The 57,671-nt window shown below is 29.7% G+C and carries 46 protein-coding genes and 1 tRNA gene (2 of these 47 running past the window's edge); 28 read left to right on the forward strand and 19 right to left on the reverse strand.

The features are described 5' to 3' along the window. From ACXLDF_RS16290 to ACXLDF_RS16305, 4 genes are all read left to right on the forward strand, one after another. Positions 1 to 1,354, forward strand: partial view of an FAD-binding oxidoreductase gene (locus ACXLDF_RS16290; protein WP_457559610.1) — the 3' portion only. 233 nt of this gene lie to the left of the window's left edge; the window shows 1,354 of its 1,587 coding nt (coding positions 234-1,587); its start codon lies off the left edge, out of view; its stop codon occupies positions 1,352 to 1,354. 172 nt (positions 1,355 to 1,526) lie between these two features. Continuing rightward, positions 1,527 to 3,098, forward strand: coding sequence for an acyl-CoA dehydrogenase family protein (locus ACXLDF_RS16295; RefSeq protein ID WP_457559611.1), 1,572 nt, complete (start codon positions 1,527 to 1,529; stop codon positions 3,096 to 3,098). A 168-nt stretch (positions 3,099 to 3,266) separates the two neighbouring features. After that, positions 3,267 to 7,127 (forward strand): hypothetical protein, encoded by a 3,861-nt coding sequence (locus ACXLDF_RS16300; protein WP_457559612.1) that lies wholly within the window; start codon positions 3,267 to 3,269, stop codon positions 7,125 to 7,127. A 362-nt stretch (positions 7,128 to 7,489) separates the two neighbouring features. Then, positions 7,490 to 10,264: a leucine-rich repeat domain-containing protein gene (locus ACXLDF_RS16305; protein ID WP_457559613.1), complete on the forward strand. Its 2,775-nt coding sequence runs from the start codon at positions 7,490 to 7,492 to the stop codon at positions 10,262 to 10,264. 82 nt (positions 10,265 to 10,346) lie between these two features. On the opposite strand, the gene ACXLDF_RS16310 is transcribed toward ACXLDF_RS16305, so the two are convergent. Further along, the gene (locus ACXLDF_RS16310) at positions 10,347 to 11,411 is read right to left on the reverse strand and encodes a HEAT repeat domain-containing protein (RefSeq protein ID WP_457559614.1); all 1,065 of its coding nucleotides are present in this window, start codon (positions 11,409 to 11,411) and stop codon (positions 10,347 to 10,349) included. Positions 11,412 to 11,527: 116 nt separating this feature from the next. Between ACXLDF_RS16310 and ACXLDF_RS16315 the strand changes: the two genes are divergently transcribed. From ACXLDF_RS16315 to ACXLDF_RS16325, 3 genes are all read left to right on the forward strand, one after another. Further along, entirely contained in the window at positions 11,528 to 12,466 is a 939-nt protein-coding gene (locus tag ACXLDF_RS16315) for a hypothetical protein (protein WP_457559615.1), read from the forward strand. A 93-nt stretch (positions 12,467 to 12,559) separates the two neighbouring features. Then, a complete protein-coding gene (locus ACXLDF_RS16320; protein WP_457559616.1) occupies positions 12,560 to 13,066 on the forward strand; it encodes a nitroreductase family protein in 507 nt (168 codons plus the stop codon). Positions 13,067 to 13,142: 76 nt separating this feature from the next. Further along, positions 13,143 to 13,544 carry a VOC family protein gene (locus ACXLDF_RS16325; RefSeq protein ID WP_457559617.1) on the forward strand — a complete coding sequence of 134 codons (402 nt, stop codon included), beginning with the start codon at positions 13,143 to 13,145 and terminating at the stop codon, positions 13,542 to 13,544. 17 nt (positions 13,545 to 13,561) lie between these two features. Here the strand turns inward: ACXLDF_RS16325 and ACXLDF_RS16330 are convergent, their stop codons facing one another. Then, on the reverse strand, positions 13,562 to 14,944 hold the full coding sequence (locus tag ACXLDF_RS16330) for a hypothetical protein (protein WP_457559618.1): 1,383 nt from the start codon (positions 14,942 to 14,944) through the stop codon (positions 13,562 to 13,564). Between the two features lie 226 nt (positions 14,945 to 15,170). Between ACXLDF_RS16330 and lpdA the strand changes: the two genes are divergently transcribed. The 8 genes from lpdA to ACXLDF_RS16370 all read left to right on the forward strand — a co-directional run bounded on the left by lpdA (position 15,171) and on the right by ACXLDF_RS16370 (position 24,074). After that, on the forward strand, positions 15,171 to 16,667 hold the full coding sequence (lpdA, locus tag ACXLDF_RS16335) for a dihydrolipoyl dehydrogenase (RefSeq protein WP_457559619.1): 1,497 nt from the start codon (positions 15,171 to 15,173) through the stop codon (positions 16,665 to 16,667). Positions 16,668 to 16,881: 214 nt separating this feature from the next. Further along, positions 16,882 to 17,574, forward strand: coding sequence for a hypothetical protein (locus ACXLDF_RS16340; RefSeq protein ID WP_457559620.1), 693 nt, complete (start codon positions 16,882 to 16,884; stop codon positions 17,572 to 17,574). A gap of 129 nt (positions 17,575 to 17,703) precedes the next feature. Further along, entirely contained in the window at positions 17,704 to 18,450 is a 747-nt protein-coding gene (locus ACXLDF_RS16345) for an energy-coupling factor ABC transporter ATP-binding protein (protein WP_457559621.1), read from the forward strand. Then, positions 18,440 to 19,072, forward strand: coding sequence for an energy-coupling factor transporter transmembrane component T family protein (locus ACXLDF_RS16350; RefSeq protein WP_457559622.1), 633 nt, complete (start codon positions 18,440 to 18,442; stop codon positions 19,070 to 19,072). The genes ACXLDF_RS16345 and ACXLDF_RS16350 overlap by 11 nt, the downstream gene beginning before the upstream one ends. Before the next feature lie 257 nt (positions 19,073 to 19,329). Further along, positions 19,330 to 19,782, forward strand: a complete 453-nt coding sequence (nuoE, locus tag ACXLDF_RS16355; protein WP_457559623.1) for an NADH-quinone oxidoreductase subunit NuoE — start codon at positions 19,330 to 19,332, stop codon at positions 19,780 to 19,782. A gap of 45 nt (positions 19,783 to 19,827) precedes the next feature. Next, positions 19,828 to 21,795 carry an NADH-ubiquinone oxidoreductase-F iron-sulfur binding region domain-containing protein gene (locus ACXLDF_RS16360; protein WP_457559624.1) on the forward strand — a complete coding sequence of 656 codons (1,968 nt, stop codon included), beginning with the start codon at positions 19,828 to 19,830 and terminating at the stop codon, positions 21,793 to 21,795. A gap of 18 nt (positions 21,796 to 21,813) precedes the next feature. Continuing rightward, positions 21,814 to 23,577, forward strand: coding sequence for an NADH-dependent [FeFe] hydrogenase, group A6 (locus ACXLDF_RS16365; RefSeq protein ID WP_457559625.1), 1,764 nt, complete (start codon positions 21,814 to 21,816; stop codon positions 23,575 to 23,577). A gap of 44 nt (positions 23,578 to 23,621) precedes the next feature. After that, a complete protein-coding gene (locus ACXLDF_RS16370; protein ID WP_457559626.1) occupies positions 23,622 to 24,074 on the forward strand; it encodes a response regulator transcription factor in 453 nt (150 codons plus the stop codon). Between the two features lie 87 nt (positions 24,075 to 24,161). Here the strand turns inward: ACXLDF_RS16370 and ACXLDF_RS16375 are convergent, their stop codons facing one another. Together ACXLDF_RS16375 and ACXLDF_RS16380 are read right to left on the reverse strand one after the other, a co-directional pair. Beyond that, positions 24,162 to 24,872, reverse strand: coding sequence for a hypothetical protein (locus ACXLDF_RS16375; protein ID WP_457559627.1), 711 nt, complete (start codon positions 24,870 to 24,872; stop codon positions 24,162 to 24,164). An 88-nt stretch (positions 24,873 to 24,960) separates the two neighbouring features. Continuing rightward, entirely contained in the window at positions 24,961 to 26,871 is a 1,911-nt protein-coding gene (locus ACXLDF_RS16380) for a hypothetical protein (RefSeq protein ID WP_457559628.1), read from the reverse strand. A 224-nt stretch (positions 26,872 to 27,095) separates the two neighbouring features. Here ACXLDF_RS16380 and ACXLDF_RS16385 point away from each other — a divergent pair, with 224 nt between their 5' ends. Continuing rightward, positions 27,096 to 27,305, forward strand: coding sequence for a MoaD/ThiS family protein (locus ACXLDF_RS16385; protein WP_457559629.1), 210 nt, complete (start codon positions 27,096 to 27,098; stop codon positions 27,303 to 27,305). Between the two features lie 55 nt (positions 27,306 to 27,360). On the opposite strand, the gene ACXLDF_RS16390 is transcribed toward ACXLDF_RS16385, so the two are convergent. Then, complete coding sequence (locus ACXLDF_RS16390; protein WP_457559630.1) at positions 27,361 to 28,443, reverse strand: ribonuclease Z; 1,083 nt, start codon at positions 28,441 to 28,443, stop codon at positions 27,361 to 27,363. 56 nt (positions 28,444 to 28,499) lie between these two features. Continuing rightward, positions 28,500 to 28,718, reverse strand: coding sequence for a hypothetical protein (locus ACXLDF_RS16395; protein WP_457559631.1), 219 nt, complete (start codon positions 28,716 to 28,718; stop codon positions 28,500 to 28,502). A 106-nt stretch (positions 28,719 to 28,824) separates the two neighbouring features. On the opposite strand from ACXLDF_RS16395, the gene ACXLDF_RS16400 reads away from it, so the two are divergent. The 3 genes from ACXLDF_RS16400 to ACXLDF_RS16410 all read left to right on the forward strand — a co-directional run bounded on the left by ACXLDF_RS16400 (position 28,825) and on the right by ACXLDF_RS16410 (position 32,735). After that, positions 28,825 to 30,795, forward strand: coding sequence for a serine/threonine protein kinase (locus tag ACXLDF_RS16400; protein ID WP_457559632.1), 1,971 nt, complete (start codon positions 28,825 to 28,827; stop codon positions 30,793 to 30,795). Next, positions 30,743 to 31,930, forward strand: coding sequence for a metallophosphoesterase family protein (locus tag ACXLDF_RS16405; protein ID WP_457559633.1), 1,188 nt, complete (start codon positions 30,743 to 30,745; stop codon positions 31,928 to 31,930). The genes ACXLDF_RS16400 and ACXLDF_RS16405 overlap by 53 nt, the downstream gene beginning before the upstream one ends. Positions 31,931 to 32,024: 94 nt before the next feature. Next, positions 32,025 to 32,735, forward strand: a complete 711-nt coding sequence (locus ACXLDF_RS16410) for a Bax inhibitor-1 family protein (protein WP_457559634.1) — start codon at positions 32,025 to 32,027, stop codon at positions 32,733 to 32,735. A gap of 258 nt (positions 32,736 to 32,993) precedes the next feature. Here ACXLDF_RS16410 and ACXLDF_RS16415 read toward each other — a convergent pair whose 3' ends face one another. Further along, entirely contained in the window at positions 32,994 to 36,797 is a 3,804-nt protein-coding gene (locus ACXLDF_RS16415; RefSeq protein WP_457559635.1) for a hypothetical protein, read from the reverse strand. Positions 36,798 to 36,929: 132 nt separating this feature from the next. Here ACXLDF_RS16415 and ACXLDF_RS16420 point away from each other — a divergent pair, with 132 nt between their 5' ends. After that, the gene (locus ACXLDF_RS16420) at positions 36,930 to 37,766 is read left to right on the forward strand and encodes a ZIP family metal transporter (protein ID WP_457559636.1); all 837 of its coding nucleotides are present in this window, start codon (positions 36,930 to 36,932) and stop codon (positions 37,764 to 37,766) included. Between the two features lie 91 nt (positions 37,767 to 37,857). On the opposite strand, the gene ACXLDF_RS16425 is transcribed toward ACXLDF_RS16420, so the two are convergent. From ACXLDF_RS16425 to ACXLDF_RS16445, 5 genes are all read right to left on the reverse strand, one after another. Then, positions 37,858 to 40,797 carry an alpha-mannosidase gene (locus tag ACXLDF_RS16425; protein WP_457559637.1) on the reverse strand — a complete coding sequence of 980 codons (2,940 nt, stop codon included), beginning with the start codon at positions 40,795 to 40,797 and terminating at the stop codon, positions 37,858 to 37,860. Between the two features lie 57 nt (positions 40,798 to 40,854). Beyond that, positions 40,855 to 42,390, reverse strand: coding sequence for a metallophosphoesterase family protein (locus ACXLDF_RS16430; RefSeq protein WP_457559638.1), 1,536 nt, complete (start codon positions 42,388 to 42,390; stop codon positions 40,855 to 40,857). A 95-nt stretch (positions 42,391 to 42,485) separates the two neighbouring features. Further along, complete coding sequence (locus ACXLDF_RS16435) at positions 42,486 to 43,316, reverse strand: cytochrome c biogenesis CcdA family protein (RefSeq protein ID WP_457559639.1); 831 nt, start codon at positions 43,314 to 43,316, stop codon at positions 42,486 to 42,488. A gap of 90 nt (positions 43,317 to 43,406) precedes the next feature. Next, complete coding sequence (locus ACXLDF_RS16440) at positions 43,407 to 44,093, reverse strand: peroxiredoxin family protein (protein WP_457559640.1); 687 nt, start codon at positions 44,091 to 44,093, stop codon at positions 43,407 to 43,409. A gap of 71 nt (positions 44,094 to 44,164) precedes the next feature. Further along, positions 44,165 to 44,533, reverse strand: coding sequence for a hypothetical protein (locus tag ACXLDF_RS16445; RefSeq protein ID WP_457559641.1), 369 nt, complete (start codon positions 44,531 to 44,533; stop codon positions 44,165 to 44,167). Between the two features lie 131 nt (positions 44,534 to 44,664). On the opposite strand from ACXLDF_RS16445, the gene ACXLDF_RS16450 reads away from it, so the two are divergent. From ACXLDF_RS16450 to ACXLDF_RS16460, 3 genes are all read left to right on the forward strand, one after another. Then, on the forward strand, positions 44,665 to 45,666 hold the full coding sequence (locus ACXLDF_RS16450) for a zinc-dependent alcohol dehydrogenase family protein (protein ID WP_457559642.1): 1,002 nt from the start codon (positions 44,665 to 44,667) through the stop codon (positions 45,664 to 45,666). 190 nt (positions 45,667 to 45,856) lie between these two features. Further along, positions 45,857 to 46,876, forward strand: coding sequence for an alpha/beta hydrolase family protein (locus ACXLDF_RS16455; RefSeq protein ID WP_457559643.1), 1,020 nt, complete (start codon positions 45,857 to 45,859; stop codon positions 46,874 to 46,876). A 104-nt stretch (positions 46,877 to 46,980) separates the two neighbouring features. Next, positions 46,981 to 47,955 carry a dipeptidase gene (locus ACXLDF_RS16460; protein WP_457559644.1) on the forward strand — a complete coding sequence of 325 codons (975 nt, stop codon included), beginning with the start codon at positions 46,981 to 46,983 and terminating at the stop codon, positions 47,953 to 47,955. Positions 47,956 to 48,200: 245 nt separating this feature from the next. On the opposite strand, the gene ACXLDF_RS16465 is transcribed toward ACXLDF_RS16460, so the two are convergent. Further along, positions 48,201 to 48,893, reverse strand: coding sequence for a GNAT family N-acetyltransferase (locus ACXLDF_RS16465; protein ID WP_457559645.1), 693 nt, complete (start codon positions 48,891 to 48,893; stop codon positions 48,201 to 48,203). A 56-nt stretch (positions 48,894 to 48,949) separates the two neighbouring features. Continuing rightward, the gene (locus tag ACXLDF_RS16470) at positions 48,950 to 50,374 is read right to left on the reverse strand and encodes a hypothetical protein (RefSeq protein ID WP_457559646.1); all 1,425 of its coding nucleotides are present in this window, start codon (positions 50,372 to 50,374) and stop codon (positions 48,950 to 48,952) included. 223 nt (positions 50,375 to 50,597) lie between these two features. Here ACXLDF_RS16470 and ACXLDF_RS16475 point away from each other — a divergent pair, with 223 nt between their 5' ends. From ACXLDF_RS16475 to ACXLDF_RS16485, 3 genes are all read left to right on the forward strand, one after another. Then, entirely contained in the window at positions 50,598 to 50,918 is a 321-nt protein-coding gene (locus tag ACXLDF_RS16475) for a hypothetical protein (RefSeq protein ID WP_457559647.1), read from the forward strand. 298 nt (positions 50,919 to 51,216) lie between these two features. Further along, positions 51,217 to 51,723: a PIN domain-containing protein gene (locus ACXLDF_RS16480; RefSeq protein ID WP_457559648.1), complete on the forward strand. Its 507-nt coding sequence runs from the start codon at positions 51,217 to 51,219 to the stop codon at positions 51,721 to 51,723. Next, positions 51,716 to 52,039 (forward strand): UPF0175 family protein, encoded by a 324-nt coding sequence (locus tag ACXLDF_RS16485; RefSeq protein ID WP_457559649.1) that lies wholly within the window; start codon positions 51,716 to 51,718, stop codon positions 52,037 to 52,039. The genes ACXLDF_RS16480 and ACXLDF_RS16485 overlap by 8 nt, the downstream gene beginning before the upstream one ends. Before the next feature lie 187 nt (positions 52,040 to 52,226). Here the strand turns inward: ACXLDF_RS16485 and ACXLDF_RS16490 are convergent, their stop codons facing one another. After that, positions 52,227 to 52,376 carry a hypothetical protein gene (locus ACXLDF_RS16490; protein ID WP_457559650.1) on the reverse strand — a complete coding sequence of 50 codons (150 nt, stop codon included), beginning with the start codon at positions 52,374 to 52,376 and terminating at the stop codon, positions 52,227 to 52,229. Between the two features lie 137 nt (positions 52,377 to 52,513). On the opposite strand from ACXLDF_RS16490, the gene ACXLDF_RS16495 reads away from it, so the two are divergent. Both ACXLDF_RS16495 and ACXLDF_RS16500 read left to right on the forward strand, forming a co-directional pair. Beyond that, a tRNA-Arg gene (locus ACXLDF_RS16495) sits at positions 52,514 to 52,616 on the forward strand. Positions 52,617 to 52,817: 201 nt separating this feature from the next. Further along, the gene (locus tag ACXLDF_RS16500) at positions 52,818 to 53,069 is read left to right on the forward strand and encodes a hypothetical protein (protein ID WP_457559651.1); all 252 of its coding nucleotides are present in this window, start codon (positions 52,818 to 52,820) and stop codon (positions 53,067 to 53,069) included. Between the two features lie 346 nt (positions 53,070 to 53,415). On the opposite strand, the gene ACXLDF_RS16505 is transcribed toward ACXLDF_RS16500, so the two are convergent. The 4 genes in view from ACXLDF_RS16505 to ACXLDF_RS16520 are tightly spaced (at most 48 nt apart) and all read right to left on the reverse strand, a layout consistent with a single transcriptional unit that may run on beyond the window. Further along, positions 53,416 to 54,426, reverse strand: coding sequence for a hypothetical protein (locus ACXLDF_RS16505; protein WP_457559652.1), 1,011 nt, complete (start codon positions 54,424 to 54,426; stop codon positions 53,416 to 53,418). Positions 54,427 to 54,453: 27 nt separating this feature from the next. Next, the gene (locus ACXLDF_RS16510; protein ID WP_457559653.1) at positions 54,454 to 56,583 is read right to left on the reverse strand and encodes a hypothetical protein; all 2,130 of its coding nucleotides are present in this window, start codon (positions 56,581 to 56,583) and stop codon (positions 54,454 to 54,456) included. A gap of 48 nt (positions 56,584 to 56,631) precedes the next feature. After that, a complete protein-coding gene (locus tag ACXLDF_RS16515) occupies positions 56,632 to 57,360 on the reverse strand; it encodes an ABC transporter ATP-binding protein (RefSeq protein ID WP_457559654.1) in 729 nt (242 codons plus the stop codon). After that, positions 57,323 to 57,671: the final stretch of an ABC transporter permease family protein gene (locus ACXLDF_RS16520; RefSeq protein ID WP_457559655.1), read on the reverse strand. Its footprint extends 2,675 nt past the window's final position; the window shows 349 of its 3,024 coding nt (coding positions 2,676-3,024); its start codon lies beyond the right edge, outside the window — the gene reads right to left on this strand; it ends in the stop codon at positions 57,323 to 57,325. Before ACXLDF_RS16520 ends, ACXLDF_RS16515 begins: the two co-directional genes overlap by 38 nt.

Below are 57,671 nucleotides of genomic sequence, written 5' to 3' on the forward strand. Positions count from 1 at the left end.
GCAAAAAATAGTTCAAACCGCAGATATTTTACGTATTCCTCTTACATTTGCTTCAGGAAAAACAGGATTAAGTGGTGGATTTGCCACATCTTTTGTTTTAGTTGATCTTGAGAAGCTTGTAACCCAAACACCTTCAATTATAATGGACATTGATTCTTACACTATACAAGTTGATCAATCCATTTTGGTTTCTAAACTAATCCGATATGTGCCTTTACAAACAAAAAATCGGTTTATTTTTCCATGTCAACCAAGTAGTGCATTTAAACTCCCTGTTCGAATTGGTGGTCTTATAGGAACAAACGCGAGTGGTATTACATCAGGAAAACTCGGACCTATTTATGATTGGATAGATTCGATGCAAGTAATGCTCCCGACGGGTGAAATCAGAACAATTTATAAAAAAGGAAATCCTTCTGAGCTCTTTTTATTTCGCAGAATTGTTGGAGGAATGGGATTATATGGAATTATTTTAAATGCAAAGATTCGATTAGCGCGTGCCTCAGATCCACAAAATCTAACACATTTCGTCTTCTTCGGTGATAATTTCGACTTTATTTTCGAAGCTCTTCAAGAAATTCAAAATCAGGAGATATTTCCACTTAACTGTGAGTTTATTCTATCAACTTCAGATATACCAGGTAAATTTAAAGAATTATCACAAAATAAACCAATCCGCTGGGCAATTTTAGTTAAGGATACGAAACACATTACAACTCGATTTTCACACATCATTAGCAATTTCGGAAACATTTCAAAGAAAAGACTTGACAAAAATCAGTATAAAAATTTCTTAGATGAACGAACAAGCTTAGCAATTCAGACAAAATCAAATGATCCATCACAAGATTATATCCGATTTCCTGGATTTGAAGATATTCTAATGCCACCAAATAAGTTAAAAAAAGTATTAGATGAAATTAATTCCAAATTAGTTGAATTTGAGTTTCCTCCGATAATTATTGGATATGGACACCTAAACTTCAGAAAAGGTCAAGGATTATTACTTCATGTTCGAATACCTGTGAATATATATGATTTTGCATCAAATTCTAGAAAAATGTATGGCAAAATCGCAAAATTAACGGCAAAAATGAATTATATATTAGAACAAAAGTATCACATTCGTCCAAAGGCGGAACATAGTACGGGAGTTTTTACCTTTTGGCATCGTCGATATGATTTACAAAAAATTATCCAAACAATTGACACACATCAAATGTTTATTTCACCACATCTCCTTTCGATTTTACAGATTTGTAGGTCAAAGGGCATCAACATAAATGAAAAATTCCCAGACAATCAATCTGAAGAGATATTGGAAACTTTACTTCAAAAATATTTGATAAATTAATCCAAAATTCTGTTTTAAAATCATATTTTTGCTAAAATTATCATCTAGTATATTATTATTTTCAGTGAAAAAACCGAAAATATCTTTTTTTAAGTAGAAGGAAAAGAATTCCTTACCAGATATTTTAGGGTATTTATGAAAGGAAAATTTTTGAGATAAAGTTGTGATAACTATGCCTATTAAACTTTCAGACGCTGTGTATACTAACTTATTGGAAAAAAACTTTGATAAGGCTCTAAGCCTTCGCAATCGATATTCGTTTATTAATGCGAATATATTTCCATTATTAAGCAAAGAAGAACAAGATTTATTGCTTGAATTTGAAGAATCTTGTATTAAACTTCAAAAGGATGTAAATCGTGATGATGTTTATACAATTGCCCCAAAATTGGGAGAAAAACGAATGCTCCAACGGATGAATCCATATGACGGAATTGATGGATCATCAAAACATCAAATGTTGTTAAATATCGCAGTAAATGGAATGGCTCCTGAAGTGGATTTTGCAATGACCGCATCATCTATTCTTGTTGGAAATTCTCTTTTTCACAATCCAAAAAGAACTGATGTCCAACAAAAAGCTTTAGAAGAAATTTGGGACGGAAAAGCAATCGGAGGAATTGGAATCACCGAGATGCAAAATGGTTCTGATGCTGTAAACATGAAAACTCAAGCCACAATTCACGATGATAAGAGTTTTACATATAATGGAATTAAAATATATACAACTAATGGTGCAGTTGCAGATTATTACAGTACATATGGAGTTACCGACATATCAAATCCACGACGTACGATGATGTTAGGTTTATTCAAAAGAGGAGATGAAGGACTGAAAGCGGAACGATTACATATTCCCGCTGCACCAGGTATTGGAATTGCAAAGGTGACTTATGATAACGTTACAGTTCCTGCAGATCGTATGATTGCAGGACCAGGAGAAGGATATCGTCGATTATTCCGTGGTTTAACCCCAGAAAGGATTGCTATTACTTCAGGTTCATTAGCAGGAGAATGGCATACATTAGCAACTGGTGCTATTTTCTCACAAATTCGATATCAATTTGGAAAACCATTGTTGAAATATCAAGGAATCAGCCATGTTCTTTCGGATCTTTATGCACATATTGCTGCCTATACTGCATTTGCATTTCAAGTGGCAGATTTTTACGATAAAAAGGTTGGTAAAAAAATTCATCAAGGAGAAAAACCCAATCCAATGGATGAAGGAACTGTGGCAATTTTAGCGGCACAGGCGAAATATTTAGCTGCTAAATATTCACTTCATGCTGCTTACGAAGTAGTGCAAACTATGGGTGGTAGAGGTGCAATAAATGAACCAGGATCACAAAATATGATTAATCGAGGAGAAAATGTAGCACGGCTAATGGAAGTCCTTGGAGGTCATCGTAACATTCAATTAATGATTATTGAAGCCGGTTTAAAGGCGACCACGATGATGAGTATTGATCGATTCGTGAAAAAGGCACGAAAAAATGAAGAAAAGACAAATGCGAAGGTAATAGAACTTTACATCCAAAGAGCGGAAAAAATGTTGACAGAAGATGCAGAATTTTTGAGCGAAAATACGAAAAATCAATTGAATGAAGCATTAACTCGATTAAAAACTGCTATTGAAACAAAACACAAAGTCGATTTAAAAGCATATTCATCTGCACTTCCAAAAATCCTAAATTCAGCAGGGAAAGAAGCATATCAAGCAAGAAAATCCCAAAAATCTTAATTTAATAACTTCTTTTTATCTTTTTTTAATTTTTTCTCTTGTATTTTATCCATTTTGATTATATAAAAACCTATTATGTAATTAAAGTAAATTAATAAAAGTAAAAAGCGTGTATAATCACCTTATACTTAATAATTGCGAATAATGCACAAAAATGGAGATGATTAGATGAATAAGAAATCACATAATGATGATATAAAAGAAAAAATACTTGATTCTAAAGAAGAACAAGAGAATTTAAGAAATGAAAATGAAGGTAATGAATATATTGAAAATCCAAAAGAAGAATCAAGACAAGAAAAAGATATTAATCAAAGCTTAGAAAACACTTCTGAAGAAGAAAATGAACAAAATCAAGAAGAATCTTCTAGTGAAAATTGGGAAGAAGATTTGCAACAAAAAATGAGCACTCCTGCTATGAAACGTCATTTAAAAATATCTAAACGTAAGGAGTTCCGTGCAAAGATTCAGCAAAAAAAACAAGAATTAAATGCAAAAACCTCAGAAATAGTTGAAGGACAGTTTATGAAAGTGTTTGATAAACGAGTTCTTCCCTATACAATATTATTTATTATTTTTGCTACTCTTATAGGGATTACAGCTGCAATTGATTTTACTAGTCCAATGAGTTTTTTAGGAAAAGACAATATTCAAAATTTCAAGCAATTTTTAATTATAACACTAGCAGTTGGAATGATCATAGCAAATGCACTTTTATTTTGGATGAGTCGTAATTCAAAAATTCATAAACTTCTTTTTGTTGAAGGTGGATGGATAATCAAATTAGTGTTAGCTCTGATTACTTTCATTTTAGGATTTGGATTTTGTATCTTTTGGTGGAATGTAATTGATGCATCAATGGAAAACCAATTAGATTTTCTAACATTTCAAGTATTATTTGGAATAATCTTAGCATTGATTTATTTCGGTTGGAATGCAGGTCAAATATTCTTTGTCAAAACAACTATAGAAAATCAAGCGATTCGTTCAGAAGCCAAATTTCAAGTTAAAAATGAAAATGTTGAGAAAAGTAAGAGATTGAGAAAAATTAAGGTGAGAAATTATCTAATTGTCTTTATTCCCTTATTAATTCATATTATATTCACTCTTCTATATATTTTCATGGATACAGCTGAATTTTATCAAATTTTTACTGATACACCTCCAAGTTATATAGAAAAATTTACTCCACAAGTATTTTATTATGGAGAATGGAAGGCCCAAGCGACAAATATTACAGGTATATCAGATTTCGTATTATTCCTTACAAGATATTTTCCTGAAGTATGGTTCGCAAATAAGTCACTGCTATTTGTGCTAGTTTGGTCGGTTTTGGTTTTAGTTTTATTAATATTTCTGGTTACAAAACAAATTTCTCTTTATAAATTAAGCAAGAAAAATGATACTCCAAATGTTTTTTCAGGGATGTTCTTTTTCATATTCAGTATTTTCCTCTATTTGAAACTCTTTTCGATTTTAAATACAGGAATAGGAATGAGTGCCATTTCAGGAGAAAATCCTCCTGACCAATTAGTAGGTCAAATTGTAGATTGGATAACGAGTATTTTATTGATGCTGATAACAATCTTTAATTTACTTCGCGGATTCGGTAAAAAAATTCGAAATACACTAAAAAGTTCCAAGATTACAGAATACAATCTTGCCTTTTTAATGTTTCTCCTAGTTGGCAGTTATTGGGGAGGTCAATGGTCGCTTATAACCGGACAAGGTCTAAGTAAAGAAGGATTAAACATAGCAACTTCTCTTGTAGTTGTTATTGTATATATCGGTTTTTATTATTGGTATAGCGGCTGGGTTTTAGAACGACGAGGCTTTGTGCGAAAACATTCTTTTACATTAGTTGAAGTTAAAGAAATGTTAACCGAATTAAGCAAACAGATTAAGGATCAAATGTTACAAACTATTGAAAACGAACAAATAATAACAAATACACTTAACAATTATTTACTTTCTAAAAAAATAATATTAGGTGGTGGATCTAAAGAAGAAGGTTTAGTTGAAGATCTAGAAGAAAAAGAAGAAGAGAAAAACAGTGAAGAAAAACTTGCTCATATGAAATTATTATTTGAAAAATCTCAATTAGAACAACAGGAATATGAAGCAGCAATACAACAATTGAAAAACTTGAAAAATAAGCTAAAATCTCTTGAAAATGAACAAAAAGAAATAGAACAAGCAATTAACAAAATTCCAAAAAACCTTAATGAAAAATTAACACAAAAACAAGAATTACTTGAGCAAGAAAATCAAAAGCTGAAACAGCAACAATTGAATTATAATACAATTTTAAAAGAATTTAAATCAACAAAACCTCCAAAAGAGCCAAAAATACCTAAAACTGCTGATGGAACAGAAGATGAAGATGTTAAAGAAATTTTAATGGAAGAATACAACACCAAATTAAGGGCTTATGAAGAATTACAGAAAAAAGTTGAAGAACAAGATAAAGTCTTAGCAGAAGTCCAGAAAAAATATGAAAAACTACAAGATGAGTTCACTGAAATCCAAAATAAAATAGATGAGACTAATAATATGAAAACGCGCTTAGTTTCTATTGAATCAGATATCAAAAGTGCTAATAAAGAAATAATAGCTGTAGAGAAAAATCTTGATTATTTAAAAATTAGAGCTGAATTAGCCCAACCTGTTATCAAAGCAGCTAAAATCGCCTTAAAATCTGCAGAAAAGGAATTTAAAGACTATAAATTGCTGACAGATACGTCCAAAATTGAAAAACAAGCAGAAGAAAAACTGACAAAAGCCCAACAATATCATGAAATGGCCCAAGAAAAACTAAGTGAATGTCAAAATACAGTTGATTCTTCTCGTAAAATACCTGTTATTGATGCAGACATTGAAAATGCTGAAGATATGATTAATAAACTAGCAGACGAAGTAAAAAAAGCACAAAAAAACCTTACTTCAAAAGAAAAATCGAAAGAACAAAAACTTAATGAATTTGAAATAGCTAAAAATGCGTTAGATGAAGCACAATCGAAATTAGACGAAATTAATGAACAAATAAAAAAAGCAAAAAAAGATTTAGCTAAATCTACAGAATTACTTGAAAAAGGGGAAGAATTACGAGCGGAATATAAAAATGCAAGTGAAGATTATAATGGTGCTAAGCAAGATTTAGAGCAGTTAAATTCACTTAATATCCTAGAAAATGAATTAAGTGATCTTCAAGCTCAAGAAAAAGAATTGAAATCAGATCTAAAATTAGAGAAGAAGAGAGATCCGATAGATCAAAATGTAATTGATGAATTAATCCTTAAGCTTGATGAATTAGGGGATAAAATCAAAGATAAAAAACGTGAAATAAAGGAAAACAAGAAATTTCAAGATGAAATGGAGCAGAAATTGAAACGAATGCAGAAACTCGAAGAACAACAAATTGATATAAAACAAGTAAAAGAAACAATAAAATCACAAGAAGAAGATCTTCAAAAATTAGAACAAAAAAGAATAGAACCTCAAAAAACACTTGATAATGCTCAAACCACTTTCAATGATGCAGAAGATGCACTAGAAAATGCAAAGAAACAACTAAAATTAGCAAATGCAGAATTAAAAGCAAAAGAAGACGAACTATCTGAATGGGAAGAAAAGAAAAAATCATTTGTCTCTGAACGTGAAGAACGTGTTCAAGCAGAAAAAGATCTTGAAGAAGCAAAGAAGAGTCTTGGAGAAGCAATAAAATTATTAAATGAGGCTAAGAACAATTATTCAAAAGTACAAGAAAAACGAGAAAAGCATGAAATGCAATATTACCTAAGCTTAAAAGAAGCATCAATTGATTATGATATCTATAAAAAAGAACATGATTTGAAAGAAGCATATTATACTTTAAAACAAGCAATGCGACAAGCAGAAGCAAATGTTGAATTAAGAAAAGAAATGGTTCATGAAGTAAAACAGCAAAAAGAAGATTTTCTCAAGCAAATGAAAGAAAATCCAGATAAAGTAGCGCGTAAATTGAAAAAAGAAAAAATTAATCAAAATTAATAAATCAATCAATACTTTTTTATCAATTTTTTTCCTATTCTTTCATTTTTTCCTTGAATTCTTGCTCCTTAATCATAATCTCATTTAAAAGCATCTCCATCCAAAGTGGCAATTGCAAATTTTTTATTAGTTTTGACAGTTCTCTTTCATGTGATTTATTTTGAGACGATTTTCATAATCGATGAACCAGATATTTGATAATCACATCCACCTTTAAAGATGAAATTAAAGGTTCAATTATTATAAGGTTTCGAAATACATCTAAGGTCTGAAAAAGTGCGAATAAGTTTTTTTTCTATAATTTTAAAAAGCTACAGAAGAAATTCATAGTACCTAAAAATGTTAAATAGAAGGTTAAAAATATGGTAAATTTGCAAAAAGAAAGAGCACATTTCTATAAAAAAGCAAGAAAAAATGTTCCAATTAACCAAATATTGCAAGAATTACTTCAAACAAGTAATTCTATTGAAACTATTTTATACAAAGGTATTGTGGGGATTAAAGCACAATCTGTAGATGAGGCAATGGCTCACTTTTCAAAGGACTTTAATGTATTTTATTCAGAATTCTGTCACTATTTTGATTATGAGGTGGAGCTTATTACAGATCCTCATACTCCATTCTATCATAAATTAAGAAATTTAGAGCATAAAAAATTTAAGCAAAATTATGAAAAAAAACGCAAATCATGGTTGAAGAATAAAGAATGGAAGAAAAAGTATGAGAAAATTTTAAGAAAAATATGGTCTTTTATCCTAATTCCCGAAAACTTTCAAGGTAAAAAAGGATATGTCTTCGCTTATAATGGAGATGAATCTTATTGGAGAGAACAAGAAGCAAAAACAGAAACATATTTTTTGTATAAAAACAGAGAGCAAGATATTTTTGCAAGTGCACCCTATAGCGATAGGTTATATGAAATCTACGAAGAATTATGCAATTACCCAGAATCATTTATCAACATAGTAGAAAATTTGTTTTCAGAGATATTAAATAACAACGATACTATTACATGGATCAGAATTTTAAATAACTTTTACAATAGCGAAAATTTCCCAAATGATCAAACTCTTTTTTACTCCCACAAACATAAAATTGAGAATTGGGGTCAAGATGGTTCGTTTAAAGCTTTACGCCAACGGGGAAATAATAAAAATTCTTGGAATGAAAAAGATTATAATTTTGGAATACACCCTAGTGAGATGAAATTACTTGCTGAAATCAGTAATCAAATTGGACATTTTATTAATGTATATAGACCAGGAGCAGGATTTTATGAAGAAGAATATAAAGGTTCATATAGGATAACGAATTGGTGCTGGGCAGTTGCCGAACATACTCATAATCTTTTCAATAATGATTCTTCAAACGAAGAAGATTACTTGATTGAAGAATATGAAAAAGATGACGAATATGATTATCCTCATGTCACATCTTTAACTTTAGTAGGAATTAAATTGAAGAAAATACCCAAAGAAATATTCTCATTAAAATATCTCAAAGAATTGGATCTTTCCAACAATAAAATCACTTCTATTCCTGGAGAATTCAAAAAATTACGCTTTTTAAAATCACTTAGTTTGTTCGATAACCCCATTAAGTTAAAATATTTAGATCTTTTGGAGGTTCTTGATTATTGTTATGAAGATATTGCAAAATTTATAAAAAGCTATGCAGAAAATGAATATTTCACCCTTGAAGAAATCGAATTATGTATTAAAAATAACAAATCCTTAGATTTTTCAATGCATATTCCACCGATTTTTATTCAAAATAAAGAAAAAATATTAGAAATTTGCCAGCAAAATCCCACAGATACTGCCAAATACTTAGAACTTTTTGCAAAAATGGAATATATACAAGGAGAACCAATTCACGCTGATGAAGCACCTTGGTTGCGTAATTTACTACAAGAACTACCTCAAGAAATTCCAATTTATCGTTATATTATTGATGAAATAGGGGAAGAATTATTTTATGATTTGCAATTGGGAATAATTCTTAGAGATTATCATGTAGATAAATTAATATTGGAAGGTTTGCATTTAAAACAACTTCCAAAATCTATTTTTCATTTTACAAAAATGCGAAAATTATTTTTAGCAAAAAATGAACTCACAGAACTCTCTTCAGAAATGGTAAAATTACAAAATTTAGAAATGATAGACATCTCAAGAAATAATTTTACAGATTACCCTGCAGTAATTGGTGGACTTAATAATTTATCAAATGAATTCTATGAAACCTTCGATGATATAGAAAGTGATCTTATTTTTTGGAGCGGAGAAGATTTGAAAGAATATTTGCAATTAAAATTTCAAATTATGAATTGGAAATTTGAAGAATTTCTTCAAAATATTAAGAAAAATAAAAAAGTGAGAAAAGTTGACGCTCTTTTTCCAGATTTACTTGAATATAAAGAACAAATATTAAATTTAATTAATGATTTAAAAAAAAATCCAGAAAATAGCGAATTAATACAACAAATTGAATTCATATTACATCAAAAAATAACCCTTCATGAAATTGAACACGATTTAGGCTTTTCACTTAATTTTTCTATAGATTGTGAGACAAAAAAAACTTATTGTCTTAAAGAGTTTCGAATTATCTCTTTAAATCTTGAGGATTGTAATCTGACAACTCTTCCAGATGGAATTTTTGATTTAAAGTACCTAGAATATTTAAAGATTAGCGATAATCCAATAAAGCAAATCTCATATAAAATCTTGAAATTAGAAAAATTGAAAGAGTTTGATCTTCACTCCACCAAAATTCAATCTTTACCACTTAATATTATTCGTTTTAACCTCAAATGCTACATATATCTAAATGATGACTTATCCCTAACTCCATTAGAAGAAGAAATCTTAAACAAACATTTACAAAAAGATTTTGATGAATACTTATTCCACAAATATGAAGAATGGTCCATTCAAGATTTTATCACACGAATGAAGAAAAATGAACCTGCAACAATAATTGATAAAACACACCCAAAATTAATGAAAATGCACTCAATGCTTGAAGATGAACTATTGAAGTTAAAAACGACTGCTGCAACAAATTTTTTGGATTATCTTCGAGAAATTAGTAAAATTAACCTCAATAATTCAAAATATTCCATTTTTCTTTAATTTTTTCCATTATTTCGTGTTAATTCGAAAATTTGGAAAAAAAAGAATTTAAGATGAAATTTAAAATAGAAAAAATAATTGATTATTTTTTTAATTCTGATTTTCTTTCAGATTCTTGATCTTTAATCATAATTTCATTCAGAAGCATTTCAACCCATATTGGAAGTTGCATTTCTTTAATTAGATTTGGTATTGTTTTTTTCTTATTCTGATTATTAGAAACTTTCTTTAATCTGTGTGTGAGATATTGAATAATTACATCTTCTCGAAGTGATGAGATTAGGGGTTCGATTAAAACAACATCCCTAAATACATCAAGAGTTTCTTGAGCTGCACGTGATATTTCAGGAGAATTATGGTTTAATAATGTAATAATTGGTGGAATGGAAGTTGGATCTTTTATTTTTGATAAAGCTTCTAAAGCCACTAAAACTAGATCATCTGAATCAGATTTTAAGAAATCAATTAAAATAGGAACAGCTTGCCTAGCTCGAAAATCACCTAGAGTATATACAGCGGCAGCTTGGACTTCTTCTTGATCATCATCCAGCAATTGAAATAATGCTTGAATGATTTCTTTTTGATTATAATGTCCTACACTTAAAGCTGCATTTTCACGTACCTTCCATTTCGGATCATGAAGTGCTTTTAATAAAACAGGGACAGATTGAGGGGAGGCAAGCATTCCAATTGCATCAACAGCTTGATAACGATCTTCCCAGTCATCGGAATCTACAAATTCTTCTATTGAAGGAACACATTTGCGATCCCCAATATTTGCTAAAGCGGCCATTGATGCATATCTGACAACTTTATCAGAATCATGTAATGAAGAAATCAATGGTGCAATTGCACGATTATCTTTCGTTGTTCCCAAAATTTCAGCTGCTTGTGAACGCACCTCTGTATCTTCATCCTTTAGTAAATCACATAACGGAAGAACGATTTTTTCACCAAAAAATTCTGGTTGAAGGAGAATGTCCAAAATAGTTAGTTTAACATCAGAATCAGGGACAACTAAACCTTTTAGAAGAGCATCTAAAGCTTTTTCATGATTTGGATGATTCCCCAAATCGTAAGCAGCTTGAATTTGTATTATGGGATTATCTCCCTTGATTAAATTTTCAAATAAAGTTTCAATTTCCATTGTTATTTTAATTTAGGTTAGAACTTTTATTAAGGTTAATAAGTTACAAAATTTTTTATTTTTTATATTTAAAAAAAGGCAAATCTTGAAAAGGAGATCCAACTAAGATTCTAGTTATGGAGATAAGTATTTGGATTCTTCTTCTTATAATCTTAATAGTGGGGATAATTTGTCCAATTTTAGGTAGAATATTTTATAAAATGGAAAATAAAATAATTTTTTTCGTTTATTTAATAGTTTCAATTATTCTTACCATAGTAATTTATTTTCTCACAAGTCATCCTAATTGGGATACTGTCTTAAATAATATTGAAATCTATTTCCAAAATTTGGTTCAATTTAAAACAGGTTATGTTTTTAGCTTTATTGTTTATATTCTTGCAGGATTTGGAATAATTGGTGGAACTTTAGAATATGTAGGAGAACAAACAGAATCTGCAGAAGCCTATAAAAAATATAAATGGTCCGCTCCAATTGTGCTTTATTTTAGCTATTTGGTTTATGGATATATTTTTATATTTGCAGTATATTCATTTTCTCAATTTCTAACATTTTTTTTCCTTTGGGAATATCCTGTTCATACAACTGGTTTTGAAGATTTCATTTTAAATATTCAATTTCACAGCACAATTTTAGTCAGCATTGGTATATTTCTTTTTACAATAAAGGCTTTTCGATTTGGAATTTTTTCATTTGAATTCTATCGTTCTGAATTTCATCCTTCAGTGGCAAATATAGGTCCAATACGTAAAGAAATTCGTCGAAACGTAGCGTTAATTATGGGAGCAATTGGGTTATTTGTAAGTATTTGGATTTATGTAATAGAAAATTATACCCCAAACGATCCAGGAGTAAATATTGCATTTGGAAAAAGTTTCTTCTTTTTTGCAGCGTCAATTGAAGCGATTTTATTCTATTTATTAAAAGATCGATTTGTGGATCAGCTAAAGCCAATGGATAAACAATATGAAATTAAAGTATCACGAGGTCCTTTAAAAAGTGATATTAAAGATAATGAAGAAAATCTTGATAATGAACTAAAATTTAAGGATTAATCTTATTTTTTAAAATTCTATTTGCTTCATCCAAAATTATCCATTTTTTAATTTTTTAGAATTTAAAAAATATAATATTTGAGGTGTATTATTATGGATGCAATTAGTTGCATAAAAAATCGTAGAAGTATTCGAAAATTTAAAGATCAACCAATCGAACAATCAAAAATAGAATCAATTCTTGAAAATGCTCGTTGGGCACCATCAGGAATGAATTTACAACCATGGCGCGTAATAGTAATTACGAATCAAGAAATTAAAAATAAAATCGCACAATGTTCAAAATATTCAAATATTATTAATTCTGCTCCAGTAATTCTTGCAATCTTTCTAAATAAAGAAAAAGAATATAATTATGTGAAAAATGTTCAGAGTATTGGGGCATTTTTCCAATCATTACTTCTCACAATTCACGCTCATGGACTAGGTAGCGTTTGGATTGGTGAGATTTACAATCAGAAAGAAGATGTTCAAAATCTATTAAAAATTAATGAAGATAAGAATGAATTCATGGGTCTTATAGCATTTGGCTATCCAGCAGAGAAGGGAATAAGTACAAGAAAAAACACTGAAGAGATTGTGCTAAAATGGTATTTATAAAGAAATAAATTTTCAAATAATAAGAGTATATTTCTTTATAACATAGATTTTTTAACATTTGATTTCTTCCTATCTTATGAATCAAAATCATTCATTTTCTTTAAATACTGAAGCAGATGCATCATTATATATTTCTATTGAAGTTAAAAATATAGAAAAAGCAAAAAAATTCTACACCAATGTTTTTGGCTTTTCTATTGCTTGGGATGGGGGAGATGAAATAGGATGGTGCGAACTAAAACTTCCCGTTAAGGGAGTTCGAATTGGGTTAGATCTTAAAAAAGAAGGAGAAATTATTCATGGATCTACTACATTAACATTTAATGTGAATAATCTAGAGGCAACTAGAGAATATTTAATTCAAAAAAAAGTTCGCACTACTGAAATTAGGGATATTCCCAAAATGGTTTCAATGTTTGACTGCTGGGATATAGATGGAAATAAAATCCTAATTATTGGAGATCCCCGAAAAAATTAAAGTGGTTTCTGTTTTTTCTAATATTTAAATGCAAAATCTGGTTGATAAATAATATCATGAGATAATAGAGGATCTTTCCATGATATTGAACTATTTTTAATCTTTCTTCTAATTAAGGCAAAAAGCCAATCAAAAGATCCAATAAAATAAATCTTTCTCCAGAAGATAATTAATCCAATCCAAAATATTAAAGCAGCAAATCCACAAAGGATAGCGTACCCCAAGGAAAGTTTTCCAAATCCTAAGAAGTCTTCATGAAATATCTTGCTTAGGATCCATCGAGGTATATAATCTAGTGCTTGTAGAGAAAATATTGTTAATGAAATCACACCTGCACTCCTAATTATCTTAGTACGATCACGATGTTTTTCTTTAATTTTATGATCTGTATTTAAATCAAAAACCCATAAAAAGATTAAAATAACGGCTAATTGAATGCCTGTATTTACCAGCAATAACCAATCTGGTGGAATCATAAACATACCTCCAAAAAACAATTTATCATGAAAAATCCACCAACTAAATCCAGCAATTAATAAAATAAAACTTAGTGTAAAACCTTGTAATAAAAACCTTTTTCGGTTAAAAATCGGAACAGTAAGCATGATTCCAATAACATTTCCAATACAAGTTGCGGTAAAATAAGGAAAAATAGGTTCTTGATAACCAACTAGCAATGCTAATCCTAAATATCTCATACTATCGCTAAATGAATTAGCTGGAGCACTTTGAATTTGATTAATACCCAAACCATAAGTTTTAAGAGCCCAATTTCCGAGATATTTTGTTGAGAATAATGTAATAAAGAAAAATGTGATATAAACAGCAATTTGGATTCCTGAAGTAGAACGATTCTTATTTTTCAAAGGTTTTAGAACAAGATCCAATAGAAATTGAATATTTGCAGTTAAAAAAATTCCAATTGCTATTGTTTCCACTGCATCTGACCATTGTATTCCCCTCATCCATCTAGAGACATTTGCTTCACCTGTATTTATCCATTGATAAAGCCCAGTATAAGGATTCCAAAAGATTTGAATCATTATGCCTTGTCCAAAAAGTAAAAAAGACCAAATAATTGCATGAAAATATAATTTATAAGAAGGAACCCCATTTTGGCGAGATTTCTGCCAAGTATACATCAATACAATAGCAGATATTATAAGAAAAACACTTCTCCATGTTGCAAAATAAAAAAATAATCCTAACAAAACAAATTGAATTGTGGGTAATTGAAAGAATTGATCATAAAAATCGGTTGAAATTGTTTTTTCGAAAGAATGGAAAAAAATCAAGCAAAGCATTGATAAACCGCGTAAAAAATCAATCGAAATTAGCCTTGATGCTTTTTTTTTTTTTGAATTAACGAGTAATTTCTCATCTGAGATTACAGACATCATTTTTATTTTAATATTACTTTTAATTTTTAAATAAATTATCTATATTAAAAACAACTATATACTTGTGACGAAAATTTATGATCAATTATTCAATTTTCGACATGAAAACTTGATTTATTGTAGAAAAATTACAAATCACCATAAAATTCACTGCAGAATGAGCTAAGAAACGATCCTTTTGAACTTTTTTCGTAAGATTTTTGTTTAATTCCGTTTTGACGTATTTATGAGTGTTGAAGATATTTATGATCTTGCGATAATTGGCTCTGGACCAGGAGGATACCATGCAGCACTTCGAGCAGCTTCTTATGGTGCCAAAGTTGCACTTATTGAGAAGGAGACCCGACTGGGAGGGACATGTAGCAATTGGGGCTGCATTCCAACAAAAGCCCTCTATTCATCTGCAAAAATGATTGCTGATTTAAAAGAAAAGGCTAATCTTCTTGGTATACATGTTAAAGGTCCAATTGAGTATGATTTTGCAACTGCAGTTGAGCGAAAAAATCAAGTAGTAAAGGAATTGACTGATGGTATTGCTCAACTATGTAAAGTTAAAAAAGTTCAAGTCTTTAAAGGGTTCGGTTCTTTAGTAGAGGGTAACATTTACACAAACATTACAGTTAATATTCGGCAGGATGATGGTTCAGATGTACAAATTAAAGCCAAGCGAATCATTATTGCAACAGGTTCTAAACCAGCAGCCATACCCGCTTTTAATATTGATCATAAAAAAATTCTTGATTCTGATGACATTCTCCGTTCAGATTTTAAAACATTACCAAAAACACTTATTATTATCGGAGGGGGAGTTATTGGTTGTGAATTCGCCAATATCTTTGCCGAATTTGGTACAAAAGTGACTATTTTAGAATATCTTCCTACAATACTAGCCAATGAAGAAAAGTTAGTTGTAAAAACTCTAAAAAAGAAATTAAAATATCTTGGAATTAATATTCACGAATCAAAAAATGTCCTTTCTGTTAAACCTACAGAAAATGGTGTTCAAGCAGTAGTTTGTGATGCAAAAATCCCACGAGATCAAATAGAACAAGCAGAAAAACAAGTTATAGAAGCCGAGATGTGTTTGGTTAGCATTGGGAGACAAAAATACACCGATGGATTAGGATTGGAGAAATTCCAAATAAAACTTCAACGAGGTTCAATCCCAATTAATCATGAAACAATGGAAACCAGTTTTCCTGGAATATATGCGATTGGAGATTGTACAGGAATATTAATGTTAGCACATTTTGCATCCTATCAAGGAGATATCGCAGTTTTAAATGCATTGAGTAGTATCGGAGGTTTTAAGGGCGTTTACCCTCAAAAAGCAGATTTCAACACTGTACCAGCCACAACATTTACACACCCGAATATTGGTTCTGTTGGATTACGACAAAAAGAAGCAAAAGAGAAATATGGTGATATTTTAGTTGGTCGCTTTTCATATGCCAGTTCTGGAAAAGCAAAATGTATGGCAGAAGAAAATGGATTCATGATGGTCATTGTTGACGCACATACAGATTTAATTGTTGGAGCATCATGTATAGGAGAAGCCGCCCCTGAATTAATTTCAGAGATTTCTGTTGCAATGCGTTTAGGATTGACCACTCATCAACTTGCTAGTGTTATTCATTCTCATCCTACATTAAGCGAGATAGTTTTAGAAGCGGTTGAAGATACTCACGGAATGGCAATCCATAAAGCAGGGAAACGACGATAATTTCCATACAATTTCTTTATCTATTCTACATCCTTTTTTTTACTATTTTCTGATTATCCTCATCTTTTAATTTTAATTCATATTATCCAATAAAAAAGATCGAAAAATGACAATCAAACGATCAACTTTGATCTTCAAGTGGTGAAAATCAAATATGTAATTATCATTTTACAAGCATTTAGATAATATTGAAGTTATTCTAACAATGATTATAATGACTGAAAAAAACCGATCTTCTCTGCTTTTAAAACAAGAATCACATCAAGATGTTAAAAAATCATTAAGTTTGGTTAATGTTATTTTCATTGCATTGATGAGTGCAACAAACGTTGGAATTGATTTATTATTAAGTCCTTCATTCATACTGCTTTTTTCACATATAATTGCTGGAGTTCTTATTATGCTTCCAATTAATTTTTTATTTATTTCACTCACCAAATATCTAATAGATGATCGTTTTGGATCATTAACTCTTTATATGATAATTTTTGGCACCATTGCGGCACCTACAACTTTTTTTGGTTCAGTTCCAGGAATTTATAAAATCGTTGTGGGAATAATTATTGGTATTATTTTAGATGCAGTATATCTTATTAAAATTCAGATTATTCGCCCAATTATAGTTGGCATTTTAGGTAGTACTATTTGGTGGCTATCTACTTTTACTATTTGGACCCTTTTCCAATTTCCTTATGTAATGGGTTTTAGTAATTTATTTAATGCGTTTTGGAATATCAGTAGTTTTGTTTCAATTCCAGTCATGGAGATTTCTTGGAATTTGGTTAAATTTTCCCTTGTTTGTGGAATCACATCAAGTTTACCTACAATAATTATGTGTTATATTTCATGGGGATTATTTTTAAGTGTTAAAAAAACAGCAATTTATGCGCGCTTTTCTCAAATGTAATAACTTTCATAGTAAAATATTTTGACTGATTATTATTAATTAAGAGGAGATAATAATTGAAGATTGTTCCTTTTTTATCAATAGACTATCCTTTTTTTTATAGATAAAGAATAATAGGTGACATACAACATGAAACATGAGATAAATGATTCTCCTTCTCCAATTATAGAATTTCATAATGTTTCCTTTTCTTATGAAAAATCGAGAATTCTCTATGAAAATCTTAATTTTACAATTAACAAAGGAGAGATACTGGGTATTGCAGGTAATTCAGGCTCTGGAAAGACTACTTTAGCTTACTTAATAAAAGGAATTATCCCTCATGCCATTAAAGGAAGTAGATATTCAGGAGAAATTATTGTTGATGGACACCTTGTACATAAAACAAAATTAGCCTCTTTAGCCCAAACAACTGGTATGGTTTTTCAAGATTTAAATGCTCAATTATTCAGTAATACTGTTTTAGATGAAGTAAAATTCGGACTTCTTAATCTAAAAATGAATCCTAAATTAGCCTTAGATGCCTTACAAAATTTGAATATTATCGATCTAAAAGACAGAATTCCCATGAATTTGTCAGCAGGTCAAAAACAACGAGTTATATTGGCGTCAATAATCGCTTTACAACCGAAAATTTTGATATTAGATGAACCATCTATTCATCTAGATTATCAAAATAAGATTGCACTTATGCGTTGGCTAACTCGGTTGAATTTAGAAATGAATATGACGATTTTAATTGCGAGTAATGATCCTTGGTTAATTGGACAAATGTGTGAAGAAATCTTGTATATTAAAGATCATCAAATTTCCCGTAGATTAAAAAGTGAATTAATGAGAAAACGATCACTTTGGATGTGGAATTATGCAACCTGACCAGATAATGAAAACATCCAATTTAAAATTAAGTAATGAAGACATTCAGAGTCACCCATTTAAATATCACATTCATCCACTAATTAAATTAAGTATTTTTATTGGTTTTAATTTGTTGGCATTTTCTTCTAGTTTTATAAATTTAAAATGGATAATCCTTTTAATCGAATGTATATGTGCTGTTTTAGTTAAATTACCTTGGAGAATAATGAAAGGATTTTTTAAACTCTTGATGTTAAATTTCCTGAGTATTTTTCTTATTTTTTATTTTGCAACCAAAGATTGGAAATCAGCTCTTATACTATTTGGAAATTTCGCAGTAACTATCTTAATAATGATCATAGCATCATTTCTTTTCACACATGCAACCCCACCTATTGAATTAATCACCGAATTGCGCAAGGTGAGAATTCCAGCAAAATTTATTTTTGCTATTTTAATCGCAATTAGCTGGTTGCCCCTTTTGACTCAAGAAATTCAGAAAATAATTATTATTCAAAAATCCAGAGGATACAAAATTAATCTATTCAAACCTGGACCAATTGCAATTCCAGCTCTGTTAAAGATTATGGATTTTGCAATAAATCTCTCAATTTCACTTGAAAGCCGAGGATTTAATTAAATTTTGAAGATTTTTTAATTTATATAAAAAATGAAATTTAGATTTTTGATACTTTATTTTTCATTTTGCGAAAAAATGATCTATCTGCGACATAGTAATGTCGATTTACCATCATTGATAAGGATAAAAAAATTAGATTTCTTAGAAAATGAATTCATTTCATATATGAAATTTCCGATTTCCTTCAGATTATATTCTTTTTCTGACAATTATTTTTTATTTTAACAATTTAGAAAATTTAGGAGGATAAATACAAAATGCCTACAAAAATATCTGACATTTTATCCCATTTTACCCAAGGAAATTCTTCAGAACTTATTCCTATACTTCAAGCTGTGCAAGCAGAATATGGATATATTTCTGAAGAATCTGTCTATGAAATTTCGGAATATCTAAACATTCCCAGTTCAAAAATCTACGGAGTAGCCACATTTTATGCACAATTTCGCTTACATCCCCCTGGGCGACATGTTATTAATCTATGTACTGGAACAGCTTGTCATGTAAAAGGATCAGAAAAGTTAATTCCAGTGTTTGAGCAGGAATTAAAGTGTAAAGCAGGAGAAACCACTAAAGATGGTCGCTTTACATTAAATTTAGTTGCATGTCTAGGTGCTTGTGCATTAAGCCCGGTTGTGAACATCGATTCTGATTTTTACGGCAATTTAACTGCTGGAGAAATTAAAAAGATCTTGCGTAAATACAAATAAGGAGAATAAGAAACAAAGAAAAAAGTAAATTCGGAGGAGAATTTTATGAGTAAAACAAATTCAATAAAAAAATCAAAGATATCCCCCAAAATTAAATCTACAAAAATACATATTGACAGATCGCCCATAACTTTAACTAAAGAACAATATCGCGCTGCAAAACATATTCAAAATTCCAAACCCTTAATTTTCATTGGAATGGGAACATGCGGTCTTGCCTCAGGAGCACAATCAACCTATACTACATTTCGAGCAGAATTACAGAAGTATAAAATTGATGCAGAAATTATTCCAGTTGGTTGTATAGGTTCATGCTATCTTGAGCCAATTGTTGATATAAAATTACCAAAAAAGGTTCGTATCGCATATAAAAAAATCACAAAGGATAAAGTAGTGGAAATAATACAAAAAACACTACAAAAAGGAGAAATTATCAAAGATTGGGTTTTGGGAAAATATCCTGTTGAAGAAAATTCTAGTGATGAAGATTTTTCTGATATTCTTCCTATATCTGCTTATGAATTTTTCAAAAACCAGCAAAAATTCGTTCTTTCGCATTGCGGAGTACTTAATCCTCGTTCAATTGAAGAATATATTGCATATGAACAAGGTTTTAGTGCTTTTGCAAATGTATTAGAACAAGGAAACCCCCAAAAAGTTATTGATGATATTAAATCCAGCGGTCTTCGCGGTCGTGGAGGTGGAGGATTTCCGACTGGAGAAAAATGGCAATATTGTCGAAATGCAATTAGTTCAGATGGTCAAAAATATGTTATTTGTAATGCAGATGAAGGAGATCCAGGAGCGTTCATGGATCGCGCAGTATTAGAATCAGATCCATTTTCAATTATTGAAGGTATGCTTATCATGGGATATGCTATTGGTGCAACCAAAGGAATAATATACTGTCGTGCAGAGTACCCAATAGCCATCCAACAACTAACTAATGCAATTGAACAAAGTCGAAAACATGGTCTTTTAGGTAAAAATATTCTAAAATCAAATTTTAATTTTGATATTGAAATCAAAAAAGGGGCTGGCGCTTTTGTTTGTGGTGAAGAAACAGCATTAATGGAGTCAATTGAAGGAAAAAGAGGAATGCCCCGTATTAAACCTCCTTATCCTGCTACAGTTGGATTATGGGGACGACCAACCAACATTAATAATGTTGAAACTATTGCCCAAATTGCGAAGATTTTAAATTATGGTCCGAAAAAATTTGCAAAATGGGGTATTAATCGTTCTCGTGGAACTAAAGTATTTTCACTTACTGGAAAAATATGTCGTGCTGGATTAGTCGAAGTTCCAATGGGAATTACAATTCGAGATATTGTAAATATTGGAGGTGGTATTCCCAACGGACATAAATTTAAGGCAGCACAAATTGGTGGACCTTCAGGTGGTTGCATTCCAAGTCATTTAATTGATACACCAATAGATTATGAACAATTGAAGAAAGTAGGTGCCATGATGGGGTCTGGAGGATTAGTAATCATGGATGATTCAACGTGTATGGTTGATACTGCTCGTTTTTTCATGAAGTTCATCCAAGACGAATCATGTGGTAAATGTATACCATGTCGTGAAGGAACCCGAAGACTTCTTGAAACATTGACAAAATTAACACAAAAACCAAAAAATGATCTAGAAGTAGTAGATCGAATGAATAATATGATTTCACTCGAAGAATTAGCCCATGTAATTAAAGACACAGCTCTTTGTGGTCTTGGAATTAGTGCTCCAAATCCAGTTTTAACTACTTTACAATACTTCAGAAATGAATATGAAGCTCATCTTTATGAAAATCGCTGTCCTGCAAAAGCTTGCATTGGATTATTGTCATTTAAAATTGATGCAGAAAAATGCATTGGATGCGGTCTTTGCAAACTCAACTGCCCTAATGAAGCAATTTTGGGTGAAAAAAAACAAGCACATTATATAATTGAAGAAAAATGTGTAAAATGTGGTTTATGCCAATCAAATTGCAAATTCGGCGCAGTATTTTTAGAATAATTATGGAGGATTCAAAAAATGGCAACATCAGCAAAATTACTTATATCAAAACCAGTTAATATTTGGATGAACGATGAACCCATGAAAGTGGAAGATACTCAAACAATTCTTCAAGTAGCACGTAATCATGGTATCCATATTCCTACGTTATGCTATTTAGATGAAATAACTCCCACAGGATCATGCAGAATTTGTGTGGTTGAAGTTGAAGGGTTCCCTCGACCTGTTCCTTCATGTAGTACATTTGTAAAAGAAGGAATGAAAATTCACACCAACACTCCAAGAATTCAAGCGATAAGGAAAGTCATTGTTGAACTTTTAGTAGCAAATCATGAAATGGATTGTTTATATTGTGAAAGAAATGGAGAATGTGAATTACAAGATCTAGCAAAAATTTATAATATAAGAGATCACAGATTTTTAGGATCAAAACGACAAAATCCTTTGGATCAAACTAGTATGGCTCTTGTTCGTGAACCAAACAAATGTATTTTATGCCAACGCTGTGTAAAAGTATGTGATGAAGTTCAATCAGTACACGCAATTGATGTTACAAAACGTGGATTTGAATCTATAGTTACAAGCGCATTCGGAAAGACGATTCATGAATCTTCATGTGTATTATGCGGACAATGCGTTAGAGTGTGTCCAACAGGTGCTTTAAAGGAAAGAGATGTAAGCACAGAAGTCAGAGAAGCAATTGATGATCCAAACACCATTGTAACTGTTCAAGTTGCACCGAGTATTTCGGTTACAATTGGAGAAGAATTTGGATTTCCCATCGGTACAGATGTTTCAGGAAAATTAGTAACCGCTTTAAAACGAATGGGTTTTGATGCTGTTTTTGATACAGTTTTTGGAGCAGATTTAACAATTTTAGAAGAAGCAAATGAATTAATAAAACGAATCACTGAAAATAAAACTCTCCCGTTAATTTCTACCTGCAGCCCTGGCTGGATCAAGTTTATGGAACATGAATATGCAGATTTAATCCCATATATGTCTACGTGTAAATCACCTATGAGCATGCAGGGAGCAATTATTAAGAGTTATTGGGCAAAAAATCAACAGATCATGCCTAAACGAATTTTTCAAGTAGCAATTATGCCATGTATGGCAAAAAAATTCGAAGCTGATCGTTCAGAGCTAGTTAATGATGGACTTCCCAATACTGATGCAGTTTTAACAACACGTGAACTGATTAGGGCAATTAAAAAGTTTGGCTTAGATTTACAATCGCTCCCAGATTCAAAATATGATGATCCATTAGGAGAAAGTACAGGAGCAGGAAAAATTTTTGGAGCTTCTGGAGGTGTAATGGAAGCTGCCTTAAGAACTGCGTATTGGTTGGTGAACAAAAAAAATTTGGAACATCTTGAAATATCTGAAGTACGGGGTATCGATGGAATAAAAAAAGCAAAAATTCAATTAACTCCAGAATTAACAGTCAACTGTGTTGCAGCTAGTGGTTTAAAAAATGCAAGAATTATATGTGATGAAATTCGAGCAGGTAATCCCAATAATTATCACTTTATTGAAATTATGGCTTGTCCGGGCGGATGTATCAACGGAGGAGGTCAACCAAGAGGAATGGATTTAGAAGTAATAAAAAAGCGTGCAAAAGCACTATATAAGCTAGATGAACAATATACAATCAGATTATCCCATGAAAATACAGCAGTACAACGGTTATATGCAAACTTTTTAAAGACTTTAGGTAGCAATGAAGCCCATCATTTATTACATACCCACTATTATCCACGTAGCGAAAGGAGACATTAAAAGAGATCCAATAAAAAAATGGATGAATTTAGGAGGAAAAAAAAATGGAATATGGTTACAATACAATTTTACTAATTAATATGGAGGATTCACCCTCCATCAATAGATTTACAGATGTTTTTGAAGAAAAGGGATTTTCGCTTTACCATGTAAAAACATTTGAAGAGGCTTATCATGTTTTAGGGTCACAAAGCGTTCAGATAATTGTGATTAATATGGATACTGATTATGCTGAAGCTTTCCAATTTTGCTATCGAGTAAAGCATAATAAGAATTTAAATCATATTTTTCTTATTGCATTATCTGGAGCCCATAGTCGGTTTGGAATATATATTAATGCTCAAACTTATGAATCAAGAAAATGGCTTAATTGCGATTTATTTGTTCATAAACCCCTAAATGCTATGTATTTATATAAATTACTTAAAAAAGAAATTGCAATATTAAAGGGAATGGATGGAATTGCTTTAGATTCACCTAAAGAGCCATGGCTCTGATCAAAATCTAAAGAAATAATTTTTTCACATTTCATACTTTTTTTCTTTTATACTCTCATGTACGGTGTAAATTGATGTGACAATTTTTTATTGATGTAGATTATTTATTTGATATTTTATTTTCAATTTTAGAAATAGGTCGCGCCCATGTTCTGTAACAGTTGTTCCTGGAAATGCTCCAAATTGATTGTACTCTAATATACCTTGCTTCACTAAAAAAGCTAGAAAATCTGAAGTTTGTTTATAACTCAAATTTTCTTTGTCTTTTAAAAAATCTTCTGATACAAGATCCCGTAAATAGGGTACTTGTGCATTTGTAATCACTCCTAAATGGAATTTTAAAAAGCGATAGATTAAATCTTCTGGATAATTCTCTAGATCACCTTTCTTTAAATCAATCTTAAAGTTATTTTGTAATTCTGAATCTTGAGTTTTTCCTAAAATAAACACTTTTTCTGTTTTTGATTTTGTAATATCTTGATTTGGCTGAAAATTATCAAAGAAATTTCTTAATTCTTCAAGTATTTTTTTCCCTTTTACAGTTAAAAAACATCCTGGAAACGCACCATGCTGATCAGATTCAATAATTTTCAATTTCTGTAGTAAATCTAAAAATTCCTCTGCAGTTTTATAATCCATCTGTAAAGTAGTTGTAAGATAATCTATAGTAACTAAATCTCGCACATAAGGCGCTTTCGTTGCATTTAAAATCCTATTTATATAATCCAAGAATCTGAAAAGGCGCTTATTAATTGGATCTTGGAGATTTACTAAATTTATTAGCGATTTTCCTTCCATAACATAAAAAATAAAAACATCTTCCTATTATAACCTTTTTTACTTCGATAATTTCTTTTTTTTTATATAATATTAATAGTAACTCCATTCAAATTTCATTTGAAGAGATATAATTATTTGTGTTCAGTAATTTTGGAAATTTAAGAATTAAATCATGGATTTTTAGGATTTCAGCAATCCCATGATCAGGAAAAACAATTCTGTTCTTAATAAAAAAAGATTTTCTGAGAGGTATAGCTGAATGTAAAAAATCACGAAGAGTTGAAATTAAGTTAATATATTTTTTAGGAGCATTAGAAAGTAGGTATTCATATATTTCTTGTGAAGATTGAAGTTTGAAGAATAATTTTTCATTTTTCTCTTGATCATTATTCATATTTCGATAATCATCAGTGTTCAAAGAATTATTATTTTGTTTTTTTTCTTTTAATGAAATATCTTCTTTTTTATAATTTTTTTTTTTCTTATCAAGTTTCTCATTAAGTATTACAGTTTTTTTTTTTATATCTTCTAAATACTTAATCTCTTCTTCTGTCATCGAAGAAAAAACTGGATTTAGAAAATTCACTAAAACCCCTATATAATATATTGTTGAAGAAGGATAGGATCTAATATCAGTTTTTTGAAAAAGAGAAAGATATTCACAATAACAAGCATAAAGAATTTCTTTTATTTTATTAATCGAAATCTCAGGAAGTTTTGAGAGACTTTCAGCGGCTTCTAAAAAAAGAGTTCCAGAAATAAAATAATTTTCTTTATAATGTTGAATTACTGCATACTTTAAGAGGTATTTATACATTTTATGATATAAACATTGAAGATCTTGATTAATTTTTGTTCCAACTGCTTCTGCGTTAATTAAATTTAAAATAGCTAATTCATAATCATTTATGCGAATTGCACAAGAACTTGCTTGTTGATAGAGATCCCAAGCTTTTTGATATTTAAGTAAATTCTCAAGTAGTTTAGCGGCATCTTCAAAACTTATTGCAGCATCATAGAATTTTTTTGCTTTTTTAGAATAGTGCGCAGCTAAAAAGAAACAGCTGGCAGCATCAATTGAATTCCCTTTCAAAGTTTGGTAACATAAAGCAGCACCTCTGTAATAGGAAGCAATTTGCTCATTTTTAATCCGATTTCGTATCCCCTGCTTAGCTAATGAAAGATAAACACCAGCTTCTTTTCTCGCAAAATACTCATATTTTTCAATATCATTCATCTGATCATATAAATTCTTTATGATTTGATAAAGTTGAGCCAAAGGTATGAATTTATTTTTGATTTCGCAATTTTCTGCTTCTTTCGCAAAATAATCGATAGCTTCAAGTAGGATATTTATTCCTTTGGTTCTATTTTGTAAAAAGTTTATACCACGAGAAATATTTTGGAATGAATTAGCAGCAACCATATAATCAGGTATCTTTTTTGCAATTTTAAGGGCGATTCTTGCTTCAAATAGCATTAATTTCCAGTTCTTTATTTTTTCATATAATAAAGCTAAGTTTTGATGATTATGACATATTTCTCTTAATTTTGATTTTGATAACTTTTCAAGAGAATCTTCAGAATTATTGAATGACTTTTTCAGCAATTCTATTCCAATTTTTAATTGATCGAAGTATTCATTTTCATTTTTAATTTTTTTTTTATATATTGATGCTATTTTTAAAACTACATTCGCAGCTTCTGAGAAGTTTTTTTTATGAATTAGATGTTCTGTATACGCTTGATAATAATTGATTACTTGAAAATAGATTTCTTGGGCTTTTAAGGGATGAAGTTGCTCTAAATAGTAAGCGGCACTATATAATCTGCCAGCGGCTTCATAAAAATCATGCCTCTGAGCAATATCATTAGAAGAAGATATAAGATATGCCAATAAATCATATAATCTTCGTTCTTTTTCTTTTTCTGTTGAACAATGATTAATTTTGAAGATAGCTTGCTTAACATAATTAATAATAGCTTCTTGTTCAGCAAAAATGTGGGAATCATCCATATTTAAAGATCACGGGAACTCTCGAAATTATTCAAATGCTATCTAAAAAAACACCTAATTTTTGAAAAAGGTTATCTTTTGTAAACAATTCTATAATTAATTCTTCCATTCTTCCATAATCTTGATCTTTCCAACTAAATCGAATTTATAATATGAATAACATTTAAATGGGTTGTTTTTCACAATTAAAATGAAGAAGTTTTATTTTCAAGAAGGGAAAAACAATGCAGAGTCTTCAAGAAATAAACACAATTGGAACACTTAAGACTTACCGCGTTCAAACTACACGCACGGTAAGAGAATTGCTGAAAGATTTAAAATTGGAAAGTAAAGTTTTTGTTGTTTTAGCTAATGGAAAAAAAGTTAGCTTAGATAATGTAATTGAACAAGGAAGCGAAATCACTATTTTACCTAAAATTGCTGGTGGATTTTAACCATCATAGTAAACCTTTTTTTATTTCCTTTTACTTTTATTTCTTTTTATTATTATTAATTCATTTTTTGATTTCTAACCTTTATACTTATAGATAAAAGATCTTTAGCTGTTTGTGTTGATGGGAATATTTGCTGGGCTTCAGATAATAAATCATTTACATCTTTATAACGACTAGAAAAATGAGTTAAAATTAGTTTTTGGACACGTGCATCTTTAGCAATTTCAGCAGCCATTTCTGCAGTAAGATGTTTTTTTTCTATAGCTAAATTTTGGAGTTCTTTACCAAAAGTGGATTCACATATGAAAATATCTGCGTTTTCAGCTAATTTAACGAGTGAATCACATTTTGCTGTGTCAGCACCATAACATATAACCCTTCCAAGTCGAGGGGGAGTAACAATACCTGATTCTACAGGATTTATTATCCGACCATCCTTTAATGTGATTGATTGACCATTTTGAAGGCGTTTCCACAACCTTCCTTCAGGAACTCCAATAATTTTAGCTTGTTCAGGATTAAATTTTCCATTTAGTGGATGCTCTTCAAATCTATAACCCATAGTAGGAACAGAGTGATTTAACCAATGATATTTTACATGATATTTTTTTGTAGAAAAAATAATATTATCTTTTTTAGTTAAGAATTTGCGTTCATATTCATGTGTTAAAAAGTGAGAATAAACAATCATCTGAGTATTTTGAGAAATTTGATTCTTTTGATGATTTTCAATGTTATTTGTAGAATTTTTGAAAATGGAATTATTCATTCTTGGAGGAACAATTTCAATGACAGTTAATGGATAATTCTGAGCCTTTAATCCAACAATTTGGTAATGCATTAATAAAAAAGAAGCAATACCTAATGGACCAACAATTGTTAAAGGTTTTGTGCGGGAATTAAGATGAAAATTAAATAAAAGACCTGGAAGACCAATGACATGATCTCCATGTAAATGTGATATAAAGATAGTTGAGGGAACATTAAATTTTAAATTTGCAGCTTCAAATCTTCGTTGAACATCTTCACCTGCATCGAATAGTAAAATATGTCCAGAATCCAATCTAAGAGCAACTGATGGCAAATTCCGCTCTTGAGTAGGAGTGGCTCCGCTTGTTCCTAAAAATATTAGTTCCATATCAAAAGAATTAATGATTACTTTGATTTATTTATTAGGTAAAAATTACTCCATTGTTAATCTTGCAATAAACTTTTAACAAATGCTGTAAATTGGCGTTGAAAATGATATGCCATAGGAATTTTTAATAAATTACCTTTATTTGAGGTTGGATCATTATATATTAATGGATGAACTAAATCTTCTAATGGATAATCTTGTTCGTTTCGAAATATTGGTTTATCACCAGAAGTCATATAACGAATAAAAGCGGTTTTTTTAGAATGCAATTCCATAATAATATTATACAATTTAAAGTTAAAAGAATTTTTTTAATGAAATAAATTTTTTAAGCAAAATCAACCATTTATTAATAGCGATTACTCATTTCGGTAAAAAAAAATGTCGATTTCTCCCAAAGAATTCTTTCAGTGCCCTCAATGTAAAAATATTTATCTCTTAGATACCCAAGGAACACATATATGTGAACAATGCAATAATATTAGTTTAGAAAAAATAAGCGGTAGATTTATTCTTCGATGTCGGAAATGTGGTTTAACTCAAAATAAAAATAGTTTCATTCAATTACACGGCAATTCAAGATTAACATGTCAATCTTCAAATTGTAAGGGTCAGCTAAAAGCGATAAAAATTAGTGTAAAACCAAAAAATAATACATTAAAATCCAAAGATAGCACACCAATTAAAGGATTTGAAGCAAAATTACCCCCTAAAATCCCTAAACGAAGGAAATTAGCCGCCTCAAGTTCACAAGAAGCTTTAGAATTGGCAAAAACATTAGCTGCACAACCAAAACCTAAGATAAAGAAAAGTGCATTTTTACCTTTCCCAATTGTAGAAAGAAATGAAGAATCATCACCTCAAAAGGTTAGTTCAAAGGATTCTAATTTAAATGCACAGAAAAACCCTATTTTTCAAAATATTCAAGCATTTCCTCCATCTTCTACAACACAAGATAGCGTTTTATTAGAAAAAACTCATGCGGGGATTAAAATGGGGGATATTTTAATATTGAATGGCGAAAAATACCAAATTATCGAAAAACTTGGAACTGGAGGTATGGGGGCAGTTCATAAAGTAAAAAACATGAATACAGGTCGAATTGCAGCTTTAAAAGAATTTTACTTCACTCGATTTCATGATCCAGAATCAGGGAAAAACTTTTGTGAAAAATACTGGAAACGAGAATCTAAGATCACAGAAATTCAAAGTGAATCTCCTGAAAAAACTATGAAATATTTAGGTAATCTTCATTTAACACAATTTCAAAATCCAGAATATTATATTTTTTTAGAATTCATTGATGGAATTCCACTTGACAAATGGTATATTCAAAATTTCCCTAATCTTGACCATTTAACTCTATCTGCACTACAAGATTTAATCAAGAACATTTTAATGCCGATAACTCGTCATATGTATTTTTGTCATCAAAAAGGTATTGTTCACCGAGATTTAACAGTCCAAAATGTAATGATTGTAACTCAAGGAGATGGAACTTATTATCCTATAATAATTGATTGGGGAGTGGCTAAAGAAATTGGGATGGATCAAATGTATCATCCTCGTAAACCCTATTATGTTTCAGCAACACCTGAAGCGACAGGAATCCGAAATAGAGGTACACCTCCTGAAGTCATGGCAGGATTTGAGCCAATTGCAACAACAGATATATATATGTTAGGTCATATTATGTTCTATCTTTTTAGTGGAGGTCATTATGCAGGAGCAGCTGCCACCAATGAAGATTTTGTACTCCATCCCAGCGATTTTAATCCACAATTGCCAGAAGAATTCAATAAATTAGTCGAATACATGACACAATATGAACCAGCAGATCGAATGGCAGATATGGTTAAAGTTTATGATGCATTACAATGGATTTTTGATGCAGCAGAAAAATTAATACAAAAAACACAATCTTCACAAAAAACAATTAAATATTATCTTTATTGCGATTATAATCAAGGATTTTTAGAAATACCACCTAAAACTATTGTAAACATTGGAAGAGAAGAAATTTTAAATGTAGGTCGAACGCATGAAATGGATGGACATATTTACAACGCTTTACTACCTACTGACGAAGGAAAGTTTTCATTTCAATTATATATTGATGGTGATATTGCTTATATAAGGGATATCTATTCACCCATGGGAACCTATCTTTCAAATTTAACCATTCCAAATCGACAAATTTATAATAACGTAGCGATAAAGAATTTAGATAATGTCTCAATTCAATTATCAAGGGCAAATTTAGGAAAAATGTTAATTGAAGTTCCATTTGTTGCACCTGATGGAAAAACATATCGAATTCCCTTTAAAATATATGCTCAAGAGGTTGATTAAAATTACAGAATCAAATACAAATCAAATCAAAAATGAATTAAGGAATCAACTTTATTATATTGGAAACTTGAATCCACCTCAATATGTGTGGCAATGGTTTTTTCGATATTTTGCTGCTGGTTCAGAGAAATTTAAAACAGAACCTGTTGATTTGTTAGAAAACTACGAAAATCTATTTCTAATGGCCGAGAAACTCTTAGAACATAAATATACAACTGAGAAATATCACAAATTTATAAGAGACATGCAAACACCAGATTATACGTATTATTTTGTTGGAGATACTCATGGTTCATTTGATGATACATATTTAATGATTGATTATTTTATAAAAGTTTTTCAAGTAAATCCAAAAGTCAAAATAATTTGGATTGGAGATATTGTAGATCGAAATCCTTATGATTTACAAAACTTAGCCTTTATTCTTTCTTTTTGGATCCTTTTTCCAGATAATGTATTTATTTTACGTGGAAATCATGAGGATTCGTCAGTTTGCTCCAGATATGGTTTTTCGCAACATCTATTTGAAAAAGCACAATCTCGTGAACGTTTTGAATTGATATGGAAGCTTATTACAGATTTTTTCAGCAAATTACCTTTGGGATTAATATTTCGAAGTGGTAATAAACAGGGCTTGGTAGTTCATGGAGGAATACCTTTTGATGTCTCAAATTATACACCAATTCGAATAGATGAGATAGAATCCAACCTAAATTGCTATCAACTTGAACATTTTGATATGGACATTTTTTCCCAGACGATTCTTTGGGCAGATCCAGATCCTGAATTAAAAGAAATGGTTGCTCCAACACCCAAAACTGGACGACCAAGATTTAGCAAGCAAGCTTTTCGAGATTTTATGGAACTAAATGGTTTTGATCTATTTATTAGAGGTCATCAAAAATTTAGTGAAGGTTATCATCTATTTTGGGATAATCGTTTAATTTCTTTGTTTAGCACTTCAACATATGATGGAAAAAAGATAGGTAATGCTCGTTTTCTGCGATTATTACCTGAAACAAGCATTTCAGAAATTGGACCTGAAGAAGAGCAGCGAAAAGGTATTGTTTGGGTTAACAAGGAATTTTTAGAACATCAATTGATGCAATACTATAATGCTAAAACTTCGCAATAGGCGAAAAAAAATACTAAAAATTTATTATATTGGATTTTTTAAAAGAAAATTGCTTTAATAGAATAATGATTTAGATTGTAAAAGGTGAATTATAATGAAATATTTTGGAGAAGTTAATGTAGAAGAAGAACCGATAGGAGATGATTTTTATAGTAAAACTATGCCGACTTTATTATTTGGAGCAGCAATTTGGGCATTTTCTGCCTTATTTTTCTCAGGTTATATTACAGGCACAGCAATCATCCCTTCTATTGGAACAATTATTGCTTTAAGTATTGCTTATTTTATTATATGGATAGTTACAATAATCTTAGCTGCACGCCAACAAAATGAAATTTCTCGAATGTTATTTTTTGCAGCTGCATTTATTACAGGTATTTTAAATTCATTCGTTCTTTATTCAGGTGCTCTTGAAGTTGGATTATCATTAGCAAAGGATTTATTTGTTGCAGCTTCAATTATTGGAGTTTTTGCTGTAGCAGGTGCTTTATTTATTGGTTATACTTTCCGTAAAAATTTCAGTTATAAATATATTATTTCTTTTATGATTTTTGGCTTTATAATAATCATTATGGAATGGAGCTTATCAATTTTTATCAGCCAGATGTCAGGATGGTTTATTTTCATAAGTATTTTAAGTTTAATTTGGATCATGGGAATAACAATTTATGATGGTGCGACATTACCTTCAAAAATTGCTGCTGGTTATTGGATGGTGGCAGTTATTGATATATTTCTTGATTTCATTATTGTGATAATTCGAATTTTTATAATTTTAGTACGTATTTTTGCCGATTTAAAATAATATTGAATTTTTAAATGATATACTTATCTTCTATAAATTTTTTCCTAATTTATAATTATTTATATTTTTAGCACATTTTTGTTTCTGAATAAAAATAGAAAATTTCATCAAAATTCGGCTAATTTCAGCTGGAATAATATCTCTTTCAATTAGAAAATAATCACTTTTACTTCAGAATTTATAATTTAATGAAGATTAAGAGTATTCAAAACTAAAGAAAAAAGTAGAATTTACAATTAATTTTCTGATTTTCAGGCATTATAAAGGATTTCCGCAAAATTCACAGAAAACATTATGCGTCTGTTTCTGAATGTAGCCACAAGATAAACATTTTTTATTCTCAGCTCGTTTTAAAGGTCTATTAGATTGACGATCAAAAGCTTGCAATCTGGCTCGAGTGACAGAAGATCGTACTTGATTATTCAAGTTTTCTGTTATTTTAGGAGGTTTAATAATTCTTGCTTGTTTTAAAATTCGTTGCTTACGTTTATATTCTCGCAATTCTTTAGTAGTGTTAAAATGTGGAGTTTTTTCTTGAGCTTCAAAGTCATATTTAACTAGAATAGTTTGAATACCTGCTTTTTTCGATTCAACTACTTGTGATTGTTCTGGAGTAGCGATCATCGTTGTTTTTTCTAAAGCTTGTTCAATTTGTGATTCAAGATCGATCTTTTCGCGCTTTTTCTTTTTCTTTCGGTATTTTTTATCAGTGGGATCGAATTGTAAAGTACAAAGTTTCATTAAATCGTTTATTTCTTTTACCAAATCTGAAGCTTCTAAATAACGAGCACGATCAAGATGTTCTTCTAAAACAAAATATGCGATCTCACCTTGTTTACCTTCGATTAATTTAAACAGTCGACCTTTTACATCTTTAGTTATTTTTTCGATTTCATTTGAAATTAAACGATTTATCCGCTCATAATTTTCATTCAAATAATTATGTAAAGCATCTAACACTGGACTATCGTGGTGATCTAAATCACTTTTGATATCTTCTAATACATTGCGGGCCTCAATAATCTGACCTGCCTTCTCCTTTACTAAAGCATTATCAATTCTAATTTTGAAATTCTTATGAGATTGACACATTAACAAATATTGATTGATTTCAGCATTAAATTGGTTAATTGCTAAACTTTGTGCAGTTTCCTTTAATTTCATTAAAGATTCTGCAGCTTTAGTAAAATCCAAGGCATTCAATTCAGTTTCAACGATATTTTGTAAAGAATTCCTAATTTGTTCTTCACGTTTTTCGTTATCACTTTCAACCCGATCTTGTAATGACTGAACTACAATTTTAATTTGATCAAAAATAGCAATATTATCCTTGACTTGATTAACTAGATTTTTTATTTCTCGAAGTGTAACAATAAAATCTTCCATCTTTGAATATTTTTGGGCAAGTTGATTGTGTTTCTCGATGATTTCTGAATTTTGTAGAACTTGATTTTCTAACACAACAATTTGATTTTTTAATACATCTTCTCCTAGTCTTTGAGCTCGAATTTGATAATTCTTTAATAATTGTAATATTTCTATGAAATCTAATGCAGTATGAACTCGTTTTTGAACTTCTTGAAAATCTGCAGTAAGTTTTTCCTTTCCATCCTTTAATGCAGTTTGAATTTCAGAATATAATAAGGATACTGCATCTTTAAGCGCAACACTATAAAATCGTGGCGATTTTTTTAATTCTTTTTCAATTGAATTTAAAAGATTTTTAGCTTGATGTTCTGCTTGATGAATATCTCCCTCTTCAAATACCTTTTGTAATTCTTCATATTCTGCTAATTTCGACCGATTATGTTCTATCTTTTGACGTAATTCAGAAAGAACTTTATTAAATTTCTCTAACCCAGATGTTTGAATTTGTCGATCAATTTCGTTAAGCAATGTTTCAGCAGGAGTAAAATCTAGAGATTCATCCATTTTTTCATGGAATTCATCAATTTTTGTTTCAATTTCATTTTCTTCTTCTTTGATTTTCTTATCTAATTTCTCGATTACTTTTTGTAGTTGTTTTATTAGAAGAGGCTCATATTTCTCTTGATTATGAGTTACAGTTTGTAAAAGGGAAGTTAGTCCATCTTTAGCTTGTTGAAGAAATCCTTCTTGAATCTTTGACTCATAACTAACTTGCTCTGTTTGAATTCGTTGATTATCGACAATTCTTTGAGCCAAATCATCAATAATTTTTAGAAATTTCTCTAATCCTGCATTCATCGCTTTATTTTTACAATTAGATAGAATTTCTGTTGCTTGGAAAAATTCTAGTTGATTTACAAGTAAACTTTGGGCTTTATTAATATCTTGTTGAATTATTTTGGCTTCTTCTTCAATTGAGATATTTAATTCCTTTTCTAGTGATGAAATAAGTTGTTGAAGCTTATTTATGTAATTATTTGCATTCTTTTCGATCTTTTTCTTTAAATTGCTTAATTTTTCTTGAGCGATCTTCAATTGTTTTTGTTGATGAAGGTTAACAATTTCATTATAATCTTTATATGCTTCGTAATTTAATTCCAAATTTTCTAGTAAATCTTCAATTCTTTTTTGAGTAGAGTGATATTTTTGTTTATTAACTATCGTAAGTTGATCATTTATTGCATTACGCGCTTTCTCAAAATCAAGATCTTCAGCAAGAAATTTCCAAATTTTATCCAATTCTTGATTTAATAAAGATTCACCTTCATTTCTACTTTTCAATATTTTGCTTTCATAATCTTTAATTTTTGTTTGTATATTTTCTAATATTTCTAAGTTTTCATCAATTTCATCTAATTTCTTTTTAGTTGTCTCCATTAATTGAAAAGCTTCTAAATAATCGCCATTTTCATAAACAGAGTTAATTTGCTCTAATTCGATATTAATTTCCTTATTAAATTTACATATATTTTGCTGTATTTGAAGTTCTTTTATTAATCCTTCCATTGAATATTGAGTTAGATATTGCTCTTTTTCATTCAAAATTTGTATAGCTTTATCGAATTCAAAATCGAAAGCCATTTCTAAAGCTTGATTTACAGCTTGATCTTTTTCTTTTGTGAAATCAGCAATCATATTCATAATTTGCGTGATTATTAATTCCATTTCTAATTTTTTATCAGAATAAATCAAAATATCAGGATTTTCTGATAATTTTTGTGCATCTTGCAAGCTTTTTAATGCTCTAGGAAGATTACTATAATCTTGTCCGATTTTTAGTAATCTATCAAATTTAATCAATTGTAAAGTGATTTTTATATTTTGGATGGTAGTTTTGAAGAAATAATTTAATTTATTTCCAAAATTAAATTCAGGAAGTTTTTTAAAATTACTCTCAATTTGACTTATTAGATGAGTTTTTTGACGATCTAGTTGATCTATAACAGTTTTATGAATCTTTAAAGGATTTTTAACAGATTCATTTCGATTTTTAATGAAATTCTCCAGTTGTAGAGTTTTGTAATATAAATAACTTAGTTGAGATTTGAGTTCTTCAGGTGCAATATCAGGTGTTTCTGCTGGAACTAAAATTCGCTCAAGTGCATGCAAACATTTAATATTATCTTGTATCTGATGCTGATTTCTTATAATTTCATTCAACCAAGAATAAAATCCTAATTTTTGTGTAGTATTATGAAGGTCATGAAATGCGATCTTTGCTGGAATAAATTCTCCTTCATCATATAACCTTGACGCATTTAGAAAATTAGTTTGTAAATTTTCAGTTTCTTTTCGAATATTTTGAGCAACTAATTTAAGATTGTCATTAATTTCATCCAATCTTTCAGAAGGATCATCAAAATCAGCTTTCTTAAGAATTTTAAGATTATTTTCCAAATACATTCGTTTATGAAATAGATTTGATGTTTTTTCAAAGAATAATGCATTAATTTTGTAATAAATTTCATAATATGTATTTTTTAAATTATTAACCATTTTTTGAATGGTAGATGCATCTTCATCTAAGGATGAGGCGAATATTACTTCGGCTGGGCGAATTTCTGCACCACAAGCACGACAGAATCGAGCGTTTTCGTCTTCAATAGTCACACCGCATTGATTACACTCACTCATTTTTGATTACTCCAACATTGATCACATTGTTGTTGATTCTTAATAACATTGTGTTCTGAATTTCTAATTATACTTTCTGAATTTTTCACATAAAAGAAGAGTATTCATAAAGCCTATTTCGTAATTTAATTTATGAATTGGATGATCGTATTTTATGGAAGTGTAGCTTCACTTGGTGCGGGTCTTGCAACCAGTATTGGTGCAATCCCTGTTTTTTCTAAGAAAGAGATATCAGAAAAGACATTGGATATACTTTTGGGCTTTGCAGCTGGAGTTATGTTAGCAGCCTCTGCTTTCAGCTTATTAGTCCCTGCTTTATCTCTTTCTGCAGAAGATGGAGGGGCACCAGCATCTCTTCCTCCAAGTTTACAAAATTTATGGGTTGTAATGATTGTAGTATTAGGAATTATTGTAGGAGCAATATTTATCGATCTTATTGATCGTTGGGCACCGCATGAGCATTTCGTTCAAGGACATGAAGGTAAGATCTCAAAACGGTTGGCAGCGACTTGGTTATTTATAATTGCCATTACTATCCATAATTTTCCAGAAGGATTATCAGTTGGTGTTAGCTTTGGATCAGGAGATTCAGAAAAAATCACCTCTGGGTTAATTGTCGCCATTGCAATTGGTTTACAAAACATACCAGAAGGAACAGGAGTGGCAATGCCTTTATTACGTGAGGGATATTCGCCTCGAAAGGCATTTTGGATTGCAACTTTTACAGGGTTAGTTGAACCAATTGGAGCTTTTGTTGGCGCGGCAATTGTCAATATTGCAAAGTTTTTTTTGGGATTTGGAATGGCTTTTGCTGCTGGATCAATGATTTTTGTAGTGACAGATGAAATAATTCCTGAAATGCATGGAAAGAAGCATTCTCGACAAGTTACATTTGGAATAATTGCAGGTTTTGTAATTATGATGTTTTTAGATAACTACATTGAACCGTTACTTAATTTAATAATGTAAATTAGATACAAAGATTAACCACTTCATGAATTTTTTTTTAACAAATAAAATTTATAAAAAATTTCACAATAAGGAACAATATTAATAAGTGTTATTTAGTATTTAGAACAACTTTCAGCGTTTTTATCTCAAAAGGGGTAAAATCTGCGGTGATTATCATCGAAGATGAATCCCATTTTATCGATGACTCTTCTATCGGCCTTTCTAGCAGATCAACTTCAATGATTCGATCAACTTTAAACCCAATATGCTGTGGAAACTGTATGATACAATTTTTTTGGCTAAATCCAGTTAGTTCAGCAAATCTTAAAACCAAACCTCCATCATCATTCCATTGCTCTGGTTTTACAACTTTTAAATTAATTTCTGAAGGAATATTAAAACCTAAAGAAATATTTTCTGGAATCGACTCAGATTTTTTGGTTTTATCTGGATTAATTTTAATCAACAATGGAGGATGATTGAATTCTTCGGCAATTTTTGGCACATATGAAGAGCCCTCATTCTTATTATTTACCAAACAACCCCATATATGTGGTAAAATTGCAAAACGAGAGCTCGTTGGGCCTAACCCAGAATACTTGGGAGGTTTTCCTTTTCCTTCATATTTTCTCTGTTTTCTTTCAAAATGAACCCAAGATTCCGCAGAAGGACGTGGATACTTAGGGCTGCGATGCATTGAAATACGAATTCTACCAGCTGAAACATCAAAAGCATATTTTGCTTCATTTATTATAGCGATCCCCCATTGGTTATCTGGAGTTGATACATCCACGTATCTATGCATAATTTTCTCAAAACGGGCAATATCAGCTGGAACTTTAGGCAAAGTAGAAGCACTGAGAGCACAGTACATTTGATCAGAAGTTACACGGATAGCTTGAGTATTAGTATATAGCCCTATTTTCAATAGAGTCTCAGGAAGTTGCCAATTTGCACCCCAACTACAGTAAATTAATGGATCATCATGAAATAAACTCACAGTTTGAATTACTTCAGAATTAGCAAGAGTGCGTTGAATTTTAAGAGTGCTGAAAACCGGACCTTGGTGTAAAATGGAAATTTTCAAATTTTGAGATTGATCGAAGTTTAAGGGGTGTTTCCAGTATTCTTTTTGCAAATCCCAAGCAGGGTATTCATGGGAACCTTTATCAAGATAACCTTCCAGTAATAAATTTCTTTTTCCGTAGATCAAATTTTCACCCCTATTTATTTTTCGAGCCTTAATAGATACTAAACTTCCCAAAGTAGGATCAAACTCTAAAGTAACTTTTCCATTGGTAATTCGGGGTGATTTATGTAATGTAATATATAAAGGAGGGGATTGAACAGATTCAAATCGTAATTCAGAAATTAAAAATTCATGAGCTTCAAGTTCTATAATTGTCCACCAACCTTCACCGTTATTATGCATGTTATCATCGAATTCAGCACTAACTGGTTGACAAATAGAAGAAACTAGACGATCTTTACGAAAGTAATATAAACGAGCATAAGGAAGACTGGAGGAATCATTTTTTGTTGCTTTATTTGGGACAGAAATAATGTCTTTTGGAATGAAAACTCGAGTTTTACGACTCCAATTTAGCGGATTAAAAATTAAAACTAAATTCGAAGATTCAAATTCTAAAGGAATGTTTATAGGTAAAAAAGGAACAATCTGATGGAGAATTTCTTTTAAATTATCATCGCATTGCTTGCCATGCTTAAATGTATCATCCAATACTTCTGGAATGCAACTTCCAGGTAATACATCATGAAATTGATTAAGTAATATCTTTTTCCAAATTTTTTCGAATAAACTAATTGGAAATTCGTATTTTGGATTTAATAATGTAACGAATGTTGCAAGTTTTTCAATATCAAGGGTTAAATTTACTAATCGTCGATTTTGGCGCTTTACTTCACTGTGTACTGTAAAAGTACCCCGATGAGTTTCTAAATAAAGTTCATCTTGCCATATCGCTAATTTTGATTGGTATTGCTTAAGTTCTGAGAAAAAGGATTGAACTTCAGACCATTTCCACTGAATTCCACGTTCTTGAGCAATTTGAGACAAAACTTGCATTTGGGCAACTTCCCAATGACTGGGTCCATGTCCACCGTCTCCAGCACCCCAAAATAAGCCTACTGGAACAATAGAAGTAGATGAGTTAATAAAATTTTGGAAATTTGAATAATCTTTTGAATAATCCCATAATTTTGGTGCTTCTTCAGATAAAGCATAACGTCCAGATTGAAAATTCTTCCAATGATCAAATATTTCACGATTCTGCCCAAAATTAGCAGTTAAAAGGGAAGTTCCATCAGGAGATTTCCAATTAAAATAGATAAATGGAAACTTAGTCTGTTTATTCCATGTTAATTTAGATGTCCAAAAATACTTAGCACCAGATTTGACTAATAATTGTGGTAGTCCGCAATTGTATCCAAATGAATCTAAAAACCATTCTACTTCAGGTAAAGTCCCAAATTCTTCCCAAAAAAACTTCATTCCATAAAAACGCTGTCGTACTATAGACTCACCACTTGGCATCATACAATCAGGTTCAACCCAAGATCCACCAACCAATTCTATAATTCCTTTTTTTTGTAGTGCTTTAATTTTGATAAACAATTCAGGATCATCTTCTTTTACCCACTGTAATAATTGAGGACTGGATATTGCAAATTTAAATTGATCTGGGAATTTTTCAGCATGAAAAATAACTTTTTCTAGAGTTTTAATTCCTTTTTGTCGAGTTTGCTCGAATCTCCACAACCATGCCATATCAATATGGGATTGACTGACCATATGTATATGATAAGTTGAGAAGGATTCAGGTTTTAGAATAAGTTCCCATTGATTAAATAAATCTTCCATCTCTTTTCTAAAGCTTGGTTGATGGATTTGATCATCTAACCAATGTTGTGCGCTTTTTTGGTTATCTATATCTCGTTCTGAAAATTGAGTTGGATCTAGTCGCTCTGAACCAGAACATCTTCCTACCTCACCTGTTTTTTGGAAAGATCTATCGCGTGTTGAACCCATAAGAAGAGAAAAAAGAATTAATTTTTAAAAATTTTCATTTATACCGCTATAATTATCTTATAAATCAGTTAAAATGGTATAAAGTTTCCAATTCTGTACCCATGGTCTTCTTAAATCAATTTCTAAGATTTTTGCATCAATATCACGCTTTCCATAACTCGAACTGGAAAATATACTGAACATTTTATCATCAAAATATTCTTTATGTCCATCAATAAAGACTTCATGAGATCGTACTACCCTATCAATATTATTAATCTTAAGAAATTTCATAAAAATCTCGTTTCCAAAACTATATCCTATTCCTCGCCGACTTGGCAGATAATAAACATTAGGTGGTAGTTCTTCTTCAGGATCACCCCAAAGAATTTGTCTAGAAAGAATATCCATTTCTTCTACTGTTGAAAATGAAGGTTTTAATAAAACAGTTCCATCCACAATTCGTGGTATTTTAGGAATAATCTCATATTCTTTGGGATAAAAGGGAATTCCGCCATGTAAAGCCAATACTGCCTTTTCAGGAGTTTTAACAACGTGAATCAAAGGTAGATTAATAAATGTATATTCGAAATCATTAAACAAATAAGAATTAGGAAGATACCGATTAATATTGCTCCAAAATCCATACTGCATGTTAATTGTTACTTCCTCATGATTTCCACGTAATAAACGGACATTTTGAGGAAATTGGAGTGCAAAACTAAAAATATAGAGTAAATTATGGATATCCATCTCATGCCGATCTACATAATCTCCTAAGAAAACAATTAAAACATGATAACCTTCCTTTAAAGACTGTTCGATTTCACTTACGAAAAATTTAATGCACTGATCAAGATCAAATATCGAACCATGAGTATCTCCAACATAAAAGATCTTTCCATTTTCAAGATGATCAATAACAGGAAGCCCAGGATTCAATTTATCTGGATTGAGCAAATAGAGGTTAATTTCATCCAATAAACCCTTAATTTTAAGGACTTTTTTCTCATCTCCAAGATAATTTGAAGGGTCATAAATTTGCCGATCAATAAAATAGTACTTCCAAAATTCATCTGCATGAGGCGTATTAAATTTTTCACCACTTGGCCAAGTTGATTTTCGGGAAAAATATTCAGATGGTGCCGGCTTACTTTCTTCTATAGGAGCAACAGATTTCACTGATTCTTTATCTCTTTCTACATCTTCTTCTGATCGCAATTGTTTCAATTTTTCAAGAAATTGTCTTTCAGCTGAAATCTCAGATTCTTTTTCATGCTTAAACTTACCATATATTTGTTGATTCAATTGTTGAATATCTTCCTTTAACTCGCGAATTAATAGTGGTGTTTTATCTTTACTACACAATAATTTTCCAAGTTCAAAAACGGGGCGTTTTTCTCGTGGAATATCTAAATTGATAATATCTGAACTATCATAGTAGCGATGACATGTCGGACAGACTAAAATAGTACGCCTTTTTTGAAGTTTGAGAGTTGTTTGCAAGCAATTTCGACAGATCTTACTCTTTCCTTCAACTTCAGAATAAAAAAACCCTTGTTTACAGTGAATACATACATATAACTGTTTTTGCTGCTTCCCTCTAATACTCAATCACGTTCGCCTCAAATTAACCTTCATTTTTTAAGAATTTAACCATTACGAATTTGTCGAAAAAGGAAAAACTAGAAAAACAAAAAAAAAACTTATTAAAATGCACTTAAAATTCCAGGAAGATTGAAAGCACTTAGGAGCATCTCAATTCCAATCCATAAGAGAAGAATAGCAAACAAGCGCTCTATGATCGATCCGATATGTATAACTTTGGCCAATAATCTAGAATTTAGTGTCCCTACAATGGTACCGATTATAATAAATGGAACCATTATTCCAATTCCATATGTGATCATGAGATAGAGGGCAGTGGCATAATCTCCTTGAACAGAACCAATAGCTAAAATAGTCGTAAAAACAGGAGTAACACATGCAATCCAGGAAGATCCTGTAGAGAAACCAAGAATAAAGGCACCCCCATATTTAGAATATTCAACTGTCTCTAATTTTTCATTTGCCCCTGATTTTTCATTTGCCCCTGATTTTCCTATTTCACTATTGAAATCTAATTGTTCTAGTGTTTCTTCTTGTTTTATGGATATTTTTTGAACATTTTGCTCATTCTTATTCAAAGTATCTGCATTTTCATATAAATGAGTTTTTTTAAGTTTTCGGAAAAACTTTTGAATTTCCTTATTAAAAAATACATAAATAGCTAAAATAATGGTGATACTCCCAGCCATTATATTTAACATTACTCTATTCTTTAAGCTCATAACACCTGCTAAAAATATTACTCCAATAACAGCAAATGTAACAGAAAATCCAATTGCATATAGTACACTCATAAAGAAGCTTTCACGACGATTTTTTGCAGTTGTTATTATATAAGAAAGAAAGGCAGGAATTAATGCTAAACTACATGGAGAAATAAATGAAACAATTCCAGCACCCAGAGAAGTTGCAAATAATGTAATTGTTGCCATATTTAATCGATTCTTTTAAATTATTTCAAATTTTGTGATTTTCAGTAAATAAGTAAAAAAATAACAATCTCTTTTACTATAGAATAAATTTTAAGATAATAGAGATTCAATTGTTGCAGTAATATCAGCTTCTGATTGTACACCTGTATGACGAGTAGAAGAATCACCATCAGGACCGAAATAGACAGTATGGGGTGTATACTGAGCACCAAAATATGAGGATAAAGAATAATCTGTATCTTTTGCTAATTTAAAATTATATCCATTTGAAGTCGCCCATTCATTTAATAACTCTGATGTATCAGCAGCAGATACAGATATCGCAATTACGATTACTTTATCACTACCTAAAGCACTGGTAGCGGCCTGTAAAGCAGGAGAATGATATTTACATGCACTACACTGCAAGAAATGAAAATATAACACCACGACTTTTCCCGCATAATTTGATAATACCAATTTTTCACCAGATATAGTAGTAATGGTGATGGGAGTCTTATAACCTGAAGTATCAGAATTATCTATTATTGAATTCTGAGTATTCTGAGTATAATTGGGATTAACTTCAGCTTGGTCGACATTACTAGAACTATTATTCAATAGGGAGCCAAAAATCGCAACACCACCTGCAATAGCTATCAAAAATAGCATAAAAATAGCAATTGCTGGTGTTTTTTTGGTTTTTATATTCTCGTCATAGTATACAGGGCGTTTTTGCCTACTTTTATTTCGATTTAGATTTTTTTTAGCATTTTTTTGATATTTTGATTTAGCCATGATAATCACAGCATTTAGTGAGTAGTTTAAATTTTTTTTTGGTTTGAGATGATAATTTATTGTAAATACGATTATACTTTACATACATTTATCAGAATAGGATCAATATTCCCAATATCAACACGTTTTCGAAAAAATCCTTTTAACCTAAATTCAACTGTTGAATTAAGTGAAAAGCGTTGGACAAAATCTTGAGAAAAATTAAAATTCATACCATTTTTCTCTTGTTTTACTGGATATTGAGAAGATTTGGATTTTTTGCTATAATTTGAACTCATTGATTCCAATCGAACTGTAGGTGTATAAATTTGAATACAAGGTTCTTCTTCCAATCGTACTTCTATATAAATTTGCACGATTTCTCGTTGTTTTAAAAATTCAAGCACTTCTGGCGGAATTATTATGTTGAATTCAGGAAGATCAATTTGCTTTACAATCATATCTTCTCACTTTTAACACTCTATGCAGTATATAGAAACTAAATTTATAAAGTTATGCAATATAATTGCACAACCAAAAAAAAGAATCTTTTAATATAAATAAAATGTAATTTTCTCACGAGTGTAACCTTATGGAAGTAATGAAGATCGATAACCCTCGAAAAATTGAGAGTCATCCGCTAAAACAAACAGAAATACCAATACCCATCATTGGTCCTAAAGATATTTTAATAAAAATCAGAACTTGCGGTGTTTGTCATACAGATTTACACGTGGTCGAAGGAGATTTACCAATGACAACCTACCCCAGAATTCCAGGACATGAAATTATTGGAATAGTGAAAGATATAGGTTCCAAAGTTACAATGCATACAATAGGAAGTCGTGTTGGCGTGGCATGGCTTAATTCTAGCTGTTCTAATTGCAAATACTGTAAAACTGGAAAGGAAAATCTATGTAATAGTGCAATTTTTACAGGATGCACTGCAGATGGAGGATTTGCAGAATATATCACAGTTAACGAAGCTTACGCCTATCAAATTCCTTCATTTTATTCTGATCTACATGCTGCACCACTCTTATGTGCCGGAATCATTGGATATCGATCTTATAAATTGAGTGACATTCAACCTGGACAGCGCCTTGGTTTGTTTGGGTTTGGTGCTTCTGCACATATCGTATTACAAATTGCTCAAGCAATGGATTGTGAGACTTATGTGTTCACACGATCTCCCAATCATCAATCACACGCTCAAGAATTGGGCGCAACATGGGTGGGAAATCCAAATCAACAACCTCCAAAAATGCTTGACAGTGCAATAACTTTCGCCCCTGTTGGAGAGATTGTATTACGAGCATTGAATTGTTTAGATAAAGGAGGAACACTTGCAATAAACGCAGTTCATTTAACTGATATACCATCTTTTTCATATGATCAAATTTACTACGAGCGAACTTTACGGAGTGTGGCTCATACAACTCGTGAAGATGCAATAGAATTTTTGAAATTTGCTGAAAAAACGCATATTTTGACCGAAGTCAATGAATATTCTCTTTTTGAAGCAAATCAAGCTTTGGAGGATTTAAAATATAGTCGATTTTCAGGTGCTGCAGTATTGCGAATCTCAAAATAAAATACCTAAATTATTAATCAAACAGAAAAAAAAATATACATTGGAGAAAAATGAAAATATAATAGAAAAAAGTAGAGAAATTAAATAAAGAAAACTTATTCGCACCAATAAACAATTTTTAACAATGAAAAACAAACAGTAAAATGTAATAAAATAAAAAAAAATTACCAGTAGAGATGGAGAATTAATAATGTATTTCGAAAGATTGCGATTCATAGCGATTGCTACACTCTTTAGTTTGATATTTTGGATACTTACACTTATATTTGCAAAATGGATAACTTGTATTTTCACAACTATAATTTTTTTTTCCAGCATAACAGGTTTTGGATTGTTTTTATTGAGTTATTTTACAATGATGGATGGAGATTGGGCAAATTTAGTTGACTTGGATGCACTTAATATTAAAACTGAAAAAATATTAATTCCTATGGCTGATGAAGTGCATCTTTCTGGATTATTACTGATGTTGAAACATTCAGCTCGAAAATCCAAAGGAAAACTTCCTATTATAATCATGCATCATGGAGTATTAGGAAAAAAAGAGCGTAATTTTTCCTTAGCAGCACCCATTGCTGCTGCAGGATATGCAGTATTGCTAGTGGATGCACGAGGACATGGAGAAACCCTTAAAAATTATCCTGCTTTTCATTCTGATGATTGGTATATAACTGAGTCAACAGGAATTTTTCCTGATTTTTCACGAATTGTTGATTATGTATGCAATATTCCAGAAATAGATAATACACGCATAGCTGCAATTGGTACATCAATGGGAGGAGGATTAGTATTAACAGAAGGACTTAAAGATGAACGAATTCGCCTGGTTATTGCACTTTCACCATATTTCTCATGGAAAACTTTCCAAAATACACCAGAAAGTCATCGAATTTTCACCGAACCATGGGTTACTCGCATTTTTATTAATTCTCAAATAAAAGTCAAAAAGATATCTAGTTTTGACCCAATTATTTCTCCACAAGCGTTCTTTACATCTGAAAATTCCACAAAATTCAAAGATAAAGTCCGAATTGTACATGCCCGTAATGATAGAGTATTGTTGTATGAAGCACATTTTTTACCTCTTCAAGCGCGATTGAAATTACTTCCTGAAAATGTTTTGATTCTCAATGAAGGAGACCATTATTTACGAGGCCAAGAAACGATCGTATTGACAAAAATACTTCACTGGATCAAAGAGAAGTTATAGTACGAACTAGAAAAATAAATAAATTAAAAAAAAATAGAGTTTTAAACAAGAAATCAAAATATTTTTGAATAATATGTTTTTTCATCAACTGGTGATAATAGATTATGGAAAATACATACCCCCCGACAATTTTAGGTCATATAGATACATTTATGGCTTTAAAACACCAATGGAGAAGTTTTTCGAATGAATCAGAAAAGGGAATATGCGATTATCCAAGAATGAATCGTAATAATCTCCGATTTGCTTTATTTGCAATCTATCCTGCAGCAACACCTTATCATATTTTATCAGGAATGGATGAATGGTTTCAAAATATAGAAAATCCAAATAATCATCTCATCCACATAAAAAATATCGACGATTTTGACAAAGTAAAAAATTCGGATTTAATTGGGGCAATTTTACATACTGAAGGTGCTGGAGGTTATGATTCAGAATTAAAAACATTGCGCTTAGCACATCGCTTGGGTTTGCGTACTACAGGAATAACTTGGGCAAATGTGAATCAGTTCGGAACAGGATTTCTTTTTCGTTCCCCTCAAATTGATAGAGGACTAACTGCTGAAGGTAAGAAATTTGTTCAAGAAGCTCAAAAGTTAGGAATTACAATTGATGTTTCTCACTTAAATGATCGGTCTTTTTGGGATGTAATGGAAATTATTGAAAAGCCAGTAATGGCTTCTCACTCAAATGCCAGATCAATATGTAATATGGGTAGAAACTTAACTGACGAACAGATCGTTGCCATTCATAAACACCATGGTGTGATTGGGTTAAATTGGGGTACTATGTTTCTTGATCCTAAAGTATCACCTGATGATTTTTCACATGCCGACCCAAATATAGAGTTTGATGTCATTTTAAAGCATCTCGATCATATTGTAGAATTAACTGATATAAACACTATAGCTATTGGTACTGATTATGATGGAACAAATGTGCCAAAATGTCTTGATTCAGCAGATAAAATGCCTAAATTTTACGACTATATTGTAGATCATGGATACAGCCGTCAAGATCTTGAAAAAATCGCATTTGGTAATTTTTACAGAGTTTTTAACGATACTTGGAAATAATCTAAGTATTTTCTTTTTGTATTTATTTTCTTTCTTTTTTTTACATTTAATTTTTCCTAATGAAAAAATAGTCAAGTATCAATTAATTTGTTATTAGTGGACTTTGGGAAATCTGCCTAATCTTTTGATCTTGATTAAATCCAATAACATAATCAATTATATAGATCTTGCTTACTTCTATACACCTAAATGAATCAATAAATCAGTACTTTAATCATGAAAGGAAAAGAATGTTATGAATAATATTAATCATTAGAAATTTCATCCAATTCATTGTCTATTCTTGGTATTTTGCACATAAACCATATAGTCACTCCTGTCTTCTTAACATTTTCTTGTTCTACAATATTAAAACCATTTTTTTCATAAAACTGAACATTTTGCTTCAACTCAGTCTCTAAAAAAATTGGAAGTTGCCGATTTTCACTTTCATCAATAAGAAATCTAAGCATTTTACTTCCGATACCTTTACCTCGATGATCTTTTTGAACTCCAATTACCATTAGGTAGATATACGGCTGAAAAATTCTTGTAGTGTTTGCTTGATTTGTAATATTATTTTTTAACTTTAAATTATGGATTAAATGATTTCTCTTTATGTATTTCCCAAAAAGAGCGAGTCGATAAATATTCCTAAGTCCCATCCTAAAAATACCATTTCGTATATTACTGAGAATAAATCGTCGCGAAAATTGATTGTAATTAGTTACATTTAGAAAACCAATTATTCCTTCAAGGTCAGGTGATGTTGCATATAAAGTGCCAAATTTTAAACAAACATGGGCAATTGATCGAAATGCATACCTTAATTTATTTTTACGCTTATTTACATCTGGAAATCCATAAATACTTGTAGGATCTTCGAAAAATATTTCAGCCAAACGATCTCCCGCAATTTTGATATCCTTTTGTTGTAGGAAATACATTTCTCCATCCAAATGTTCTTCTCTCCTTATTTTTTTATATCTTTGAAATTTATATTAAATTCATTTTTTTACAAATCATTTATTAATAGATGCTTAATTTCTTCTTCAAATTTCTTGTACCGATGCCAAGGATTAAAAATATAGAAGAAAGTGATTAAAATACTAACCAAGAATAATGAAAGAAAAACAATTATCAGTTTTTCATGTAAAGACACAATTGTCTTGAAACTTTGAAGCGCAGATACACTTAAGAATACTGCAACAGTCCCAAATACGACGAAAATTGGACTTAGATCGATTTTTTTTCCTCGATTTTGGAAATTTTGTAGAAATAAACCTTTACCAAATTGAATTAATGGAATTGAAAGCCAAAAATCCAATATTCCCACTATAGTTAACCCCACTAAAATCGTCAAAATAATTGGTATTTTATCATTCGCACTTGGATTAATATTTTCAAATATAGTAATTGCTCCAATTGAAATTCCCAAAGAAATAAAATTTGAAATAATCCACCGATTAATGTGCTTGTTCTTAAAATCAGAAATATTTTGAAGTAATTTTTCTAATTCATCTCTACGGTCATATATTATCCCTTGTTCTCTTTCTGTTTTGATTTCTTGATCCAAATGAACTTTTTTCTCTTTCTTTCTCTTTATTACATAAATTTGTATTCCTGCAATGATAACAAAAATTAATATTCCAGAAATGAGGTTAAGAACAGATTCACTAGGAGAACTAAAATCAAACGAATTTGACTTCGTGGATAATACAAATTTTATTTGATCATATTGATAATTATTAACTAATTTAATTGTAATCGCTTGTAAAACACCATTATCATCTTGCCATGTGGGATAATAATAAAAATGAGTAATTTTACCATCTAACATGAGAGCTTGATGGATAGTGTATTGATATTCACCTATATCTGAAGAATAACTGTATTCAACCTCCAATACACCAGGTAATAATTTGATTTCATCAGTTAAATTATCCCAATAATTTACAGGAATTACAAACGGTATAATTACATTAGATTTTTGAACCCAATTATCACCAATTTGCTGAGAAACTGGAATAGGTCCTGATAATTGTAGAATTTGCGAACATAAATCCCGAACACTCATATTTAGTGGAATCTCATCAACTTTTACAGTAATTTGAGGGACTCCAAAGAAATTTTTACTCAAATTTTCAAACTGGTATTCAGTAGCAATTTTATTAAAAAATGAGGAGTTAAGGTCAGATTTTTGAATATTAAGTTCATAGGTTAATTCTATTCCTTCTTTTACTTTCCAATCATCTTGTTGAATAATTATGCTAGATATCTGAGTAAATGCTGAAATATTTGGTATAAATGTAGAATATAGAACAAAAACAAATATAATTACAGTAAGAAATTTCTTCTTATCTTGTAATAATTTATTGGGATTCATAATTACCAAATAAGTGAGCAATGCTTTAAAAAGATTATATCCATTTTCATTCACGTTCACCATATGCTAAAACTTATTCGCACTTAAGATTCTCTTTTTTCATTCTATTGGCTTTAATTATTATATTTTGCTATCATCTATTTATTTCATTCTTTTCGTTTTACTTAATATTTTTTTTATCTTTTTTATTTCCATCTTTACAAACCTTTATACTTTTTAACTCGATTAAAATATTCATCAATTATCATCATCAATATTAATGGAGGAAAATTCTATAATGAAAAATTTATTTATCAGTAAATCAACCCAAGCAGAAAAATTTGCAAAAATGGTTAAAAGAATTGGCGATATCACAGAAATCGATCAAAAATTCATCCGAAAATCATGTGAACGGATCCTTAACGAATGGGAAGAAAAAAATCATAAAGAAATATCTGCCCTATTCCATGTTTCAGATAGAGATAAGCATGATGAACTTCATAAAATTGTTAAAATGTTCCAACGAACTTTAGGAGGAAAAATTCAATCAGATTTGATTCTTAAGAAGGTAGGAACAATTGCTGAATTTTGGTTGGAAGATCTATTTTATCCATTTTAAATTAACCTATATTTAGGTGTGTGAGTAGGTGCGAATAAGTTAAAAAAATTAGAAAAGTGGTGTGAATTAATAGATCTTTCGTTTTAATAATTCATCTAAATTCTTTTAATTTCTGGCTGATTCGGAGAAATTTTATTAAAGGTGCAAAATTCAAATGGAAAAATTAGATTTTTTATTACATAAAAATAAATATGCTATTTACATATATTTACATATATTTACACATATTTTCATATATATACATAGATTATAATATTCAAATCGCAATATTTAGATTCTAATATCTTGATGATAAAAAATGATTATTTTTGATAGCTCTCCATTAATTCATATAACAAAAATAGGAAAAATAGAATTTGTTTTAAAATTATTTGAAAAAATATATATTCCTGAAGGAGTTCATAAAGAAGTCGTTAAAAAAGGCTTGGAATTCGGTTATGCTGATGCTTTCTTAATTCAAAATTATGAAAATAAAGGAAAAATCATAAAATTAAAAGTTGAAAAGAATGATCCCACTCTTATAAATTTTCTTCATAGAGGTGAAATTGAAGTATTACTGTTAGGAAAGAAATTTAATGAAAAAAAGAAATGTTTGATTGTCATGGATGAAAAAAAGGGAAGATTAATAGCAGAACAAAGAAAAATATCATATATTTCAACTGCAGGATTAATATTGCTTCTATTACGATATAGAATTATTAATTATAACTTATATTGTTCAAATTTGGCAAAATATTCATCCAATGGATGGTTTTCTCATCAAAATTATCAAAATTACATAAAAAGAGGTAAAATATATGAGTGAAAGATTATCGATAATTATTCCGAAAAAACTTAAGGAAGATTTAAATGGACTAAAGACACGTATGCATTTAGATCAAAGCACACTTATTCGAAAACTCTTGACCAATGCAATAAAAGAAGAAAAATTAAACCATGCAATAAAAGAATATCAAAAAGAAAAAATTTCATTGGGAAATGCGGCAGAACTTGCAGAAATATGTTTGTGGGAATTTATCGATGAACTTAAGAAGCATAAAATCTTCATTGAACTAAATTCAGATGAAATTGATGAAGAAATCGATAAAATTCTATCAGGTGAATTCGATCAGTTCATTTAAGCAATTCCCCATATCTGCCCTTCATCTCAACTTGTTACCTTCTCCTGCAATTTTTAATTGAAGAAAAGAAAGATTTCATTCTTGCAAAGATATGGATCCATTTCTTTTCCCTAATGCAGATGAATCTCTGGTAATTGATTTAAATCACTTTAGATCTTATTTCTTGCGTATTTTGTTCCTTTTCTTCCTAATATTCGAAATTTTTATCTAAATCATTAATAAATTTGCTCAATTCAGCACTTTTCATAGGTTCAAAATTAATCCCTTTCTGATTAAAGACCTTATGAATCGCTAAAGAGATCCCTCCTGTTGTTGACTCAGCGATAGAAGAAGTCATAAATTTTTATCCAAAACTATTCATTTAAAATTACCTTGCAGAGCATTAAAATAGTTCGCTTTCGAATTTAATAGTATTCGCATGGCCAAAATCGTCACTTAATAAAATTCAAAAAGGATGATCCCTTTTATTTTATTGGGGCCGTAGTCTAGCCTGGATATGGCGTCGGCCTTCGGAGCCGAAAGAGTTTTTATTTCAAAAACTTCGAAAATACCGGGGGTTCGAATCCCTTCGGTCCCACTATTTACCTTATATATGAATATCGAATAGTCTATAGAAACTTCCAGATTAAAGCACTTTATATCAGTTCCATTCAACTGGACAATCCAGTAGAAGACATTCTTCTGGCTTTTATATCCATCCTTCATCCCAATTTTTCACCGATCTCTGACGAATTTACTGATGCTTTATGTTATTATATAAAGGTGATTTATTCGATTTTTGGGAAAATGTAAATTTTTTTCAGTCATTTGCTGGAAAAACTCTGTTTACCCCGATTTTTCTCTGTTTTCTCGATTTGGAAAAATTTTTCCATACTTTAATCAAAAATATTCAAAATATTTAGCAATGAAAGCGGATATCATGATTAAAGTATTTATTAGTTACGCTACAAAGGATAAAAATGTATTTCAAATTGAAGAAGTTGTCGAACAATTAAAATTATATGCAGAAATTGATGAAGTATTATATTGAAAAAAAGATTCAGGTTCTAACATTATAAAATTCATGAATAACAGCATAGAGATGTCAAATACTTTTATTATCCTGTTCTCTGAACTCTTTAAATTCTGAATGGGTTGAATCAGAATAGACAGCAGATATGTCGAATAAAAAAACGAAAAATCTGAAATAAAACGAAATAATCAAAAGATATTTCTCAAAACAAGGTTTACTTATATAAGATTGCCTATTTCAACAGAAGTCTAGGATAAAAACTTATTCACACCAGACAATCTTCTCTAAAACTTATTCGCACTTATTCGCACAAGATGATTAACTAAAAAAGTATCTTAATTTTAATATTCTTAAAGTATTTTTATTATTTTTTCATTCTGAATCTATTATATTTCTTATTTTTGAATCCTTTTTTTTGTTTATCGCGAAAAGATTTTGTAATTATAATGATCATTGGAACGCCAAAAATAAATCCTGCGATAATAAACGATATTGGGCTTATAATTGTATTTTCTGGGTTATTTGAATTAGAATTTTTTTCCGCACTGCACAGAGAGAAATTTAGATTTGTATCTGCAAGTTTTAGTTCTGGATTTGCGCTAAAATTGTCATCATTAAAGGTTGAAATTGCCAAACGACAAAAAATCTCAAACGAATCAAATGGTAAATTTCCATATATTAAAAATCCATTTAGATAATCATAGAATAAAACTGTATTTAAATATTCTGCATATTCAGAATCTTCAGGCCAAAGTACGTCTATTCGTGATGTATTCAAATTTAAATTATAATAGGAATAATCCAAACCTCTTAAAGGAGTATCAATTTTCGTGTAGTTAATATCTTTCATAAATACATAAGATGTTGCATTATTATTACAAAAAATATCTTGATCTTTTTGTTCTTGAGTATAATTAAAGAAAAATGGTACATAAATATCATTACTTGAATTCTCTTGCATATAAAAATGATTTTGAGACAAATCATATATTAGTGAACCATGTCTTGTAATATTCAATATTTTAAATTCAACTGAACAATTATATTTACCATTTGAGAGGTAAGAAAAATCTAAAAATAGATGTGCTACTGATTGCCATCGGAAATCAGAGGTATAATTAGTATTCCACATTTCTTGTAAATCATTTCGCAGGATATTTTGATTTTCTACGATGAATTCTGCACCCCAAAACCCATAATAGAGGTGAAATTCGTTTGGAATCTCAATATTAATGTATTTTTTTTCCCCATTTACATTTATTGGAAAAAAAATTAAAAAAATCAACAAAAATAAACTTATTATCCTATATTTGTTTAATATTTCTTTTTTATACCATTTTGTTTTTGTTTTTTTTTTTTTATTTTTTTGATTCATATACTCACCCGATTATTCTTTTATTTCTTAATTTTTCTTGTTTTTTATATAAAAACCATAAATAATTAAGAAATTTGATAAGATTACAAAAAAGATGAAAGTTTTAGAAAAGAAAAAATTAAAACTAAGAAAATTTCTTTGTATAACAGAAGAAAACCGTTTAAAATAAATAACTGAAATCGAAAAAAGTTGAATTAAGCAGATAAATACACTTGAGAAAATTAAAATAAAATCTATTATTAAAGATTTTAAAATATCAAAAACCCTTTTCATTTTTATTATTCTTTTTATATCTGCTCCAAAATCAGAATACTTTTTTAGAATATCAGAATTGAAAGAATTATTCTCTTTTTCGAAAAATTCTTTTTTTAACAAGATGAATACAATCAAGGCAAAAAACTGAATTATTTTGGAATATTGGAGAAAATTTTTTGCAGGATAGATTAAGTCTAGCATTTTATCGTTGATAAAAAATCTTTCTTGATAACCAAGAAATCCTACAAAACTTATTAATGAAATTAAAATTACAACATAAAAAACATTAATTTTTGCGATATTTCTTCGTTTAGTCCAATATTTCATTAGAATTTTTTCAGAATCATACCAACATCCTAATTTTAAGACAATATTATAAGAAATATTATCAATTTTTGATGAGAAATCTGAAAAAAGTAAAGATGAAATAATTGCAGAAAAAAATATTGTAGAAAGAAAAGGTAAATAATTTAAAATAAAATTCTCTAAAATTGAATTATTAAATCCATTTTTTATAAAATAAATAAAATTAAAATGCATAATGATAAAATTAAGAAAAATCAAGAAAAACATAAGAAATAATTTAGTAAACGGTTGAATCTTAAATTTCAGATTATTAAATAAATAATTCTGTTGCATAATATGTTTTGAGAATAAGTATCTAAATTTCAGCTTAAATAGATAAAATTGTAATGAATTGAGAATTAAGATTAAGATAAGTAATAAAATGTCTTTGATAACGATTATTTTTAAAAGTAAACTTAATGAATTTTGAAGATTGAAGACAGATAATGAAAAAAACAAAAGAGAGCAACAATCACTAATTAATGTGACAGGTATCATAGAAATATAAGATTTAAGAATAATTTCATAATTTATCTTCCAATGATTTATTCCATCATCACCTAATATTACAATTTTTCTAAAAAAAGGGATGTTTTTTTGAAGAATTTCATCCATGGTTTTCATATGGTAAAAAAAATATAGCAAACTTACCGATATGAATAAAATTTGGAAGGTTTGATTAATTTGAAATTTATTTATATAGAAATCTTTATTAAAATTAGAATGAATTCCATTTTCAAATAAATAATAATAAGATACTTCCTTATAAGGAGAATATAATATAGATGAAGGGGTAAAAAATATTTGATTAAGTGTATTTGATGAAAAAAGATTAATTTCACTTAGTTTTATAGAAAAAATTGACAAACCATTCAATTTTAGTGAAGTATTTTTTGTTATTCTTAAAAACTCATTTAAATTGACAAATATATACTTTACATAATTTGATATATGAAAAAAATGAGGTGAATAGATTGTTTTGAATATTAAGGACACATTTTGTTTTTGATTTTCAGGAAAAATATGAAATAACTTACCTTCAATCGAAAAGTTTTCGTATGATGAAATTTGTCCTGAAAAATTAAAACTCTGAATGAAATCAGAAGTTGTTTGGACATTCTGAAAAGTAAAATAATTAAAGTTGCTTAAACTATCTGTTGTAATATTTAAACTAAAATTAAACAAAGAAGGATAAATTTCTTTGAGTATATTTAATGATTCAGGTAAAGATATAAATCGAATTGTCTCTAAGGACGTTTTATTATCTACATTTAAATCAAAATAAAAAAAGGAATCACTTTGTAGTAGATTAACTGAATTGATAGAATTAATTATTTGATTGCAATTTTCTTCATTTAATTCAAGTTCATTTGAGTTATAATATAGAATATCATCAAAAGGATTATTTTGAATGCAACTCTCTTGAATACTTTGATTTATTTGAAGAATATAAACACTAAAAAACCCAGCAAGAAAAAATTGATAAACTAATATAACTAAACCTATTTTTTTAAATCCATTAAGATTTTTGAAATAAAATCTATTTTGGCTAATCATGTTGATCAATTCTTTTAATGTTTTTATGTTTTTTAAAGCAAATACTTATTATACGTTTATTATTCTCTCACAAAAATCTTCTATTGATAAATCGTGTGAAACAACAATAATTGAAGTTTTAAATTCTTTTGAAATGGATTTTAAGAGTTGAAAAATATTTTGAGAGTTTTCGTGATCCAAATTCCCTGTTGGTTCATCAGCAAGTATTAATTTAGGGGAAGAAACTAAGGCAGCAGCTATTTGGACTCTTTGTTTTTCTCCTCCACTTAATTGATCAATCTTATATTCTCTTCTATGCTCAATTCCACATTTTTTTAGAATTTCATCAATTTTTGTTGAAAATCTTTTAATTTTTTTATATCTTATTAATAGAGGGATAGATACATTCTCTTCAACAGTTAAATAATCAAATAAATTATATTCTTGAAAAATATAACCAATATTGATTCGACGGTAATCTATCCTTTTTTCAAAGCTAAGTTTCGTAAGATTTTTTATGGGATCATCTGGATCAAATCGAAAATAAACCCTTCCTGCTGAAGGTAATAACAAACCTCCAATAATTTTTAATAAAGTTGATTTTCCAGAACCTGATGGCCCAATAATTGCAAGAAATTCACCTTTATCCATTTTCATATTAAAGTCTTTTAGTGCTACTGTTTCAACATTTTTACTTTTATAGATATGAAAGAGGTCTTTAATTAATAATTGACAATTTTTACCCCAATTCTCTTTTACACTAACCATTTCGGCTTTTAATGAAATTTGATTTTGCATTTTCTTTTATTCTCTCCTTAAATTGAATATAAGAAATTAATATTAAAAAAGAACAACTAATGAAGAATTCTAGTAAAGATATTATGGGAAAAGGATATAAAATCATAACAGATTTGCCATAACTTTTATATAAATCCCAATTACTACAATTATTGATATTGTACGCTATTTGATTCCAACTATTATAAAATGCTGAATCAATTTGAATCCAAGTTTTGAAAAGAAGAATCTTGTAAAATAGAAGACTTAGAATAAAATAACTGGCATAAGTAATAATAAATATAAATCCAAAATAAAATATCAATTTTGAA

Source organism: Candidatus Harpocratesius sp. (assembly GCF_054039255.1).

Coding starts and splice junctions, on each gene's coding strand:
- ACXLDF_RS16375 (WP_457559627.1), bottom strand. CDS start 24,872: ATGGAAGGAAAATCGCTAATAAATTTAGTAAATCTCCAAGATCCAATT.
- ACXLDF_RS16350 (WP_457559622.1), top strand. CDS start 18,440: ATGCAACCTGACCAGATAATGAAAACATCCAATTTAAAATTAAGTAAT.
- ACXLDF_RS16330 (WP_457559618.1), bottom strand. CDS start 14,944: ATGATGTCTGTAATCTCAGATGAGAAATTACTCGTTAATTCAAAAAAA.
- ACXLDF_RS16295 (WP_457559611.1), top strand. CDS start 1,527: ATGCCTATTAAACTTTCAGACGCTGTGTATACTAACTTATTGGAAAAA.
- ACXLDF_RS16365 (WP_457559625.1), top strand. CDS start 21,814: ATGGCAACATCAGCAAAATTACTTATATCAAAACCAGTTAATATTTGG.
- ACXLDF_RS16340 (WP_457559620.1), top strand. CDS start 16,882: ATGACTGAAAAAAACCGATCTTCTCTGCTTTTAAAACAAGAATCACAT.
- lpdA (WP_457559619.1), top strand. CDS start 15,171: ATGAGTGTTGAAGATATTTATGATCTTGCGATAATTGGCTCTGGACCA.
- ACXLDF_RS16420 (WP_457559636.1), top strand. CDS start 36,930: ATGAATTGGATGATCGTATTTTATGGAAGTGTAGCTTCACTTGGTGCG.
- ACXLDF_RS16380 (WP_457559628.1), bottom strand. CDS start 26,871: ATGGATGATTCCCACATTTTTGCTGAACAAGAAGCTATTATTAATTAT.
- ACXLDF_RS16460 (WP_457559644.1), top strand. CDS start 46,981: ATGGAAAATACATACCCCCCGACAATTTTAGGTCATATAGATACATTT.
- ACXLDF_RS16410 (WP_457559634.1), top strand. CDS start 32,025: ATGAAATATTTTGGAGAAGTTAATGTAGAAGAAGAACCGATAGGAGAT.
- ACXLDF_RS16325 (WP_457559617.1), top strand. CDS start 13,143: ATGAATCAAAATCATTCATTTTCTTTAAATACTGAAGCAGATGCATCA.
- ACXLDF_RS16400 (WP_457559632.1), top strand. CDS start 28,825: ATGTCGATTTCTCCCAAAGAATTCTTTCAGTGCCCTCAATGTAAAAAT.
- ACXLDF_RS16490 (WP_457559650.1), bottom strand. CDS start 52,376: ATGACTTCTTCTATCGCTGAGTCAACAACAGGAGGGATCTCTTTAGCG.
- ACXLDF_RS16405 (WP_457559633.1), top strand. CDS start 30,743: ATGGAAAAACATATCGAATTCCCTTTAAAATATATGCTCAAGAGGTTG.
- ACXLDF_RS16305 (WP_457559613.1), top strand. CDS start 7,490: ATGGTAAATTTGCAAAAAGAAAGAGCACATTTCTATAAAAAAGCAAGA.
- ACXLDF_RS16320 (WP_457559616.1), top strand. CDS start 12,560: ATGGATGCAATTAGTTGCATAAAAAATCGTAGAAGTATTCGAAAATTT.
- ACXLDF_RS16480 (WP_457559648.1), top strand. CDS start 51,217: ATGATTATTTTTGATAGCTCTCCATTAATTCATATAACAAAAATAGGA.
- ACXLDF_RS16455 (WP_457559643.1), top strand. CDS start 45,857: ATGTATTTCGAAAGATTGCGATTCATAGCGATTGCTACACTCTTTAGT.
- ACXLDF_RS16390 (WP_457559630.1), bottom strand. CDS start 28,443: ATGGAACTAATATTTTTAGGAACAAGCGGAGCCACTCCTACTCAAGAG.
- ACXLDF_RS16515 (WP_457559654.1), bottom strand. CDS start 57,360: ATGCAAAATCAAATTTCATTAAAAGCCGAAATGGTTAGTGTAAAAGAG.
- ACXLDF_RS16510 (WP_457559653.1), bottom strand. CDS start 56,583: ATGATTAGCCAAAATAGATTTTATTTCAAAAATCTTAATGGATTTAAA.
- ACXLDF_RS16445 (WP_457559641.1), bottom strand. CDS start 44,533: ATGATTGTAAAGCAAATTGATCTTCCTGAATTCAACATAATAATTCCG.
- ACXLDF_RS16450 (WP_457559642.1), top strand. CDS start 44,665: ATGGAAGTAATGAAGATCGATAACCCTCGAAAAATTGAGAGTCATCCG.
- ACXLDF_RS16345 (WP_457559621.1), top strand. CDS start 17,704: ATGAAACATGAGATAAATGATTCTCCTTCTCCAATTATAGAATTTCAT.
- ACXLDF_RS16360 (WP_457559624.1), top strand. CDS start 19,828: ATGAGTAAAACAAATTCAATAAAAAAATCAAAGATATCCCCCAAAATT.
- ACXLDF_RS16395 (WP_457559631.1), bottom strand. CDS start 28,718: ATGGAATTGCATTCTAAAAAAACCGCTTTTATTCGTTATATGACTTCT.
- ACXLDF_RS16505 (WP_457559652.1), bottom strand. CDS start 54,426: ATGAATCAAAAAAATAAAAAAAAAAAAACAAAAACAAAATGGTATAAA.
- ACXLDF_RS16425 (WP_457559637.1), bottom strand. CDS start 40,797: ATGGGTTCAACACGCGATAGATCTTTCCAAAAAACAGGTGAGGTAGGA.
- ACXLDF_RS16435 (WP_457559639.1), bottom strand. CDS start 43,316: ATGGCAACAATTACATTATTTGCAACTTCTCTGGGTGCTGGAATTGTT.
- ACXLDF_RS16415 (WP_457559635.1), bottom strand. CDS start 36,797: ATGAGTGAGTGTAATCAATGCGGTGTGACTATTGAAGACGAAAACGCT.
- ACXLDF_RS16370 (WP_457559626.1), top strand. CDS start 23,622: ATGGAATATGGTTACAATACAATTTTACTAATTAATATGGAGGATTCA.
- ACXLDF_RS16300 (WP_457559612.1), top strand. CDS start 3,267: ATGAATAAGAAATCACATAATGATGATATAAAAGAAAAAATACTTGAT.
- ACXLDF_RS16440 (WP_457559640.1), bottom strand. CDS start 44,093: ATGGCTAAATCAAAATATCAAAAAAATGCTAAAAAAAATCTAAATCGA.
- ACXLDF_RS16485 (WP_457559649.1), top strand. CDS start 51,716: ATGAGTGAAAGATTATCGATAATTATTCCGAAAAAACTTAAGGAAGAT.
- ACXLDF_RS16475 (WP_457559647.1), top strand. CDS start 50,598: ATGAAAAATTTATTTATCAGTAAATCAACCCAAGCAGAAAAATTTGCA.
- ACXLDF_RS16315 (WP_457559615.1), top strand. CDS start 11,528: ATGGAGATAAGTATTTGGATTCTTCTTCTTATAATCTTAATAGTGGGG.
- ACXLDF_RS16310 (WP_457559614.1), bottom strand. CDS start 11,411: ATGGAAATTGAAACTTTATTTGAAAATTTAATCAAGGGAGATAATCCC.
- ACXLDF_RS16385 (WP_457559629.1), top strand. CDS start 27,096: ATGCAGAGTCTTCAAGAAATAAACACAATTGGAACACTTAAGACTTAC.
- nuoE (WP_457559623.1), top strand. CDS start 19,330: ATGCCTACAAAAATATCTGACATTTTATCCCATTTTACCCAAGGAAAT.